The 46270-nt window shown below is 39.5% G+C and carries 30 protein-coding genes and 1 tRNA gene; 20 read left to right on the top strand and 11 right to left on the bottom strand.

The annotated features are described in order from the left end of the window. Positions 1-25 precede the first annotated feature (25 nt). A complete protein-coding gene (gene pheT, locus IQ236_RS17775) occupies positions 26-2479 on the bottom strand; it encodes a phenylalanine--tRNA ligase subunit beta (protein WP_193870534.1) in 2454 nt (817 codons plus the stop codon). 415 nt (positions 2480-2894) lie between these two features. Here pheT and IQ236_RS17780 point away from each other — a divergent pair, with 415 nt between their 5' ends. From IQ236_RS17780 to IQ236_RS17790, 3 genes are all read left to right on the top strand, one after another. Beyond that, a complete protein-coding gene (locus IQ236_RS17780) occupies positions 2895-4562 on the top strand; it encodes a serine/threonine-protein kinase (protein ID WP_193870535.1) in 1668 nt (555 codons plus the stop codon). Between the two features lie 128 nt (positions 4563-4690). Continuing rightward, complete coding sequence (locus IQ236_RS17785) at positions 4691-6787, top strand: M3 family metallopeptidase (RefSeq protein ID WP_228041717.1); 2097 nt, start codon at positions 4691-4693, stop codon at positions 6785-6787. A gap of 200 nt (positions 6788-6987) precedes the next feature. After that, positions 6988-7545, top strand: a complete 558-nt coding sequence (locus IQ236_RS17790; RefSeq protein ID WP_193870537.1) for a Uma2 family endonuclease — start codon at positions 6988-6990, stop codon at positions 7543-7545. Here the strand turns inward: IQ236_RS17790 and IQ236_RS17795 are convergent. Further along, positions 7542-8315, bottom strand: coding sequence for a hypothetical protein (locus IQ236_RS17795; RefSeq protein ID WP_193870538.1), 774 nt, complete (start codon positions 8313-8315; stop codon positions 7542-7544). The two genes, IQ236_RS17790 and IQ236_RS17795, sit on opposite strands and share 4 nt — an antisense overlap. A 113-nt stretch (positions 8316-8428) precedes the next feature. On the opposite strand from IQ236_RS17795, the gene IQ236_RS17800 reads away from it, so the two are divergent. The 3 genes from IQ236_RS17800 to IQ236_RS17810 all read left to right on the top strand — a co-directional run bounded on the left by IQ236_RS17800 (position 8429) and on the right by IQ236_RS17810 (position 14345). Continuing rightward, positions 8429-11164, top strand: coding sequence for a CHAT domain-containing protein (locus IQ236_RS17800; protein ID WP_193870539.1), 2736 nt, complete (start codon positions 8429-8431; stop codon positions 11162-11164). 132 nt (positions 11165-11296) lie between these two features. Next, the gene (locus IQ236_RS17805) at positions 11297-12079 is read left to right on the top strand and encodes a DUF928 domain-containing protein (RefSeq protein WP_193870540.1); all 783 of its coding nucleotides are present in this window, start codon (positions 11297-11299) and stop codon (positions 12077-12079) included. Positions 12080-12110: 31 nt separating this feature from the next. Then, complete coding sequence (locus IQ236_RS17810; protein WP_193870541.1) at positions 12111-14345, top strand: CHASE2 domain-containing protein; 2235 nt, start codon at positions 12111-12113, stop codon at positions 14343-14345. A gap of 163 nt (positions 14346-14508) precedes the next feature. Here the strand turns inward: IQ236_RS17810 and IQ236_RS17815 are convergent, their stop codons facing one another. Together IQ236_RS17815 and IQ236_RS17820 are read right to left on the bottom strand one after the other, a co-directional pair. Then, positions 14509-15558 (bottom strand): mannose-1-phosphate guanylyltransferase, encoded by a 1050-nt coding sequence (locus IQ236_RS17815; RefSeq protein ID WP_193870542.1) that lies wholly within the window; start codon positions 15556-15558, stop codon positions 14509-14511. A 60-nt stretch (positions 15559-15618) separates the two neighbouring features. Continuing rightward, positions 15619-20826, bottom strand: a complete 5208-nt coding sequence (locus IQ236_RS17820; protein WP_193870543.1) for a response regulator — start codon at positions 20824-20826, stop codon at positions 15619-15621. Positions 20827-21178: 352 nt separating this feature from the next. On the opposite strand from IQ236_RS17820, the gene IQ236_RS17825 reads away from it, so the two are divergent. From IQ236_RS17825 to IQ236_RS17845, 5 genes are all read left to right on the top strand, one after another. Then, entirely contained in the window at positions 21179-21697 is a 519-nt protein-coding gene (locus IQ236_RS17825; RefSeq protein ID WP_190515607.1) for a DUF4330 domain-containing protein, read from the top strand. Positions 21698-21843: 146 nt separating this feature from the next. Then, complete coding sequence (gene bchM / locus IQ236_RS17830; RefSeq protein WP_190515608.1) at positions 21844-22530, top strand: magnesium protoporphyrin IX methyltransferase; 687 nt, start codon at positions 21844-21846, stop codon at positions 22528-22530. 109 nt (positions 22531-22639) lie between these two features. Further along, positions 22640-23056 carry a hypothetical protein gene (locus IQ236_RS17835; RefSeq protein ID WP_072720316.1) on the top strand — a complete coding sequence of 139 codons (417 nt, stop codon included), beginning with the start codon at positions 22640-22642 and terminating at the stop codon, positions 23054-23056. A 159-nt stretch (positions 23057-23215) separates the two neighbouring features. Next, positions 23216-23434, top strand: coding sequence for a type II toxin-antitoxin system HicB family antitoxin (locus tag IQ236_RS17840; protein ID WP_193870544.1), 219 nt, complete (start codon positions 23216-23218; stop codon positions 23432-23434). Next, the gene (locus tag IQ236_RS17845) at positions 23434-23673 is read left to right on the top strand and encodes a type II toxin-antitoxin system HicA family toxin (RefSeq protein WP_193870545.1); all 240 of its coding nucleotides are present in this window, start codon (positions 23434-23436) and stop codon (positions 23671-23673) included. The genes IQ236_RS17840 and IQ236_RS17845 overlap by 1 nt, the downstream gene beginning before the upstream one ends. Before the next feature lie 105 nt (positions 23674-23778). Here IQ236_RS17845 and IQ236_RS17850 read toward each other — a convergent pair. Beyond that, positions 23779-23850, bottom strand: a tRNA-Val gene (locus IQ236_RS17850). Positions 23851-23926: 76 nt separating this feature from the next. On the opposite strand from IQ236_RS17850, the gene IQ236_RS17855 reads away from it, so the two are divergent. The 4 genes from IQ236_RS17855 to IQ236_RS17870 all read left to right on the top strand — a co-directional run bounded on the left by IQ236_RS17855 (position 23927) and on the right by IQ236_RS17870 (position 28339). Further along, positions 23927-24598 (top strand): metal-binding protein, encoded by a 672-nt coding sequence (locus IQ236_RS17855; RefSeq protein WP_193870546.1) that lies wholly within the window; start codon positions 23927-23929, stop codon positions 24596-24598. A 41-nt stretch (positions 24599-24639) separates the two neighbouring features. Next, a complete protein-coding gene (gene mazG / locus IQ236_RS17860; RefSeq protein ID WP_193870547.1) occupies positions 24640-25464 on the top strand; it encodes a nucleoside triphosphate pyrophosphohydrolase in 825 nt (274 codons plus the stop codon). A gap of 562 nt (positions 25465-26026) precedes the next feature. Then, the gene (gene argH / locus IQ236_RS17865) at positions 26027-27421 is read left to right on the top strand and encodes an argininosuccinate lyase (RefSeq protein ID WP_193870548.1); all 1395 of its coding nucleotides are present in this window, start codon (positions 26027-26029) and stop codon (positions 27419-27421) included. Positions 27422-27601: 180 nt separating this feature from the next. Then, positions 27602-28339, top strand: coding sequence for a response regulator transcription factor (locus tag IQ236_RS17870; protein WP_072722702.1), 738 nt, complete (start codon positions 27602-27604; stop codon positions 28337-28339). A 399-nt stretch (positions 28340-28738) separates the two neighbouring features. On the opposite strand, the gene IQ236_RS17875 is transcribed toward IQ236_RS17870, so the two are convergent. The 4 genes from IQ236_RS17875 to IQ236_RS17890 form a co-directional block, all read right to left on the bottom strand. After that, on the bottom strand, positions 28739-29509 hold the full coding sequence (locus IQ236_RS17875; protein ID WP_228041718.1) for a PHP domain-containing protein: 771 nt from the start codon (positions 29507-29509) through the stop codon (positions 28739-28741). 600 nt (positions 29510-30109) lie between these two features. Further along, positions 30110-31291, bottom strand: coding sequence for a HetZ-related protein (locus IQ236_RS17880; protein ID WP_193870549.1), 1182 nt, complete (start codon positions 31289-31291; stop codon positions 30110-30112). 548 nt (positions 31292-31839) lie between these two features. Continuing rightward, the gene (locus IQ236_RS17885; RefSeq protein ID WP_193870550.1) at positions 31840-32433 is read right to left on the bottom strand and encodes a Uma2 family endonuclease; all 594 of its coding nucleotides are present in this window, start codon (positions 32431-32433) and stop codon (positions 31840-31842) included. Between the two features lie 132 nt (positions 32434-32565). Beyond that, positions 32566-36564 (bottom strand): Eco57I restriction-modification methylase domain-containing protein, encoded by a 3999-nt coding sequence (locus tag IQ236_RS17890; RefSeq protein ID WP_228041719.1) that lies wholly within the window; start codon positions 36562-36564, stop codon positions 32566-32568. A gap of 430 nt (positions 36565-36994) precedes the next feature. On the opposite strand from IQ236_RS17890, the gene IQ236_RS17895 reads away from it, so the two are divergent. Beyond that, positions 36995-37600: a DUF3611 family protein gene (locus IQ236_RS17895; protein WP_193870551.1), complete on the top strand. Its 606-nt coding sequence runs from the start codon at positions 36995-36997 to the stop codon at positions 37598-37600. A 153-nt stretch (positions 37601-37753) separates the two neighbouring features. Here the strand turns inward: IQ236_RS17895 and IQ236_RS17900 are convergent, their stop codons facing one another. Next, positions 37754-38638 carry a YihY/virulence factor BrkB family protein gene (locus IQ236_RS17900; RefSeq protein WP_193870552.1) on the bottom strand — a complete coding sequence of 295 codons (885 nt, stop codon included), beginning with the start codon at positions 38636-38638 and terminating at the stop codon, positions 37754-37756. A gap of 415 nt (positions 38639-39053) precedes the next feature. Between IQ236_RS17900 and IQ236_RS17905 the strand changes: the two genes are divergently transcribed. The 4 genes from IQ236_RS17905 (at position 39054) to hpsU (ending at position 44946) form a co-directional block, all read left to right on the top strand. Continuing rightward, positions 39054-42227, top strand: a complete 3174-nt coding sequence (locus IQ236_RS17905) for a hybrid sensor histidine kinase/response regulator (RefSeq protein ID WP_193870553.1) — start codon at positions 39054-39056, stop codon at positions 42225-42227. A 123-nt stretch (positions 42228-42350) separates the two neighbouring features. Next, positions 42351-43295 carry a glycosyltransferase gene (locus tag IQ236_RS17910; protein WP_193870554.1) on the top strand — a complete coding sequence of 315 codons (945 nt, stop codon included), beginning with the start codon at positions 42351-42353 and terminating at the stop codon, positions 43293-43295. A 63-nt stretch (positions 43296-43358) separates the two neighbouring features. Continuing rightward, positions 43359-44300, top strand: a complete 942-nt coding sequence (locus tag IQ236_RS17915) for a glycosyltransferase family 2 protein (protein ID WP_193870555.1) — start codon at positions 43359-43361, stop codon at positions 44298-44300. Positions 44301-44385: 85 nt separating this feature from the next. Further along, positions 44386-44946 (top strand): hormogonium polysaccharide biosynthesis acetyltransferase HpsU, encoded by a 561-nt coding sequence (gene hpsU, locus IQ236_RS17920; protein ID WP_193870556.1) that lies wholly within the window; start codon positions 44386-44388, stop codon positions 44944-44946. Between the two features lie 156 nt (positions 44947-45102). On the opposite strand, the gene IQ236_RS17925 is transcribed toward hpsU, so the two are convergent. After that, a complete protein-coding gene (locus tag IQ236_RS17925; protein WP_193870557.1) occupies positions 45103-46176 on the bottom strand; it encodes a D-alanine--D-alanine ligase family protein in 1074 nt (357 codons plus the stop codon). Positions 46177-46270: the final 94 nt, after the last annotated feature.

Below are 46270 nucleotides of genomic sequence, written 5' to 3' on the forward strand. Positions count from 1 at the left end.
GTCCCCCCGCCCCCAGGACAGACACCTAACTTCTGAGATTAACGTTAAATTGCTGAACTAAAGCATCTCGAACTTTTTGTTGTAAAGGGTCAATATCCGTATCAGTTAACGTGCGATCGCTCACCCGGTAAACTAAACGAAACGCCAAACTGCGTTGACCTTCCGGGACATTTTTACCCCGATATTCATCAAAAACTTCCACCGATTCTAATAGATTTCCTGCGGCTTTGGTAATACAGCGTTCCAGTTCGGACACGGGAACTTCGATGGGGACGAAAAAGGCAATATCTCGATCTGATGCTGGGAATGTTGAAAAAGGTTTGAATTTCCGAACTAAATTAGAAGGACGGTTCATCGCCTCTAATAATATTGATAACTGAAATTCAAAGGCATAAACTTGATTCGGTAAATCCTGTTTTTGACACAATTGAGGATGGAGTTGTCCGAAAATTCCTAAGCGTTTTCCTTGTAACCATAAAGAAGCGGTACGTCCAGGGTGTAACTGTTCTATTGTTGATTCCGGTTTATATTCAACGGTTAAATTTAAGCGCTGAAATACGGCTTCTAAAATGCCTTTGGCTTCAAACCAAGTCATCGGTTGATCTTGACCACTGCGAACCCAACGCCCAAAACTGCGATCGCCTCCCATAATACCCGCTAAAGCATCTTGTTCTTTATATTTATCTGCTTCTTTCCAGAAAATTCGACCGATTTCAAAGCCATTTAACGGCCCATTACCATTTTGTAAATTATAAACAAAGGCATCAATTAACCCCGTTAACATTTCCGTGCGTAATGCAGAATATTCCACAAACAAAGGGTTATCCAAAACAACTTGATTATCCCCCTCTGTTTTCACTAAAGAATAGTGCATTAATTCGGTTAATCCTTCCCCTCGGAAAGTCGCCCGAATTTGTCGGGTTGCTAACTGTTCTAAGGGAAGATAACCACATACCCCTTGACTGGGTAAAGTTTCACAGAAATTATCATATCCGTAGAGACGGGCAACTTCTTCAATTAAATCAATTTCCCGTTCCAAATCTCGATAACGATAGGGAGGAACTGTAACTTTCCAAGCCACAGAATCACTATTTTTCTCTCTGACTAATCCACAACCCAAAGCCGTCAGAATTCCTTCCACTTCTTCCGGTAATAAATAGGATTCGGCTGCGGTTCCTTGTCCCCGTTTCAGTTGTCCTAAAACCTGATTAATTCGATCTAATCTTAAGGAGATTTCAGGACTCTGTAATTCTATGCCACTACTATCAGTTTCTTGACGAGTTGGAGTGCCAGAAGCTAACTCTTTTAATAATACAATAGCCCGCCGACAAGCTAACGCTAATTCAGCTTGATTTACCCCTCGTTCATAACGGGTAGAAGATTCACTGCGTAAACCTTGCGCCCGTGCAGAACGACGAATAGCTATCGGTGCAAAAATAGCCGCTTCTAACAGTAAATTCTGGGTTTGTTCAAAAACTTCCGTTTCTTCCCCTCCCATGACTCCGGCTAAAGCTACGGGATAATCATTAGCCGTAATTAATAGATTTTGGTCTTGTAATTTCCGGGTTTGACCATCTAAAGTTTTAATCGATTCATCGGGTTGAGAAAAACGCACCCCCAGGGTTAAATTGGGAGAGGAAGTCACTTGTTTAAGACGATCTAAATCAAAAGCATGAAGCGGTTGTCCCCATTCCAATAAAATATAATTGGTGACATCGACAACATTATTAATCGGACGAACACCCGCCGCTTGTAATCGTCGTTGTAACCAATCAGGAGACGGGGCAATTTTTACTCCTTCAATCATTGTCCCAATATAGATCGGACAAGCTTGTTTATCAGCAATTTTAATCGATAAGGATTGAGATTGTTTCGACTGTTCAATTAATACTCCAGCCGCTTCAGGAATTCTTAAATTAGCCCCAGTTAAAGCCGCAATTTCACGGGCAATTCCCACCATACTTAAGCCATCCGCCCGGTTCGCCGTTGCGGTGACATCTAAAATTACATCATCTAAGCCTAATAACGGTCTAACATCACTGCCTAAAATCGGGTTTTCCAGGTCAAAACTGTGAATTCCTGAAGAGTCTTTTTCTAAGCCTAATTCCGCTAAGGAACAAATCATTCCTTCAGAGGGAACCCCCCGCAATTTTGTTTTTTTCAGCGTTAAATCAATTTTAGGTAAATAAGTTCCCAGGGTTGCTACAGCCACCACCATTCCTGCTGCTGCATTGGGTGCCCCACAAACAATATTCAGGGGTTCAGAAGCCCCAATATCCACTTGACACACTCTTAATTTATCCGCATTGGGATGTTGTTCAGCTTGTAGAATTTTTCCCAGGACAACCCCATCGGCCCAGGAACGCCAATCTTCTATATCTTCAACTTCAAATCCCGCCACCGTAAGGGTTTCTGCCAACTCTTGGGGGGTCATCGGGATATCCACCAGTTCTCGCAACCAATTTAAAGAGATACGCATCGTTGTTTGCTTTCAATGTTCCTAGTTTATTGTTACAGAAGATCGGAGTTACCGAGTCAGCTAACCCGCCAACTGCTAACCGTCAACAGCCAACAGCCAACAAACTACCCATTTGATCGATCTAACTGCTATCCTGGTGTCAAGTCTGTATTCCGGTAAAAATAGCTAGACTTTACTCAATCTTTACATAGGTTGGAAAAGCTGATACGGAAGTTAACGATTCTGGAGTGATAATAGAAGTACAAAGAAACTTTTTTTGATCCGGGAGTTAGATCGATTGAAATCGTGATGCCCAAGCCTACATTCAGGTCAAAGTTCCCAGGAACCTCCTATGTTGTTCTTTGATGTGGCTTAATTCGATTAGTATGGGTTTTGCAAGTCCTCCGTCCACTGGTACAAAGCAATCTCAAACACCATGAGCTACTGTGTCAATCCAGCCTGCCCTCAACCGGAAAATGTAGATGATGCCATTAAGTGTAAGGCTTGTGGTTCAAAATTGTTGTTGAGAAATCGCTATAAAGTGATTCAACCCTTGGGAAAAGGGGGGTTTGGAGCAACCTTTCTGGCTCAGGATCTGTCGTTACCTGGACGTCCGAGTTGTGTGGTTAAACAACTGCGTCCGACTGCTACCTCAGCCCGAATTTTAGAAATGGCGCGAGAGTTATTTCAACGGGAAGCTAAAACCCTCGGTAAAATTGGTGATCATCCTCAAGTTCCTCGCCTGATCGATTATTTTGTTGGGGGAAAACAATTTTATCTAGTACAAGAATATATTGATGGTTATACTTTAAAACAAGAAGTCAAAGAAAAAGGAGTTTTTAATGAGGCACAAGCCAAAAAATTCCTGCGAGAAATTTTACCCTTGTTGAATTATATTCACAGTCAAGAAGTTATTCATCGAGATATTAAACCTGCTAATATTTTACGACGGCGAATTGATCAAAATTTGGTTTTAATTGACTTTGGAGCCGTAAAAGATCAAGTCAATCAAGCAACGATGATGGGAACGGGACAAACTGCTTTTACTAATTTTGCTATTGGCACATCGGGGTTTGCTCCTCCTGAACAAATGGCCTTACGTCCAGTTTATGCCAGTGATATTTATGCGGTGGGGATGACCTGTGTTTATTTAATGACTGGAAAGTCTCCTAATTCATTTGAAAGTAATCCGGTAACGGGGGAAATTATGTGGCTTCCCCATTTGGATGTGAGTGATTTCTTTGTCAATATATTGCAACGGATGTTAGAATTTTCTGTACAATATCGCTATCAATCAGCCCAGGATGTTCTGCGGGCTTTAGATTCTGAATCGAGTTATGGAATGTTGGCAGAAGGGATGGTAACGCAGCAAAAACCCTCCTCGACTCCTAACCCAAAATTAACAAATTCTACAAATGAATCTACTTTTTTAAATGAACCTAATACCTCGTTGATGTTACCTTCACAGCGTATGGCTGCCCAAATTCGAGCCAGAAATCAGCGAGTTGCGAAGAAAAAACAGGGCAATTTGGGTGGGGATACGGATATTTATGATGATAACTCTTTTGTTAGTGGCATGAGTGCGACGGAAGGCTCTCCCAGAACCATGATTTATGACACGGTTTCTAATAATACTAAAAGCAGTCTTCCCCCGACAACACCCAAATGGACTGAAAATACATTAAAGACTGCCTATGTTAAAGGAAGACGGGATTTTGCAGACTGTGAATTAAGCGGTTTGAATTTAGAAAATTTTGATTTTTCGGGGACTAATTTTTATGAATCCCGTTTAAGTAATAGCAATTTTCAAGGAGCTAATTTAACAGAGGCAAATTTTGGTCGCGCTAGATTAACAGAGGTGAATTTTCGGAATGCTCAATTAGTTAAAGCTTATTTAAGTAATGCTAATTTAGAACGGGCTGATTTACGCGGTGCTAATCTCAGAGAGGCTTGCTTAAATCGAGCGAATTTGCGGGGTGTGAACCTCCGTGGTGCTAATCTCACCCATGCAATTGTCAGTGATGAACAATTAGCCATGGCTAAATTGAATTGGCGGACAATTCGACCCAATGGAAAACGGAAATTGTGGTGCTGGTGGTTTTAACAGACTGTAGCGGATATTGGCAAAAATCGGTGTTTTGGAATAAAAAAATCCTTGGGGGACTAGCTAGAAATCGGGTTTCTGTTTACCATATAAGGTATTTGACCCCCTAAATGAAAGAAAACAGAAGTATGAGTCTAACAACCCCAGAAAACCCCCTACTGATGGGGCAGGGATTACCCCCTTTTGAACAGATTACACCGGAGCACGTTGTTCCAGGAATAACGCAACTGTTAACGGAATTGGAACAGGATCTCGTTACCTTAGAAACCCAGGTAAAACCAACCTGGACAGAATTAGTCGAACCCCTACAAACATTACAAGAACGGTTAACGTGGAGTTGGGGAATTGTTGGGCATTTAATGGGTGTAAAAAATAGCCCGGAATTGAGAACTGCCCATGCAACTGTTCAACCCAATGTTGTTAAGTTTATCAATAAATTGAATCAAAGTCAAGCCATTTATCATGCTTTTAAACAGTTAAAAAATAGCGATGAATGGGATCAATTAGATTCGGCTCAACAACGGATTATTAATACAGCCCTGCGAGATGCTGAATTATCGGGTGTTGGATTAGAAGGAGAAGAACGGGATCGTTTTAATGCCATTCAATTAGAATTAGCTGACCTTTCCACTCAATTTTCTAATCATGTTTTAGACGCGACAAAAGCCTTTAGTTTAACCTTAACAACGCCGGAAGAAATTGCAGGTTTACCCCCCAGTTTACTCAGTTTGGCGGCTCAAGCTGCCCGTACAGAAGGCTCAGAAACTGCCACCTCGGAAAATGGCCCCTGGCGAATTACCTTAGATGCTCCCAGTTTTGGCCCCTTCTTAAAATATAGTCAGAGGAGAGATTTACGCGAAAAAGTTTATCGAGGTTATATTAGTCGGGCTTCTAGTGGAGATTTAGATAACTTTCCTTTAATTGAACGGATTTTAGAACTTAAAAAACAGAAAGCTAGTATTCTAGGTTTCAAGAGCTATGCTGAACTGAGTTTAGCCAGTAAAATGGCTCCGAATGTGGCAGCAGTGGAAGCGTTATTAGAAGAATTACGCATTGTCAGTTATGATTCGGCGCAACAGGAATTTGAGGATTTAAAGGCTTTTGCAGCCTCAAAAGGAGCCGAAGAAGCTCAGAATTTACAACATTGGGATATTGCCTTTTGGTCAGAACGACAACGGGAAGAAAAATTCGCCTTTACGGATGAAGAATTACGGCCTTATTTTGCCTTACCGCAAGTGTTAGATGGGTTATTTGGATTAGTTCATCGGATTTTTGGAATTGTGATTACTTCAGCCGATGGTCAAGCGCCAATTTGGCATGAAGATGTCCGCTATTTTCAAGTCGCTAATGAAAGCGGAAATCCCCTGGCTTACTTCTATTTAGATCCCTATAGTCGTCCCGCCGAAAAACGGGGTGGAGCTTGGATGGATGAATGTATTACTCGCGCTAAATTCGTGGAAAATAACGAAACAAAAGTGCGATTACCTGTGGCTTATTTACAATGTAATCAAACCCCTCCCGTTGAGGATAAACCCAGTTTAATGACGTTTACAGAAGTAGAAACGTTATTTCATGAATTTGGTCACGGGTTACAACATATGTTAACAACAGTTGACTATGCCGGGGCTGCTGGTATTAATAATGTGGAATGGGATGCGGTGGAATTACCCAGCCAATTTATGGAAAATTGGTGTTATGATCAAGCCACATTATTTGGCATGGCAAAACATTATCAAACCGGAGAAATTTTACCCGAACATTATTATCAAAAGTTGTTAGCGGCTAAAACCTATATGAGTGGAATGGGAATGCTAAGACAACTGCATTTTGGGTTCGTAGATATTGAATTACATCATCGTTATCAACCGGGAGGAAGTGAAACCATTAGTGATGTTCGTAACCGCATTGCCGAGAATACAATGATTATTAAACCGCTACCGGAAGATGCTTTTTTATGTGCCTTTGGTCATATTTTTGCAGGCGGTTATTCTGCCGGATATTACAGTTATAAATGGGCAGAAGTCTTGAGTGCTGATGCTTTTGCTGCTTTTGAAGAAGCGGGATTAGAAGATGAACAAGCTATTTCTGAAACAGGAAAACGCTTCCGAGATACGGTGTTAGCATTAGGGGGAAGTTTACATCCGATGGAAGTCTTTAAAGCCTTCCGAGGACGGGAACCGAGTACAAAACCTCTATTAATTCATAGTGGTTTAATCGCGGCTTAATCAGTTATCAGTTATCAGTTATCAGTTATCAGTGTAGAGACGCGCCAAAAGCCTTACGGCATGGCTCCGCCAAGGCGCGTCTGTACCAGTTATCAGTGTTTGGGTTAATTTTTTAGATCAAAAAATAACGAACGATTAGCTTAATTCTGAATTAATGGCTATAATAAATTAAACAAAATATTTTGAGGAAAGTTAATATTGTGGTATCATCTTTATATACAATAACTGATCAAGAATTAATGGAAATTAGTTCTCAAAATCCCAATTTACGCTTTGAACGCAATGCAGATGGAACGTTAGTTACTATGGCTCCTACAGGTGGTATTTCAGGAAATCGGGAAGCGAAAGCAATCGCTTATTTAGCAATCTGGGTAGAACGTGAAAATTTAGGAGAAGTTTTTGCATCCAGTACCGGATTTAAACTCCCCAATGGAGCCATTCGTTCCCCTGATGTAGCGTTTGTAGCTCAAGGACGTTTACCCGTAGGATGGGATGAAGGAGAAGATGAATTTTTAAATTTAGTACCCGATTTTGTCATAGAAATTCGCTCTAAAACCGATAGTTTAAAAAAATGCCAAGAAAAAATGACAGAATATATTGAAAATGGGGTGCGGTTGGGGTGGTTAATTGACCGTCAAAATCAACAAGCTTGGGTGTATCGTGGCGATAGTTCAATTACTCAATATCCCGCAACCGCAACGTTAACAGGAGAGGAAATTGTTCCAGGGTTTACAATTGCGTTAAACTCTTTAATTTAGAAGGGTAAACGGGGAATTGGAACAGGAACAGGAGGGGTCGGAATTGAAGGTGTGGGAATTCCGGTTGTCGAACAACTAAATCCAGGTAAAAGACGAGAACACAGAGAATATAATGCTCCTTCAGGAGTTACAGGAATCGTAAATCCTGAGAATAATCGACCGGATAAAATAGAGGCAATTTCTTCAGGGGTCATGGGAATAACTTCGCTTAAAATTCCTTGTAAAACCGATACTTTTTCCCCTTCCTTGACTTGTACAGGTTCTCCACTTCCCGTGTTAGAACTCACCTCTACAGTTCCTTCCAAAACTTTAATATCCCCTGTATTTCCATCCATCGTTTCTAGGACATAAATTGTTCCTTCAACTCCAACAGTAAACCCGGCAATACATCCATTAACAGGGCCACTGACGAGAATTTTTCCTTGTTTTATTTCTACACATTGACCGACGGTAACAACGGAATTAGAATCCATGCGTCCCGCAGCACCATTATTAAATAAAACTCCAGCGCGAGATACTTTCGTTAAAACAATTTGCCCAAAGTCTGCTTTATCTTCTACTTTGGCTTGATTATCTTGAATAAAAACTTGATCCCCATCTAAAATTTCTTGAATAATGGCAAGATTAACTTGAGCAACGGTAGATTGTTGGAAAAGTCCCACCGTTAAAAACAAACAAAATCCGGTGATTAAACTGATAAAAATTTGTCTCCAATCACGAGAAAATTGAAGAAAATTAAACAACCGAGACACAATTGGAAGGATGAACATAGGTTAAGAGAAGAATGAGAAAATTTTAAATTTTAGTAATTCGGATACTGAGTCAGCTAAAATTATCACTAAAGCTGAATCCTAAGCACTGGGATTAAAGTAGGAATTAAGTAATGATACCTAAACTCAGAAGCAAAAATAAATTTTTCAGAGTTTGGTTTTGTATCCTGATTCTGGCATCTTTTTTGGCTTCAGGAATAGTTTTACCTGCGATCGCACAACAATGGCAATCCGCACAAATTCTTAATTCTAATTCTGACGCAGAAAATAGTTTTAATCAAGGATTGAAAGGATATCGAGAAGGAACAGTAGCCGGATTTCGGAAAGCGATTCAAGAGTGGGAAAAAACGTTACGTTTATGGCGAGAAGCGAATAATCCTCAGCAAGAATCAATAACTCGCAATTTTTTATGTTCTGTTTATGCAAATTTAGGGGAATATCCCCAGGCCCTTAACTGTTATAATCAATTACTGATTTTAACTCAAACCCTCCAAGATCAACAAACTCAAGCAACAACTTTAATTTCTATTGCTAAAATTTATGCTCAATTAGGGGAATACCAAAAAGCCTTAGATACTCTCAATCAAACTTTTCCTTTCTGGCAAACTCTTAATTTTAAAACAGGGGAGTTGGCAACTTTGAATGAAATGGCTTTTGTTTATTTTAATTTAGGGGAATTTCAACAAGCTCTGAATTATTATAATCAAGCCTTAGCTGTAGTAAAGCCTTTAGGAAATCCGGCGAATGTGGCAGCTATTTTAAATAATATTGGTCAAGTTAAATCGACGTTAAATCAGTTTGAACCCGCCCTTGATCATTATAAACAAGCTTTAGGTTTATGGGAAGAGGTGATTCAAAAATTGGGCAATAATTCTGCCATCCAAATTCAGCGAGGAAAAGGAGCAACCTTAAATAATATTGGGTTTGTTTATGCTAATTTGAATCAATTAGAAGCCGCTTTAGACAATTATAATCAAGCCTTAACGCTGTGGCAAAAAATTGGCGATCGCACAGGAGAAGCAAGTACCTTTAATAATATTGGTTTTGTTTATTTTCAACAAGAAAAGTTAGATCAATCCTTAGAATTTTATAACAAAGCCTTACAGATTCGTCAGGAAGTCGGCGATCGCCCTAAAGAAGCATTATCTCGATATCGAGTCGCAACAGTTAAACAAAAACAGGGAAAGTTTGAAGAAGCGATCGCTCAAATTGAAACCGCTTTAACCATTATTGAAGACTTGCGAACACAAATTGCCAATCAAGATTTAAGGGCTTCTTTCTTAGCCTCTAAACAGGATTATTATCTATTTTATATTGATTTATTAATGGAACTCAATCAACAACAACCCAACCAAGGTTGGGATGAAAAAGCGTTACAAATTAGTGAACGAGCCAAAGCCCGCTCTTTATTAGATATTTTAGCAGAAGCTCAAGGAGAAATTACCTCTGGTGTCGATCCTCAACTTTTAGAGAAAAAACAAACCTTAAGACAAAAATTATCCGCTTTAGAAGCACAACGTATTAAACTTTTAAGCCAGTCCCATACCAGTATTCAAAAACAGGAAATTAACCAAGAAATTGAAACTTTCTTGCAACAGTATAATCAAGTTTTAGGTGAAATTCGGGAGAATAATCCCCATTATGCTGCCTTAACGCAACCTCAGCCCTTAAATTTATCAGAGATTCAAAAACTATTAGATGAAAATACCGTTTTATTAGAATATTCCCTGGGGAAAGATCGGAGTTATTTATGGGTTGTTACCTCTAATACTATTCAAAGTTATGACTTACCCGGAGAAGATGCGATTAAAATAAGCGTTAAAGCCTTTCGAGAAAATTTGATTTTGCCGAGTAAAAGAATGCGGCAGGGGCTTTATGAAGAAACAGGGAAAACCTTAAGGGAAATGGTCTTTCCTTTGAGTCCCGCCTTAGAAAATAAAAGATTACTCATTGTTGCCGATGGCGCGTTACAATATATTCCGTTTGCTGCCCTTCCTTTAGCAGAAACAAACAGCGAAGGTGATCCGATCCCTTTAATTAATCATCATGAATTAGTCACGTTACCCTCCGCTTCAGTTTTAGGGATTATACGACAAGAAACTCAAACTCGAAAACCGGCTGAAAAACTGTTAGCCGTATTAGCTGATCCGGTCTTTAGTTCAACAGATGAACGATTAAAAGCGGTTGTTTCAAAAGCAATTAGAACCCTTCCCCCCGACTTAGAACGTTCAGCTAGAGAATCCGGTGTTTTATTTGATCGTTTACCCTTTACCCAAGAAGAAGCGAAACAAATTATTGCCTTAGTTCCTGAGACTGAAAGTTTACAAGAAATTGGTTTTAAAGCCAATCGAGAAACGGCAACCAGTCCTCAACTGAGTCAATATCGTTTTATTCATTTTGCCACTCATGGTTTACTCAATAGTGAGAATCCTCAATTATCCGGTTTAGTATTTTCTTTAGTCGATCAAACCGGACAATCTCAAAATGGATTTTTACGACTCTATGATATTTTTAACTTAAATTTACCTGTAGAATTAGTAGTATTAAGTGCCTGTGAAACCGGATTAGGACAGGAAATAAAAGGGGAAGGATTAGTAAGTTTAACGAGGGGATTTATGTATGCAGGTGCGAGTCGAGTGGTGGTGAGTTTATGGAGAGTTGATGATCAAGCCACCTCCCAATTAATGATGAAATTTTATCAAGGAATATTAGAACAAAAATTATCTCCAATTGCCGCTTTACGACAAGCGCAAATTAAAATGCAGCAAAATGAAACCTCAGAATGGATACCCCCTTATTATTGGTCAGGGTTTACTTTACAAGGAGAATGGCAAGGACTTCGCAATTAAATCAAGAAAATGAGTCTCTTGGCAACTTCTCAGTCTCTAGGACAGTCTCAGAGGCATAAGTCCCCATAATTTGCTAATTTCGTACTCCAGCAAATTATGATCATCTTCATGGGCATAAGGAGGCATAATCTCATGGTTATCAAGTCTGTCGGTTATTTGAGTCTGATTTTAGGCATGATGTTGCCTGTTACAGTGAGTCTAGCTACAATTCCTTCTCCAGTTAAAAATCGGGTCAATTTTCCCCTGCAAATGAGTTTAGAATTTCCCCCTGCACCCAAGGGTGATGGGCCAGTGAGTACCGCCGGAGGAGGAACACGAGGAAATAGTTGTGGGTTAGATAATACAAAATTGACCGCTTTAGTACCTAGTAAAAATACCTCAACCGTTTCTGCTAACCCAACCTTTTTTGTTTACATTCCTAAACTTAATCAATCCCAAGGATTAAAAGGTGAATTTGAGTTAATCTATAACCCCAATAAAAATAAATATGTTTCTGTTTACAAGACAAATGTTCAACTCCCTTCAGAACCTAGTATTGTGAAAATCCCATTACCTGAGACTGTAACCTTAGAACCAGGAATTAAATATCAATGGACATTTGCAGTTACTTGTGATCTTTCAAATCCATTAGGGCCAACAGAAGATTTTGTAGGGGTTTATATTCAGCGAAATGAGCTTACACCCACGCTAAAAGATGAATTAGAACAAACCCAAAATCTATTAAAAAAGGTAGAAATTTATGCCCGTGAAAACATCTGGCAAGACACATTAATGAGCCTAGCTCAGTTGCGAGAGGATCAACAAGAAGAATGGAAAAGTTTACTCAATTCTATTAAAATAGAAGCATCGATTATAGAAGCTCCTTTTGCACCTGAACCTACAGTCAGCAATTCTGAAGAGCAATCTGCCCAATAAACCCTACAATATACACGCTAAAATAGGCTCTATGAGAGCAAATATTCAACAATTGGTGTGGGAGTGGCGTGGCGTTTGGATTACAACTCCAGTCATGGCGGGTCTTGTAATTCTGCTGCGTTTTTCTGGTCTTTTACAAGCTTGGGAATGGTCAGTTTATGACCAATATATGCGCTTGCGTCCCCCGGAACCTCGTGATCAACGGATTGCAATTGTGGGGTTAGATGAAGCGGATATGAAATATATTGGTCAGGGTTACGTTCCCGATGAAATTTATGCTGACTTAATCCAAAAATTAGTCGCCATGAAACCCACAGCCATCGGGTTAGATATTTATCGAGATTTACCGTTTGAACCCGGTCATGCTCGGTTGCTTCAACTTTTTGCACAGACTCCTAATTTAATTGGAATTGAAAAAGTTGTCGGAGATGAATCCTTAGAATCTGTGGCGGCTCCTCCCATTTTAAAAGAAAAAAATCGAGTCGCTGCCAATGATTTAATTTTAGATGAAGATAATATTATTCGGCGGGCTTTGTTAGTCGTCAAAAATGATCAAAAACAAGCGGTTTACAGTTTAGGATTATTTTTGGCGATGTTTTATTTAGATTCTAAAGGGATTTCACCTGAAATAGTAGAAGGAACCAATAATTGGTGGAAGTTCAACGAAACCGTATTTAAACCCTTTGCCAAAAACGATGGCGGTTATATCCGAGCCGATGCTGGAGGGTATCAAGTGTTTTTAAATTATCGAGGGTCTAATCAAAGTTTTGAAACGGTTTCCTTTCAAGATATTTTAACCGATAAACTTCCTAAAGATTGGGGAGAAAATCGGATTATTTTAATTGGATCTATAGGGGAAAGCTTCAAAGATTTAATGTCAACGCCCTACACCTTATCTGCTAACGAAAGAATGTCTGGGGTAGAAATTCATGCTCATGTTGCTAGTCAAATTATGAGTACAGCCTTAGATCATCGTCCTTTAATTCAAACCCTTCCTGACCCCTTAGAATGGATTTGGATCTTTCTCTGGTCAGGAACTGGGGCAATTTTAACTTGGAAATTTAGAGCGACGGCTAAAGTTAAATTATTAATTGCACGACAGGTTTTGATTTCGATTTTAGCAACGGGAGTGTTACTCGGAAGTACCTATCTTTTGTTTATTAATGGATGGTGGATTCCCGTTGTTCCTCCCTTTTTAGCATTAGCGGGTTCAGCCATTGCCATTACCGCTTATATTGCTCGTTCTGCGGCGGATATTCGCAATATTTTTGGCCGTTATTTAAGTGCTGAAATTGTTTCTAATTTACTCGAAAAACCCGAAGGGTTAAAACTGGGAGGAGAACGACGAAAAATTACTATTTTAACCTCGGATTTACGGGGTTTTACCGCTTTGTCTGAACGGTTACAACCGGAAGAAGTCGTCAAAATTTTAAATTTCTATTTATCTTCAATGGCGGATGTTATTACCGCTTATCAAGGCACGATTGATGAGTTTATGGGGGATGGAATTTTAGTGTTATTTGGGGCGCCCACCTTGCGAGAAGATGATGCTCAACGAGCAATTGCTTGTGCGGTGGCGATGCAATTAGCGATGCAGAAAGTTAATGAAAAATTAAAACAGTGGGATTTGTCTCCTTTAGATATGGGAATTGGGATTAATACGGGGGAAGTTGTGGTTGGAAATATTGGGTCAGAAAAACGGACAAAATACGGCGTTGTCGGGAATCAAGTGAATTTAGCTTATCGCGTTGAATCCTATACAACGGGGGGACAAATTTTAATTTCTGAAATGACCTTAAAGGAAGCAGGGGAAGATATCGTTAAAATTGATAATCAAAAATTGGTTCAACCCAAAGGAGTAAAAAAACCGATTACCATTTATGAAGTCGGAGGAATTACGGCACAATATAATTTATTTATCTCTAAGGAAGAAGAAAATTTTTATCCGCTTCCCACACCGATTGTTTTACAATATTCGATTTTAGAAGGTAAACATATTGGTGAAAGTTTATTAATGGGAAGTTTAGTTGAATTATCAGAAAAAAGGGGTTTAATTGTTACTGAAGTTAATAATGATATTATTCCTGAAGTGTTAGCAAATTTAAAGATTAATATGAAATTAGAATCAGAACAATGGAGTGATGATATTTATGCAAAAGTCCTAGAAAAATCGGCTGAATCTGGATCATTTTATATCCAGTTTACCGCAAAACCTCCAGAGGTTGAAAAATATCTAAATCAACTGTATAAAACTATCGTTATATGAAATCCCATTATAGATGCTACAGATGATCGCGCCTAACCCTGTAGAGACGTTGCATGCAACGTCTCTACAGGGGGGATTTGTAGCCAACATTTAAAGATTTCATATTACTTAAACAGAAATAAAGGCATAACGGGGTAAAAACCTCGTCATGGCTTTTGAATCATTACAATAGATTCTGATATTCTGAGTCATCTCCTAGGGTTTTTAACACCTGTTTAATATCTTGAGTCCGGTCTTTTTTTGCAATCAAGGTAACATTTCCATCTCGAACAATGACTAAATCTTCGATCCCTAATGTTACCACCACATCTTCATCACTAGAGCTAAATAAAATTGTCCCTTTCGTATCTAAACCAACGTGTTTAACAAGTTCTACATTAGGTTTATCTCCTCCCAATAATCGTTCTAATCCATTCCAATCTCCTAAATCATCCCATCCAAATTCAACGGGTAAAACACAGGCTTTTTGTGTTTTTTCCATTAAAGCGTAATCAATACTAATTTTTTTTAATTCAGGATAAGCCTCTTTTCCTTTTGCTTCTAACGCACTCACTAATTCAGGAACATAAGTTTTGAGTTCTTTTAAAACGACACCCACACGGAAAACAAAAATCCCTCCATTCCAACTAAATCGTCCCGTTTCTAAAAATTCTTCTGCGGTTTCTCGATTCGGTTTTTCCGTAAATCGAGCCACTTTATAAGCCGGAAATCCTGCAAAATTTCCAATATTTTCTCCCTGTTCAATATAACCATATCCCGTTGAAGGATAGGTGGGTTTTACCCCTAATGTCACGATCGCATCTTGGGTTTTTGCTAATTCTTCTGAGGCTTTTAAAGTTTGGCGAAATTTTTCCGGTTCCGCGATCCAATGATCCGCCGGAAAGAACCCAACAACCGCATTTTCTCCATAGCGTTTTGCGACTTCTAAAGTTGTCCAAGCCAAGGCGGGGGCGGTGTCTCGTCCTTCCGGTTCTGCTAAAATATTGGCGTGAGGTAATTGGGGTAATTGAGTTTGAACCCCCGCCTCTAATAAAGCCGAGGTAACAACCCATAACCCATCCCAACTATCGGTTAAGGGTAATAACCGTTCTGCGGTTGCTTGTAATAAACTAATGCCACTCCCATCTAAACTCAAAAATTGTTTGGGTCGATGTTTCCGACTCAGGGGCCAAAACCGTTCACCTTTTCCACCAGCCAGAATCACAGGAATCATACTTAGAATTAAAAATGAAGGGAAAACCGTCAATAGTTATTTTACCCCAATCAATCCTTCTTAATTTTGGATTCCGATGGCTTCCCTGGCTAATTCTTGTTCTAAAGCCGCTTTGACTCGTAACCATTCTGTTTCCATCTTTAAGAAGCCCGCCGCCGCACTTCCTGATGTAAAACATTCAGTCCTAGAGCCATTTTCTGCGGCCATACCAACCCGTCCCATATATTCTAACTCTTTGCATAACTCAGAAAATGTGATCGCACCTAATTGAGCACTACTGGATTTTAAGGTATGAGCAGCTTCTTTTAATCCTTGTATATCTTGAGTTTTGATCGCCGTTTGAATTTGATCAATTTTTTCAGGCGCATCCGCTAAATAATCCTGAATTAATGTATTAACAAAGGGATCATCCTCATCATCATATTCTCGGAGATTTTTCAACACTTGTTGATCGATGGCGGAAGAGTCCAAAGCGACAAAATCTGGAGGGATCAGAGATTTTTCTAAGGGTTGATTTCCATTCGTGTTACCTTCTTTTTCTTTTGGAGAATTAGAAGATCCATTGAGAGTAAAGTCCGATGAATTGATTGGAGATTCATGGCTATTTTCAGGAGAGAACGGTTGACATTTAGATAAAGCTTTTGCCAGTTCTTCCCGCCGCACAGGTTTAGTAATATAATCATTCATTCCTGCGGCTAAACACATTTCTCGATCGCCTTGCATCGCATTCGCTGTCATAGCAATAATCCAAGGTTTAGGGGGGCGATTTTCGGGACTTTCTGCATAGTCCTGACAAATCCGACGAGCCGTTTCTAATCCATCCATTAACGGCATTTGAACATCCATCAAAATGACATCATAATATTGACGATTTAAAGCTTCTAAAACCTCTAATCCATTCCCAGCAATATCAGCCCGATAACCCAATCGTTGTAACATTTGAATGGCAACTTTTTGGTTAACGACATGATCTTCAGCTAGGAGAATTCGTAAACTATTGGGCGTTGGAGGCGATAATAAATTAGGTGAGCCCGCGCCAAAGGATTTAGCAGAAGATTTAAAAACGCCTTCAAGGGATTGGCTGAAAATTTGAATTAATGTATTATAAAATTGCGATTGTTTCAGAGGTTTATTAATAAAACCAGCACAATTAATTTGAGTAGTTTCGACTTGTTTAACGAGATCGGTATTCACGACATAATTAAAGAACGTAATATTCAGAGGTTTTTGTTCCTGGAAAATTTCGGCATTGTCCCGTTCCCAATCTCGAATTTTTTGAGCCAGGGTAATGCCATCAACATCCGGTAAATTCATCCCTAAAATAACTAAATTAAAATCAGGATTCTTTTTTAAGACATTCAGGGCTTCCTGTCCGGTTTTAACAGAAACAGGAATCATCCCCCAAGATTTTGCTTGTCGAATTAAAACCGTTTGATTAATACCATGATTTTCAACAATTAATAAACGCTTCCCAGCCAGGAAATTAGAGAGTTCATCTGTTTCAACATTGGGGATACCTTCAGCCCGAATGGTAAAGTAAAATGTTGACCCCGAATCTAACTCTAACGTCTCAACAAAATCCTCTGGAGGATTCCCGCTTATTGTAGACATTAAGGGTTGAGTTTCAGTGTTAGAATTGGATAAAGCTCGGCTGACTACCCACATTTGTCCGCCCATTAATGCACATAACCGTTGACTAATTGCTAATCCTAAACCCGTACCTCCATACTGACGAGTAGTGGACGCATCCACTTGAGAAAAAGCTTTAAATAAACGATCCATACGATCAGGCGGAATGCCAATACCCGTATCCTTAACCGCAAACTGAATATCATAAATTTTGTGAGCAATTGTTGGAGTAGGAGTGAGGTTAATCGGAGTATTTTTCACTTCCGCAGCTTTCACCATCACGACCACCTCTCCTTCGGCGGTAAATTTAACTGCATTACTGAGTAAATTGACTAAAACTTGGCGCAGTCTTGTGACATCTCCTAAAATCATTTGCGGGGTAGAAGGATCAATTAAATAAGCAATTTCAATTCCTTTTTCCGCAGCTTTTGCTGAAAGTAATTCTAGGGATTCTTCCAAACAATCTCGAAGTTTAAAGGGATTTTGTTCTAAATCTAATTTACCGGATTCAATCTTAGAAAAATCTAAAATATCATTAATAATCGTGAGTAACGCATCCCCACTGGTACGAATAGTTTCTACAAAATCCTGTTGTTCAGGCGTTAAATTCATATCTAATAATAACCCCGTCATCCCAATCACCGCATTCATCGGCGTGCGAATTTCATGACTCATGGTGGCTAAAAAGTCACTTTTAGCCCGACTGGCAACTTCAGCGGCTAATCTTGCTTCTTCTAAGGCTTTATTTTGTTCGGCTAATTGTTGACGATTTTGGACTTCTACTTCTAACAGTTTAGCTTGGGCTAAGGTTAATCCCACTTGATTCGCAACATCTTCTAAAAATTCAATTTCTTCAGGTATCCATTGGCGCATTTTATCGCATTGATGCAGCATAATAATGCCATTAGCATCCCCTTGATAGGAAGTACGAACCGCTAACATGGATTTTAATCCCATGCGCCGACACATGGGGGAAGAAGATTCTAATAAAGGTTCGGTAAAAACATCAACAGAAGCGATGGCGGCATCTTCCGCTAAGAGTTTTTCAATATAGGGATTATAGGTGACAGAAATTTCAAAATTCAAGGTTGAATCATAGCCAGATTCCAGATATTCTGCGACACAGGATAAGTGAGAATAGGGATCAGATCGATAAGTATAAATAGAACAACGATTGACTCCGAAAACTCGACCAATTTGGGTCGCTGTGGTTTGAAAAATTTCTTGAGTTTCTAATTTAGAACGAACTTTATGGGTGATTTGTTTCAGTAATAATAAATGTTGATTTTGTTGTTGAAGAATTTCTTGAGATTTTTCTCGTGCAATCTCATGGCCGATATAATTTGCCATTAATTTAATAATCTCTAAATCTAAGCTTTGAAAGGGTGCTCGTGAGTGACGACTCATAAAACTCAACGTTCCATAAATTCTTCCTCCTAACATTACTCGGATGCCAATATAAGCTTCTAAGCGTCGCGTTTGATAAGCAGGATGATCTTTCCAGGTTGACTGTTTAATAGATTCTAAACAAACCACTTCTTCGGTTTTTAACGCTTCCCATTCAAAGGTTTGTTCAATGGCTAAAGTATCTCCCTTGGCAAATCCAAAGGGAAAATCATCACTTAAATAGGAAGAAATGACTTCATACCGATCTGCAAAAACTCGTCCCAGTAATCCAATATCCATCCCAAATCGATGACAACCCATGCTTAAAATAGCATTAATTCGGGTTTCAAAATCACGATTACTGCCTAGGGTAATTTCATAAAATTGACGAATTAAAACTTCTCGTTCTCTTAATTGATCTAATTCTTGAAACTGTTCTGTAATATCATGTAACGTTCCGATAAGTCCTGTAATCTGTTGCTGTGTATCTAGGATTAATTGCGCTGAAATTAAAATCCGTCGAGTAGTCGGTTGAGAACGCTGTCCGGTACGTTGTTGTTCTTTAATATTAAATACTAAAAGCCGGACTTCCTGTTGACTCGATTTGGAGCGACCTAACATTAAAGATTCAAACCATTGACTGGCTTTTGTCCGATCTTGAGAATAAATATAGTTTAAAAATGATGTCCCTAAACTATTTTCTACGGTTAAACCCGTTAACGGTGTCCAAGCTGAATTTAAAAATGTCCAATTTCCTTGAATATCCGTTTTAAAAACTACGGATTTTAAGCGATCAATGGTATTATCATCAACCGTTTGATTAGGCGGGGGAGGAGGGGATGAAGTCTTTTCTAACAGGGAAGAGGTTAAATCAATTTGAGTTCCAATTAAGCGTAGGGGTTCTCCTTGTTCACTCCAAAATCCTTGACCTCGATTGAGTACCGATTTATATTGACCATCTTTACACCGGATGCGATATTCTGTCAGATATTCATGATTTTTTTGAGAGAAATAATCCTTTAAAGCAACTTTAACTCGATTCAAATCTTCAGGATGAATCCGACTTAACCATTCCTCTAAAATATTTTTAACTTCATGTTCTTGATATCCTAACATTGCTTTCCATTGAGAAGAATAGAAAACTTCATTAGTTTTTAAATTCCAATTATAAATCCCTTCTTGATGAGATTTTAAAGCTTCAATGGCTTCATTACTTAAGGATGAATTTTCACAAGATACAAACCCAGAGTCAGAAGGAGTTACTTTTGAAGTCTCCTGAACTTGATGCTGCCAATTTAAAAGAATATTGTGCATAGACTTCGGTTGAAGCACTTGCAGCAAAATAGTTTGAGGAGAAATTAAACTAATCGGATTATTTTTATCATCTATTAAAATAATAGGAAGCTGATAATAATATTTCCGCATTAAGATTAAAGCAGTTTTTAGGGAAATGTGCGATCGCAAAACTAGAGGCGGGGTATTACAAATACTACTGGCGTTAAGGGTTTTGAGATTCAATCCTAAAGCTTGAATGGAAATAATGTCATGACGGGTAACAATTCCCACCGATTTAGATTCAGATTTGGGTTTAGAAGTCTGATCGGGTTTTAATGGAGAATTAGAGGAAACGGGTTCAGTAATCACCACTTCATCCACACCATGTTGCAACATTAATTCAGTTAATTGCCGTACCGTTGCTGTCCCAGACGCCTGAACAATTTTAGAGGTTCGTAGGGGAGCCAGTTGATTTAATTTAATTAAATGATCAGGCAGAAAAAGATGTTCGAGAAGGTGGGAAGGAACTCCTACAGGAATATCGGGTAAACGTCGTGATGTTTTGCTTCGTTCTCGGAAAGAAAGTTGTAAACAATTTTTGGGACTGATGATCCCAACTAATCCGCCTTGATCATCCACAATAGGAATTTGTTGAACTTGATGTTTTTCTAATAACCCCATCATTGTAAAAATATCATTAATTTCCGATTCTCGAACGGTAATAAATGACCGAATCATAATTCGAGAAATGGGAAATCCCTTAAGAGAATCTCCAATAGAATTTAACTGAATAATATCTCGTTCTGTAAAAATCCCTACAATCGTCGGTTTCTGCTGGGGAGTATCGGTTGGTTCAATGATCAAAACCGAGGGGGAAGCGGTACGGCTCATCAACAAAATAACCTCTTCCACAGGGGTTTCCGGTGTCGTGGTTAAGGGATGGCGGTTGATAGCTTGACGAACTGAGGGAATAAACATAGAGGGCTGGTTTGGGTTAGGGCTAGCTGGAATCAGGTTTGGTACTGGGGTCTTGTGGAGGCTCCGCAAATCATCTAGGGCAAGATAAGGGTTAAGATACCTGGGGGGTAATACCCTCTCTTACTACCAGCATATTGGCATTTTCACTGGATGTCTTACCCCATTTTGCAACGACCTCTGAGTCAATCCCGAATTAAGGCCATTGGTGAATAGAATCTTTACTTCCATTTTGGCTTCTTATCGCCTTTAGATTTAAAATTTTTGAGGGTCATTTTCACCCAAAGTCATTTTCCGGGTCACTGCTCCCTTGAGTTTTTCCGGGCAATTACCTAAAAATCACAATAATTATCCTATGAAAATTTTAGATTCTCAAGGCCGTCTTTTCGGTAAAATTAGCATTCTCGATTTGGGTGCTGCTTTCGTTATTTTACTGGTAATTTTTGGTATTTTCTTTTACCCGGGTACATCGGGTTCTGTCGCTCAAGTCGGTGTCACCACCCGTCCTGTGGAAGTAGATGTTCTGGTTGTTGGACTTAAAAGCCGTAACGCCAAAGAATTATTTAAAACGGGACAAAAAACTAACTTAATTATTCGGAATCAACCCTATGGTCAAGTCACCCTGAAAAACATAGAATTTTTACCCAGAATTATCCCCGTTACTCAACCCAATGGCACATTGAAACCCCTTCCTGACCCCACTGCTGACGTTTTGTTTAACAATAACCTGCTTTTGACCTTAGAAGGAAAAGGTCAAATTACCGAAAATGGCCCGGTTTTAGGGAATATCAAAATCAAAGTCGGTACTACTGTTGAACTCGACGGCAAAGAATACAACTTCAACGGGACAGTTATCGAAGTTCGTGTTCAGTAATCAGTTATCAGTCATCAGTTATCAGTGATCAGGGGTTCGAGTTACTATGGCGCGTTTTGACTGACGTTAATCCTGTCCCCTCCCATGCTTCATAGCCTCTTTGCCTTACAATAAAGGTTTGGACGGAATTTAATTTCAAACAAACCATGAGTGTAGCAGACGAGAAAACCGTAGTTCGGGATTATTTTAATAGCACAGGATTTGATCGGTGGCGACGAATCTACGGTAATGGTCAAGTTAATAAAGTTCAACTGGATATCCGTCAAGGACATCAACAAACCGTTGATCGAGTCATAGATTGGTTGAAAGCTGATGAAAACCTACCCGGTTTAACTATCTGTGATGCGGGATGTGGGGTTGGCAGTTTGAGTATTCCCTTAGCAGAAGCTGGCGCCGTTGTGTATGGGAGTGATATTTCTGAAAAAATGGTAGCGGAAGCCTATGAACGGGCTAAAAACAGCCTTAGCGTGCTCCAAAACGTTACCTTTACGGCTCAAGATTTAGAAACCCTCCAGGGTCACTATCATACTGTGATTTGTTTGGATGTCTTGATTCATTATCCTCAAGATCAAATTCCTGAGATGATTTCTCATCTGTGTTCCTTAGCAGAGTCTCGTGTAATTTTGAGTTTTGCTCCAAAAACCTTAGCCTTAAGTGTTCTCAAAAAAATTGGGGAATTATTTCCAGGGCCGAGTAAAACCACTCGTGCTTACCAACATCGAGAAGCAGATATTGTTAAAATTTTTAGAGATAATGGTTTCTCCATTCAACGACAAGCTATGATCGGCACACGCTTCTACTATTCGCGCTTAATGGAAGCAACACGCACTTAAAATTAGGGTCGGCAGGCGGGAGATCAAAGATCAAAAGATTGTTCTCTATCTTCCCCTGTAATTGTTGCCTTGATGAGTGTTCTGCTCTCTCTGGTGGGGAGGAAAAACGATGCAGTTCTTGAAGGTGATCACGGCTAGTTTATTAGTTCCGGTTGGCATGGGTTGTCTATTGGCGATCGCCACTGAATTGATCAATCCTCATTCAACGGCTGATAGCAAACTCAGTATTATTTTAGGCGGATTAATCTTAGGTTTACCGTCCTTGGGAATTGGCGGCTGGGTGGCTTGGGATTGGTATCAAGAACGCTCTCAGAAAATTCAAGCTCGTTCTCGACGAATTCGTTCTATTTTTTGGCATTTAGTTCAAGTTCAAGGCGGAGAAATTACCGTTCAAAAATTAGCGCAATATACCCATTTATCTCGTTTTGAAGCTAAAGCCTTTTTAGATCAAAAAGCCCAAGAATTAAATGGCACATTTGAAAAAAAATCCAATGGGGAAATTATTTATCATTTTCAGGTCGAATAAACTTGAGTTTAAAATTCTAAGGAGGAAGATTAAAAATCCCCCAGTTAAGCTAAATGTTCGAGCAAATTTTTAAAAATATTATAGTGGATAGTTAATAGTTGACAAGGGGTAAACGATGTGAGTTTTTGGGGATGAAAAATTAATTTTGTAGAGGTACTTATGAAAAATATCAAAATTATTGTGGAAAAGCACCCTGATGGTTATGTTGCTTATCCTTTAGGGATTCAGGGGGTTGTAGTTGGTGAGGGTGATACTTATGAAGAAGCTCTAAATGATGTGCGCTCGGCTATTTTATTCCATATCGAAACTTTTGGAGAATCGGTTCTAGAATCTGAATCTTCAATATTAGAGGCTTTTGTAGCAGAGGCAAGTCTATAATGCCAAAGTTTCCGGTTGATGCTCCCCAATCAAAAGTAATTAAGGTGCTTGAGGGTTTTGGATTTTCAATAGTTAGAGAAAAAGAGCATATCTCTATGATTAGACAAAATCCTGATGGCACAACGACACCTTTAACTTTGCCAAATCATAAACTGATTAAAGGTTCTACTCTCAGAAGTATCTGTACTCAATCGGGGATCTCACGGGATGATTTTATTGCTGCTTATGAACAAGTCTAGAAATATAACTGCTCTGAATGCCAGAATGAATCACATTAATGAATCTTGCCTCAAGAACTGCACAACCAGACATCACACACTTAACTTGATAATCGACACTAATAATGGGCGGTACAAGATTCGAACTTGTGGCCTCTTCCTTGTAAGGGAAGCACTCTACCGCTGAGTTAACCGCCCGATTCACACATTAACCTATTATAACATAAACTTTTAGAAGCACAACCCTATTGGCAATTTTTAATTTCCATCCCCCATGCCCTCTGGTCAAACCCACGACCGTATTACCCTTTGGAGCTTACCGTTGATTGCGGGTTTGACCTGGAGCCAAACTCGCAGCAGTCACTTAACTTTTTTGGTGACCGGAAGTTTCCTGTTTAGTGGGTTAATGTTTGGGCCGGATTTAGATATCGATTCCCGACAGTTTCAACGCTGGGGACTATTGCGATGGTTCTGGGTTCCCTATCAAAATAGTTTACGTCATCGCTCCTTTTTATCCCATGGGCCGTTTATTGGTACGGCGTTGAGGATTCTTTATTTAGGAGGGGGTCTGGGTTTAATTGGACTTTTGGGATTACTCATTGCAGAATATTTAGGGCTGATTTCGTCAAATCCTTTAGAAATTGCTCAAAATAGTTTAAGTTCCCTCTCCCATTATTCCAGAGAATGTATTGCGGTTTATTTAGGATTAGAAATGGGAGCGATGAGCCATTCCTTTAGTGATTGGTCTAACTCGTTTTATAAGGAATTTAGAAAATGGCTAAAAACCGGAGAAACTTCTCGCCCCACCCTAGAACCTGAAAAACCTAAAAAACGCAAACGTTCAGTTTCTAAAACTGCTTCTGTTGAACTTCCCCCCATTAAAACCAAACGTTCAAAGCAAAATTCAACGACTGCTAAAAAATCTTCTCGTCGTTCTAAAAAATAACGTTTTTACCCTTGTTTTAAATCACAATAGAGGTATTTGTAATGAACAACCCTGAAAATATGACTTTAACTCCTAACTTAATCGCTTTACAAAATTTAATCGATGTAGTTGCTAAATTGCGATCGCCACAGGGGGGATGTCCTTGGGATTTAGAACAAACCCCAGAAACGTTAATTCCCTATATTCTTGAAGAAGCTTATGAAGCGGTTGATGCTATTCGCAGTGGCGATCAAAAGGCCATTGTAGATGAATTAGGGGATTTATTATTACAAGTAATTTTACAAGCTCAAATTGCCAGCGAAACTCAACAATTTTCAATGGCAGATGTCGCTAATAATATTACTGAAAAGTTAATTCGTCGTCATCCTCATGTTTTTGGTGAAGTAGAGGTTAATAGTGTGGAAGAAGTTCGACAAAATTGGGAAGAAATTAAAGCCAATGAACAAGGAGAAACACCCGAAACCCAGAATTTAAGTTCTAAATTAAGCCGTTATGCACGACAACTTCCCCCCCTAATGGCAGGAATGAAAATTTCTAAAAAAGCCGCAGCTATTGGGTTTGAATGGGATAACGTTGAGGGAGTTTGGGATAAATTTGAGGAAGAAGTCGCAGAATTTAAGGAGGCTATTCAAGGAACGGATAAGGAGCATCAACAAGCGGAATTAGGTGATATTTTATTTGTCTTAATTAATTTAGCCCGTTGGTATGATTTAGATCCCTATATGGGATTACATGAAACCAATCATCGCTTTATTCAACGGTTATCAAAACTTGAGGAAGCTTGCGATCGCCCCTTCTCAGAATACAGTTTAGAAGAACTTGATGCCCTCTGGCAACAAGCAAAAGCCATCCTAGCCAAGAAATAATCCGTTGTAGGGGTGGGGTCTCCCCGCCCAGATGCCATTATAGATTAGATAAAACTTTTTATTTATATAGACAATTTTATTATTTAAAATAATGTCAGGAAATTTTAATATTTTATTGAAAATTACTCTCAAATAGTTGACGGAATCATGGGGGTTCTGGTACACTTAAGGAAACACCCGTCAAGGGGTTATTATGTCTAAACGTCAAAATAGAGGCTGAAACTCTCATTCTTTCGTAAAAAGTTATAATTTTCTGACACAATTGAGCTTTAACAGAACACGAATTTTTTGAGGTTTCCCTGAAGCTTCAAATCAGCCTCTTGACAAAATCAAGATTTTATGCAGTGTCACCTTTGATGACTCAATTATTGAAATCACACCCGGTTTTCTGTTAGCCTTCCTACGGTTAGAAAGTTCACCAATAGTATTGTTAAACTTAGTGGATTTTTCAGTAATTTTGTAGCAACCGAGACAAAAGTATTTCCCATCAAGAATCCCCTTGCTTTCAGCTAGGGGGAATGTCAAGATGTAGAGTTGACAAAGAATCAGAAAAAGTCCGAATATGACAACAACAAACTCAAAAACCTGGAGTCAACGGTTTGAAAAATCCCTGCATCCTGCTATTGCAGAGTTTAACGCTAGTATTGGGTTTGATATCCAACTGATTGAATATGATTTGACCGGATCAGTTGCCCATGCTAAAATGTTAGCAAAAACAGGAATTATTGCCCCTGAAGAAGCCGAACAACTGGTTTCCGGTTTAGAACAAATTCGTCAAGAATATCGGGAGGGAAACTTTAACCCTGGTGTGGATGCAGAAGATGTTCATTTTGCAGTTGAACGTCGGTTAATTGAATTAGTCGGAGATGTGGGAAAAAAACTACATACGGCTCGATCTCGGAATGATCAAGTGGGAACAGATACCCGTTTATATTTACGAGATCAAATTCAACAAATTCGTCAACAATTAGTTAGCTTTCAACAGGTATTATTAAATTTAGCGGAAACAAATGTTGAAACGTTTATTCCCGGTTATACCCATCTGCAACGGGCCCAACCTCTGAGTTTAGCCCATCATTTATTAGCTTATGTGGAAATGGCAAATCGAGATTGGGAACGCTTAGGAGATGTCTATAAACGAGTCGATATTTGTCCCTTGGGAAGCGGCGCGTTAGCGGGAACAACTTTTCCGATTGATCGCCATTATAGTGCAGAATTATTAGGGTTTGGGCAGGTTTATGCTAATAGTTTAGATGGAGTCAGTGATCGAGATTGGGCGATCGAATTTTTATCGGCTGCGAGTTTAATTATGGTACATTTAAGCCGTTTAGCAGAAGAAATTACCCTTTGGGCTTCTCAGGAATTTAGTTTTGTGACTTTGACCGATAGCTGTTCAACGGGTTCTAGTATTATGCCGCAGAAAAAAAACCCAGATATTCCTGAATTAGTGCGAGGAAAAACCGGGCGGGTGTTTGGTCATTTGCAAGGGTTATTAGTGATTATGAAAGGTTTACCGTTAGCTTATAATAAAGACTTGCAAGAAGATAAAGAAGCTCTATTTGATGCGGTAAAAACGGTGAAAGGCAGTTTAGAATCGATGACCATTTTAATGGAAGAAGGAATAGAATTTCGGACTAACCGTTTAGCAGAAGCGGTGGCGGAAGATTTCTCGAATGCAACGGATGTAGCGGATTATTTAGCCGCACGAGGAATTCCCTTCCGAGAAGCTTATAATTTAGTGGGAAAAGTGGTCAGAACTTGTTTAGAAGCGGGGAAATTACTCAAGGATTTAACGTTAGCAGAATGGCAAGAATTACATCCTCAATTTGAAGCAGATATTTATGATGCAATCGCACCTCGTCAAGTGGTTTCTGCTCGAAATAGTTATGGCGGAACTGGGTTTAATCAGGTGAAACAAGCTTTAGAAAGTGCTCGTCAACGCTTGAATCAGGGTTAATATTATTTTGTAGGCAAAAAAGAGCGATCGCCGATCCAAATAGGCGATCGCTCTCTGATTTAACACAATTTTATGATTTTGTCAAGTACGGCTAATTGAGTAAAAACCGTCCTTTAGGTCAGTATAATTGAATTAAAATTTTCGCTAAAGTGAAAAAAACGTTGAATTTAGGTTAATCTGATGTCGAGTTCAATCAATCCTCCTGCATCTGAGGCTGAAGTTTCCCAAGTTCCCGCTAGATTGTTATTAGTGGACGATGAACCGGGACTGCGAGAAGCGGTACAAGCTTATTTAGAAGACAGTAACTTTACCGTTGATGTGGCGAGTAATGCTAAACAAGGGTGGGAATTGTTGCAACAAAATCTTCCTGATTTAGTGATTACGGATATTATGATGCCGGGAGTGGATGGCTATCAATTTTTACAACAAATGCGGGAAGATCCTCGTTTCAAAGCCTTACCCGTTGTTTTTCTAACTGCTAAAGGCATGAAAAGCGATCGCATTCAAGGCTATCAAGCCGGATGTGATGCCTATTTATCTAAACCTTTTGATCCAGAAGAATTAGTCGTGATTGTCAAAAATTTATTAGCTAGACAAGCAGCCCTTCGCAGCAGTACCGGGGATGGAAATCCAGATATTGCTACATTAGCAGGTCAAATTGCTCGGATTGAAAATATGTTAAAAGGTAAAAGCGGAATTCATCAAACCCCCGCCCCGATTAAAATTGATTTAACCCCCCGTGAGCAAAGTGTTTTAGATTTAGTCGCCAAGGGATTAATGAATAAAGAAATAGCCCGTAATTTAGAAACCAGTGTTCGTAATGTTGAGAAATATGTCAGTCGTCTGTTTACCAAAACGGGAACCAATAGCCGGACAGAGTTAGTGCGTTATGCTCTTGAACACGGTTTAACCGAATAAGGAATATTGAAGAAAAGTTACATAAACTTACAATTTATAAGGATTCTGCTTCAAAAGTTATATAGATCTGTTACTGTAAGGGAGTAGAGCTTATCATTTTTAGTGATGATGAAAGTGTCTAAACCTTCAACCCAACCTGAACAACAATCCATCGGGATGACTGTTCTGTTCTTTATTCTTCTCATGGGAATTTTAGGAATGATGATCCTCAAAGGTGGAGTTTAACTTTCTATAGGGGGGAAAAATCAACTGAAGTATGATCAGCAGAAATCCTGAGTTACTTCTTGTATTTTTATTAACTCAAAGCATAGGGTTCGTCCGAAAAATGTCGAACCCTATTTAGAATTGGGAAAAACGCTCCTGTATCAACATTTGAGCAACTAACATCAATTACTTAAATTAAATCCGAAGTAATATATCACGACCATGAGTATCCGTGCCACAGGTGTTCAGTAAACCATAGCTATCGGTTAACTGTTTAACTGGGTTGACGATTTCTGGGGTGGGTAACCAAGGGTTCGTATGGCGATAGGCATAATATACTTCAATGCCATCCATTCCCAAACGAGCCGCTTCTGCAATGACTTCAGTGAAAGGACGACGATACCGTCCTGGATGAGCTAAAACGGCTAACCCTCCGGCTTCTTGGATAGCAGCTATCACGTTTTCAGCAGAATAGGCCTCTGTTTTCACAAAAGCCGTGTCACCTTGCAGATAGGGTTGTAGACAAGCTGCATCAGGATCAAAAGCATAACCCAGAATATGGACATTTACACCCAATAACTGAGCATGAATTTCTGCCCCTATCCATAACTGAGGGGCTGTATGAGCAAGTTCGGGATGGTTTTGTTTCCAGTTGTCTAACCACTGTTGTGCTTCTTTGTAACCTTGGGTTGTATGGTGATCCGTAATAGCCAGTCCTTTTAACCCAATGTCAATGGCTTGTTGCATCACTTCATCCGGTTCAAGTTGACCATCTGAACGTCGGGTATGGAGGTGAAAGTTATAGAACTTTGGGCAACTTCTGGCATTCAAGGTTTGAAAGACCTGTTGCAGTGCTAACCTATTTTGGGCAGAAGGGATCAATAAGGATGATTCCACATATCCGGTCTGGATGTGAAACCACCTCGACAAAAGTTCAGAAGCTGAAGTTAGATTAACACTCATCATAAAAATGGGTAGAAACTCCGTCCTTATAGGACGGCTTTACAAGCCCCTTTATGAGTGCGGGAGTCGTGAGTAGGGAGTAGGGATAGGGAGTCGTTAATTCCCGATTCCCGATTCTCGATTCCCGCATTAACGGGGACTGGTTTTTAAATGGCGATAAGCCCAGGAAACCAGCAAAACCCGTTTAAGTCCCTTCCCGCAACACAGATAAGATGTCCTGTCTAACAGCACCTAACCAATTAGGCTTGCAGAGAGTCCAGACTAGGGAAGTATCTGGAAGTGCGTACCAACCTGTGTCTCAATGCGGTATTCACCTCTTGCGTTGTCTAAATTGATTTAGACAATCCTCACCCTTGAAGGGTGCGGTTGGTGAAAACGTCTTAATCTTAATAAACTGTTACTATAATCTACTGTATCGAATTTACTCGGCAGTTGCGACAAGACAGCCTTAAGATTGACCAATTTTTGATTTAAAATTCTTATATAAGGAAATAGGGAATAGGGAATTACGAATTACGAATTACGAATTACGAATTACGAGCAGGGAATAGGGAACAGGAAACAAGGGGTTGAGGGTTTCCTTGTTTCCTAACACAGTTCCCATTATGCTAAGGCCTCGGTGTTACGGTAGTTGAAAGCCATGTCGAGGAGTTTAGCCCAACGTTTTTGGACTTGTTTGGGGGTGCATTTGAGGGCAGAGGCGATCGCTTTATCGCTTTCTTGAGTAGCTTTAAGTTGCAGTAACGTTTGCTGATCAGCCGATAATTGAGCTTGAAAGGTTTCCCATTGTTGGCTGTTCATCCCCAATTTTTGGTTAATATCAGCCCCTAACCATTCATGGACGAGTTTCCAGTTGGTAGACCGGGCGAATTTTTCAACGTGGTATTTAAACCGTTGTTGCAGATAGTCCCGTTGACGGGCGGTTAACCCCATAGCTTTGTCAATATCGCAAGCTTGGAGATCTTGCATTTTCAAGGTTAAGTATTTGACACAATCACTTTGTCCTTGAGATTCTAAATATTGAACCAGTTCAGCGATAACCCGATCTCGTAAAACACTTTCAGCCGGGTCAGGGGTTTCAGATACCATTTTTTCCCGAATTTGCTGCATTGCAGATGTCCGACTTTGAGCTTCGGCTTCTTCGGTTTTACCGCCTTCAACGGCTAACTCAATATCCATAGAGGTTTCGGGGGGTTGACCTTTAGCAAAGCCTTGGGCGCGTAATACAATTAACCGTTGACGGTTGCGACCGGGTAAACCAATTTGACGTTTGGCATACTGTTCGGTAAAAGCCATGTATTCTGCTAATTCTAAACGGGTGCGGGGGGTATAGTCGGCTTCCAGAACGTGTTCCCGACGGAAAGCCCGTAAACACTCGACATAAAACCCTTGCAGAAAATCTTCAATTAAATTGTAACGAGCTTGGAAGCTTAATTGAGACTCAAAGGAAGCAACGTGACGGTATACCATCGCTGCTAAGTTAGAGTGCAATTCTACCCGACCTTGACGAGAACCGAGTTTGTAATATTCTAAGCACTTTTGCAAGCGATGACGAGCTAAACTTAACTGCCAGGTTTCCACTTCCCCAGAATTTTGAATGCGGTTGCTTTTTTCGCAAATACGTTCGACTTCTAACGCCATCCGCAGCGTCACCGCCCGACCACTAGCGGGAAGGGTTTTGACCGTTGTTTGCAATTCTTGTAATAAGAGTTGAGCTAAAGCTTGAGGATTAATAGAATTAAGGGTAACTTCAGAATCTTGAATAGAAATTTCTTGTGCAAACATGATGGATGTCCTGGGGTAAAGCACGGTGTACAGAAGGCGAGAGCGAAAGGCGGTTTGGTGTTTCCTGATTCAACTCTCTACACTTTGAATAGTAGAAGCAGCCCCTTTGGAGTAGTGATCAGAATGTTCCACTCTCTGAGGTAACTGGTTAGATGCCTTTGTCCATTCCTCTACATCAAGCCATTGTGCATCACCCTGAAAGCCTTATTTAATCGATATTACAACCCCGTTTTATTCCTGTAGATCACACCTAATTTTGCTGGGGTTGTCGAGGTTATCAATAGACCAGTTTGACAATTGGCTACCTGAATCTTATGAAGAGAGACTGTAATAGGGAGTTCCTCTATAGCAATCCTAAATGATTGGCGATCAAAATATAGAACCCCACCCTAGCCCTCCCCTTAGTAAGGGGAGGGTTGGGAGGGGTCGAGATAGATGGAAATATTACAACTGATTGAGGATGGCTATAGTTCTCTACAACCACAAAGACACCAAGAATACTTTGTGTCTCTGCGTCAGGGGTGTTTATTCTAATTCCGCAAATCTACCTACTGTTGCTCTATCAAGGTAAAATCGACTTTATCGTAAAGATCCGCTAGGGAAATTTCAAAGGAAACTGAGGCGAGGGATAAGGTGGCAGTTTCCCCTTCATATTCGGAGAGTAACCATTTGCCGTTATCGGTTTTCGTGAATTGTTCAACGTGGTGATGATATTGATCAATTAAAAGATATTCTTGGAAGGTGGGAATCGTTCGGTAAGCCTGAAATTTGTCTCCTCGATCATATCCTTCTGTAGATTTAGAGAGGACTTCAGCGATTAATGTTGGATTCGTTAAACTGTCTTTTCTGCCTTCTTGAAATTGTAATTCTCCTGAAATCATCATAACATCTGGATAAGTATAAATTCGTTTTTGAGGAATCCAAAGGCGTTGGTCGGTTACAAATACCCGATAAGGTTGACGTTTGAGGGCAAAATTTAATCCTCCACTTAGATTCAGTGCAATTTGATTGTGATTGGGGGTTCCACCTGTCATAATAACAATTTCTCCATCTAAATATTCATGGCGTTCTTGAGAATTGAGTTCTAATTCTAGGTATTGTTCAATGGTTTTCTGGTCTTGTTTTTCAATTTGAGCGATCATAAAGTTTTACCTGATTAGGGAACAGGGAACAGGGAACAGGGAACAGGGAACAGGGAACGCTATGCCTCCAGTCTTTATATTAATAGAAGGTAGAGCCTTTTCTTAGCAACGAGATTCAAGTATTAATTTAGCTCATCTTCCTTCTACAATAGCAATTTCTTCTTCTGTTAATCCATAAAGTTTATAAACGATCGCATCTATGAGTTGATCACATCTGATTAACTGGGTTTTGAGGGGTAATAGGGTGTTTAAACTGTTTTGATATTCCTTTTCTAAAGTTTGTTGTTCTTTTCGGGCAACCGGATCAATTTTAATTTTCTTTTTGTTTTTATTTAACACAGAAATTAATTCATCAAAGCTGATATGGGGTTCGTTTTTGTAATAGTCTCCTAAATAATTCTGAATTTTAGATTTATTGGTTAAACTGTCAATTGGGCAACCGATAAAGCGTTCTAACCATTGCACAAAGCTTTTGATTTCAGCTTGTTTTTGTTTATTGAGTTCAATCATTTGTTCCGCGAGATAGGCTAACAAATCGTGAATCACATCGGCTTCTTCGGGTTGTTGGTTTAGATGATCATCAATTTGTGATAAAATGGGTTCGGAGTTGTTATGGCTTTGATATTCGTTATAAAGTGCGATCGCATTTTCTAGGGATTTTTGGCGGCGATCTGTTGAGGTTGTGAAAGAGATATTGCGTATGGGAATAGCCGCAAAATCATCGAGTAAAATTTGAGGAAATGTATCATCTTCACGAATTGCAAATTTTTTACGAAAGATGAAACCTATAAACTGGCTATTCAGTATAGTGAGCAATGACTTAAGATTATAGTTTGATGAGGGAGTCAGCTTTACTGTATATAGCAAGGTATTAGTATAAGCATCTGCATTGTAAAAGTGTCCAAACAAGTTATTTCCAACTACTTTTCGAAAAAGTAACCGTTGGTTTTTGAATAATTCTTGGCTTCTCGGTTCTGCCAACCACTTGCCCCATTTAATCCAGTTATCATTATTCCAGTTAAGAGAATATCGACTGATAGATTGACCTTCAAAAAAAGGGCTAAATGTTTCATCCATTTTTACTGAGGCTGTAAATGGTTTAGATTCCATTATTTCCTTTGTTTGTGGTGGATTCCCTTTCCCTTTCTGGTAAGCCTTAAGACCATAACTGATGGTGGCGATTTTACATAGTTTACTACTGATATTGGTAACTCTTTCAAGAATCAATGCTTCTGCTGGATAAAGATATGGGTTGATTATGTGAGCATAAAAATTAAGCCACTGACTTTGTTCTCTATAGTAGTGTTTTTCGCTTGTCTCATTAATATCGGATAAATGTTCATTTTTTTCATAAGGTATTACTAGAGTCTTGCGGGTTGGCAATTCTTTAATTGAATTTTTTTCCAGTACATAAATAGTTGTATCAACAGTCGCATCAGGAAAAACTGTACTAGGTAGTGCTACTACTACTTTCAAAATACTTTGTTCTAAAAAAGCGATTCTTAAGTTTTCTGTAAAATCAAGATACATCCAATTATCGGGAACAATCAGCGATACTAATCCTGCTTTACATATTAGAAGTGAAAAACTTTTCTCCATAAAAGAGACATAGCTTTCTGCTCGATACTCAACATATTGATAATTTTCTTTTATATAGGCAGTCTCTTGTTCACTAAAACATGACCCATAAGGTGGATTTCCTATCACTACATCAAACCCTGCCTTTTCTTTCCAACTGGCATTTTCTAAATCAATAAATACTTCTGGAAATTCCAGATCCCAATGGAAAAACCGTTTTTCAGAACTGAGTTTTTGCGCTTCCTCATAAATGGCTGCATCTGCTTTGTTCATTTTATTAAGATTAGCTGTAATTGCATGAGTACCCAATCTCTCTAAAAAATTCTGAGCTTGTTTAACTCCAAAAAACTGAGAAACATAAATATCTAATAACCGTTTATAAGGTTTTGCAGCTTGATCAAAAGACCGAAATAACTTTTCACTTTGTTCAACTTCAGCAAAGGTCGCATCACTCAAAACACTCACACCTCGCATAATTTCAGCCGCTTTTAATAATCCCACAAATGGCCCCGTTAAGAAATTTAACTGTCCGGTTTCATCGGCTGCCATTTTTGCTTCTGCTTCCCTCGCAGTTGTTCCTATTAAGGAATTTCCACAACGTAAATGATGGTCTAAAAAACTTAGAGGCGCACCTATTGTAAAGGAATGTAGCCATAAACTAACCTTAGCTAATTCTACCGCCATTGAGTTTAAATCCACCCCATAAATACAGCGTTTCATCACCACCCGTTGTAATAATTGAGTGGGCTCTAGTCTATCGGGATTAATGGTAATTCCCTGTTGTTCTAAGTTTTCTAAAATGCTTTGACGGGTTTGATCGAGCATTTCTAAAACCGGATTTTGTTCGGGATATTGGGATAAAATACGAATGAGTTCATCCGTTAAATAATCTACTGCTTCAACTAAAAAGTGACCACTTCCCATTGCTGGGTCACAAATTTTTATATCGAGTAAAGTAGTTTGTGCGTCTCGCTGTAAGCGTTTTAAATCCTTTTTTAATCCGTTTAAACTTTGCTGTCCTAACCGTTGATCTTGCAATTGATTTTGCAGTTGCTGAATTTGCGTCATCAGTTCAGCAAATCGTTGCGATCGCTGTTCTAAAATGGGTTTTAAAGTATGACTAACAATATATTTAACGATATAATCAGGGGTGTAATAAGAGCCCGTTGCTTTGCGATCGCCTTGATCATTTTCTAAATAAACATTTCCCGTCAGCGCGTCTTGAATAATTACTCGATATTCTAATAACCCTTCATAAATTGACCCCAACTGTCGCACGCCTAAAAAACTATAATCAATCGGTTGTCCTTCAAATCGCGCTAATTGGTCTAAAATAGGGGCTAATACTGCATCAGATAGTTTAAATTGAGATAAAAAATAATTAGCAGGATAGTCTAATTGATCTTCAGTTTGACTAAAATTAAAATGAAATAAACCGCCATTATATCGAGGAACTTCTAAGCCGCGATCGCCTCGATCAACAATTTGAAATAAATTTAATAATTGATCATACATTCCCGTAGAAGTTTGGCTTAACTTCTTCTGACGATCAAGATTTTCAGCGACTTCTTGTGTTAATTGAATCAAGCTATAATCTCGATAATCTCCCTCAATGGGGAGCAGATTTCTGGCTTCAGCATAAAGCAAAAATAACAGCTTATAAAGAAAGGATAGAGCCGCTTCATAAACTTGTTCTGATGTTACAGGTTGTCCCCGTCGAGTTGCATCTGCAACAAAACCTCCCGCTAAATTAGGAAATATCCGAGCAAATACTAAGGTTTTTAACTCATTCCCCACTCGCGTTGAGTATGTGGTACTTCCTTCCCGTACCCGTTCTAAAAAATTACGTCCTTGGGAGTCTTTAACAAAGGCTTCCTGACGAAAAAACAACCAAAAATATTTGAATTGATCTAAGTTGTCTGCTAATAAAAGTTCTAGTAAATCGACGGGATAAAATTCCGTTGCTGTGGAAGAAGCTAGACGATAATAGAGTCGCCATTCTCGACCATTGGTTAAAATTCCCCAATCTACTCCCGTCCCCATTAAATAGTTAGCGATCTGAAAGGATGGGTTAGTATTTTTATAAATATCCCGTTGATCGTTCGCCGAAACTTTACTGAGGGGACGTTGCCAATATTTAGCTTCTGCGATCGCAATTACCCTAGAATAAAACGCGGTTTCATGAGTTTGTAAAGGATAGGCTTGATCCCGTTCTATTTCATTGTTAAATAAAGCATAATCAGGACGTTCGGCGCGACCTTTTGCCCGAATTGTGACTTGAGGAATATAACTGAATCCTAAAATTTCTAATACAGGTTGAATTAATAAATCCTCCGTTTGCGCTTCACTCAATGTCGGTAATAAATCTTGTTTGGACTGATAGAGATTTTTTAACTGCTTAAACCCCTCAGTCACGTCAAGTTGCCATTCTGGACAGTCCTGAAGGCGATGCTCTAAATAATGCTGAGAAAATAGAGGCTTATTAGTTTTTTGTCCCTCAGTCACAATATTACCCCCGATGCCATAATAGCTATGAGGGTTAAACTCTAACAATATTCGTTATTTTTGTCAACTGTTTTATCGGAATTTTCTGTTAATTATTAATATTTAATTGCTTAAGTTATATTGTATTTAAACTCTATATCGACGCAGTGCGAGGACACTGGCAATATAATGGTTTCACGATTACTTAATAACTTATTTAGATGCTTAAGAGCTTATTGGTCAGTTGGTTTATTCAGAAGGATTAAAAATCTCAAACAAGGCTATAGAGCGAATTTGGATGGCTGCTGGGCCTACCCTCGAAGCGTTGTTTTATCATAATTGTTGGGTAAGTGAAGGAAGTAGGGCGAATGATTTTGACAGATTCCTTGATAGGGTCTAAAATCCTTGACTTGTTTCAGATATTCGATTAAACTATCTAACATTGTTTTTTTACAAAAAAATATTCCTCTCGATATTCAGATTAAATCCAGGGAAAAAGATGATTGAACCTAATACAAATTATGAATCTGCGTCTCCTAATGTCCATGAAATTGCCCAAGATTTTCGTCGTTTGGGTTGGTTTGGATTTTGGGTACAATCTATATTGGGAATAATCCCCATATTTCTATTGATTTTTGTTTTGTTTTTAAGACCCGCTTCTCCTTCTAATCCCCAAAATTCTGCCCTGGGTCTTGTTTTAGGATATGGATGTTTATTTGCTTTGATTTTTACCCTGTATTGGTGTTTCCGATACAGTCAAATTGGCAATCAATTAGAAGATCCCAACCAACGCCCCGCTAAAGCAGAGGTAATTCATGCTTTATGGTTAGGAATTAGTGCTAATTTAATCGGAATGGCTTGTGTGATTTTAGTGGGGTTTTTAATGGTGGGAAGTTTATTATATCGGATGCTCACTTTACCTCCGGGTGGGTCTAAGCTTCTCACTCCCCTTCCAGGAACAACGGTTTTAAATGCGGGTTCTATTATTACCCCTTTTAATTTAATTGCGATGCAAGCAATGGTGAATGCAATGGCCGCAGAATTGGCAGGAATTGCAGTGAGTTTGTGGTTGTTAAGTCGGGTGAGTTCCCATCAATCTAAATAGGGAATTACGAATTACGAATTACGAAGGGGGAAGAGAAAATAGGAAATAAACTGATAACTGGTACAGACGCGCCATGGCACGTCTCTACACTGATAACTGATAACTGGTACAGACGCGCCATGGCACGTCTCTACACTGATAACTGATATCCTATCAGCTTTTAAATTCTGCATGGCGATCTGGGATAATATTAGAGCCATAATGACGGGTATAAACTTGGGTAAATTCTGCACCAAAAAATAGAATTTGTACAGAATAATAAATCCAAGTTAGAAAAATGACTAATGATCCCGCCGCCCCATAGGTTGAACTAAAACTACTACTTCCTAAATACATTCCAATCAAAGATTTACCTAATGTAAAAAATAAAGCTGTAATCATTGCCCCAATTAAAACATCATTCCAAGTAATTAAAACATCGGGTAAATATTTAAAAATTAAAGCAAATAATAAGGTAGTAACCGCAAAAGAAACCACTAAATTAAGCAATTGCCACAAACTATCAGCACCCGGTAAAAGTTCACTGGCATAGTGACTTAATCCGCTTAATACTGCACTAACAGTTAAAGAAACTAATAATAAAAATCCAATACTAACTACAGCAGCAAAAGATAACGCTCGTTTTCTAACAAAACTACCCACTGCATTTGTCGGTTTAGGGGTAATATTCCAAATTGTATTTAATGAATCTTGTAACTGAACAAAGACCCCTGACGCGCCAAAAATTAAAAAGCCAAGACTCACCAAGGATGCAAAAAGTCCATTTCCTTCCCCTGGACGGTTGGTATTTTCTAAAGCGGTTTGAATAACCGTTGCTCCGTCTTTCCCCACTAACCCTTGAATTTGTCCAACTAATTCCCCCCGTGCTGCTTCTTCTCCCAAGAAAAAACCCGCAATTGCGACAACAATCACCAATAAAGGCGCTAAAGAAAATACAGTGTAATAAGCTAAAGCCGCCGCCAATTGGGAGGCATTATCTTGACTCCATTCTTGATAGGTTTCTTTGAGTAGTCGCCAAACCGTTCTCCAACTAACCACACAACCTCCTTTAGGCTTTTAACGATGATCTGTTGTCGGTTAATAGTCCCAAGTTAAGGGTTTATCCTGCTTCAGGAATTCATTGATCCCCATCTTCAACTTCTAAAGCTAACCTTTTATCGTTATACTCCCAATTCTGACTCAGCTTCAATCTGTCTTTTGAGAGAACCTAACATCAAGTTTGATCCTTAAGCTAATTTAAAATTTAATGACAATTTTGAACAATTTCTATCCTAAGAGAGACGAAAAATAGGAGGAATTCGGTTTATTTTTCATTCTATAGGGGGATGTTCATTGAGTAAACCCTCAAATTAAGTCTGTGTTCAACATAAATGGAATAACTTTTTATGGCTTTAATTCCCTCTATTCAAACCTGCCGATCTCCCAAGATATACTGTTCTGCACATAACTTAGAATGACACCATCTTTTATCCTCTCGGAAGCTTACCCCGATATCACCCCTCCCCCTGAGACCAGCAAGGATGTGACGATGAATTGGAATGGGGTGAATATTCTCGATCAAATTACGGACGGGTTTGTTATCTTAGATCAACAAGGCTATTGTCTCTACCTAAATCCGGCGGCTACTCGAATTCTACAACTGTCCCCTTCAACTTTAAAAGATCAAATTCTTTGGGAAACCCTACCGTTTCTCGCCACTCCGTTACAACAGGCTATTACCCAACAACAAACCCTGACTTGGGAAGCCTTCTATGAGACTCAACAAATTTGGTTAGAACTCAAAGCTTATCCCTGTACAGAAGGATTAGCGGTTTATTTCCAAGAGATTACCCAACGCAAACAAACCGAGGAGATTTTACGATATAGTGAAGCTCGTTTTCGGCGGATATTTGAATGTAATGCGGTTGGTATTGGAGTGTGGACAAAATCAGGTGAAATTATAGAAGCCAATGATGCTTTGTTAAATCTTTTAGGTTATAGTCGAGGACAATTAGAAGCGGGTGAACTTAACTGGCGAACCTTAACCCCCCTAGAATATCAAGGGTTAGATGAAAAAGCTTTAGCCGAAATTGAAATATCCGGCTGTTGTCAACCGTTGGAAAAGGAATATGTACACGCCTCTGGACGACGCATTCCGGTTTTAATTAGTGGTACAGCTTTTTCCATAGAGTTAGATAGCGGCATTTTTTTTGTTTTGGATTTAACCCAACAACGGCTTTCTGAGGCGAAATGGCATCTTACAGAAGAACGCCTACGAGTGGCGCTAAAAAATTCTCCGATTACTGTTTTTAGTCAAGATCAAGATTTGCGTTATACCTGGATCTACAATTGTCCTAAACAAAAATATCCCCCTGATGAAGACATTATTGGTTTATTAGAAACCGATCTATTTGATCTTCATGATGCTGAAAAATTGACTTGGATTAAAGGTCGGGTTTTAAAGACAGGAATTGGAACCCGTGAAGAAGTTTGGGTGAGTCCACAAGGTCAAGACTTCTGTTTTGATTTAACCGTAGAACCCTTATTTAATGAACTCGAACAAGTGGTGGGTGTTACCTGTGCGGCTATCAATATTACAGACCGCAAACAGATTGAATTAGCGCTACATCGCAGCGAAACTTTATTACAAGCATTATTATCCAGTTCTCCCGTTGGCTTGGCTTTTTTGGATCATGATTTACGCTATGTTCATGCTAATGAAGCCTTAGCCATGATTCAGGGCTTACCCTTAAGTGAATTGATTGGACAACCTTTAGCAACGGTTTTACCCGAATGGGCGGCTCAAATTACACCGATCTTACGCCAGGTAATTGAGACACAACAACCGTTATTAAATCAACCCTTAAATGTGGAAATTCCTCATGTTAAAACTTTTCAATATAGTTTAGTGAGTTATTATCCCGTAGGTTTACCCAATGGTGAGGTTTTGGGTGTAGGAATGACCGTGATGGATTTAACAGCCCGCAAACGGGCGGAACAGTTGGAACAAGTGTTAGCAGAAGCGAGTTCAGTCTTGGTCAGTTCCTTGAATTCGCGGACAACCTTAATGAATTTAGCCCAATTATTAGTTCCGACTCTAGGCGATTGTTGTTTCTTTGATGTCGCCGGAAGCGATGGGAGTTTACGACGGTTAGCGGTTTATCATCGTGATTCCAGCAAAAATAAATACTTGACTCAACGTCAAAACTGGGTTCTGACTCTCCATGATCATCATCCCATTGCTCAAGTTTTAGCTCAGGGTCACTCTATATTATTGCCCCAGATTGATCCTGATTGGATCGAAACCATGACGACGGTTCCTGAACAAGTCGAATTTCTGCATATCGTCGCCCCTACCTCTTGGATATCTGTTCCGTTAATCGCCCGCGATCGCAAATTAGGGGCGGTAACGTTTTGTTTAACGGCCCAATCCCATCGTCATTATACCGATGCTGATTTGACTTTTGCTGAAGAATTAGCGTATCGGGCGGCTTTAGCTTTAGATAATATTCAACTGTATCAACAAGCTCAAGATGCGAATCGGATTAAAGATGAATTTCTGGCGGTTTTATCCCATGAATTGCGATCGCCCTTGAATCCGATTTTAGGCTGGGCAAAGTTACTGCGTTCACGAACCTTTGATTCCACCACCACCGACCGAGCATTAGACACCATTGAACGTAATGCCAAATTACAAGCGCAACTAATTGAAGATTTATTAGATATTTCTCGAATTTTACGGGGGAAAATGGTGCTGAATGTAGGTACAGTTTCCCTTAGCGAAACAGTAGAAGCTGCCTTAGATACGGTACGATTAGCCGCAGAAGCGAAAAATATAACGATTGAAACGGTATTTTCTCCCCATATTGGTTTAGTCTGGGGAGATGGAGGACGATTACAACAAGTCATCTGGAATCTGCTCTCCAATGCGGTGAAATTTACACCCGACGGCGGACGGATACAAGTGCGTTTACAGCAAATTGAACATCAAGTTCAAATTCAAGTTCAGGATAATGGACGGGGAATTAATCATCATTTTTTACCCTTAGTTTTTGATTGTTTTCGTCAGGAAGATAGCAGCACCACCCGTCAATTTGGCGGTTTGGGTTTAGGATTAGCCATTGTCCGTCATTTGTGTGAACTGCATGGGGGTACAGTCAGTGTTGAGAGTCCAGGGGAAGGATTAGGGACGACTTTTACGGTGCGTTTACCCTTGATGGAAAATTGTTGTGAATGCTGTGCTAGGGTTGAGGAAACACAAGCAACGGTTAATTTAGAGGGAATGCGAATTTTAGTGGTAGATGATGATGAGGATATGCGAGACTTGATTCAGGTCATCTTAGAACCTCTAGGAGCTAAACTCTTAACAACATCTTCTGCCAGGGAAGCTCTACAAGTTTGGGAGGATTTTCAACCTCTAATGCTGATTTGTGATATTGGAATGCCCGGTATGGATGGTTATATGTTAATGCACAAGATTCGCCAACGTCCTTTAGAAGTTGGGGGACAAATTCCGGCGATCGCATTAACTGCATACACGGGAGAATTTAATCAACGTCGAGCGTTAGCGGCAGGATTTCAGCAGCATCTTTCTAAACCCGTTGATCCTGAACACTTAGTCAAAGCCATCTCCCAATTGTTAACTTAGTTGAGTCTTAATCAGTTATCAGTAGAGACGTGCCAAGGCGCGTCTGTACCAGTTATCAGTAATTCCCAATTCGTAATTCGTAATTCGTAATTCGTAATTCGTAATTCGTAATTCGTAATTCCTATGTCACAACCGCTTATTTCTGCAATTATTTGTACCTACAATCGAGAACAATATTTAGGGTTAGCGATTGATAGTTTACTACAACAGGATTTCCCTGAGTTTGAAGTGATTGTAGTAGATAATGCTTCCACGGATGGAACCCGTCAAGTGGTGGAAGCTCGTCTTCCCCATGCCAAATTGCGATATATTTATGAACCGATTACAGGTTTATCCGTAGCCCGGAATACGGGGGCAAAAATTGCTCAAAGTCCGATTATTGCTTATTTAGATGACGATGCGATCGCCACACCTCAATGGTTAAGGATGTTATATTCAGCTTATGAAAATCATCCGAAACTCGCCATTGCTGGGGGCAAGGTTACTTTGATTTGGCCGGAAGGAATTACTTCCCCACTCTGGTTATCGGATAATTTAGCGGGAAATTTGGGTGCCTATAATTTAGGGGAGCAGTGGGTGGACATTAAAAATCCAGGTTTAACACCGAGAGGATTAAATTATTCCATCCGTCGCAGTTTCTTAGAAAAAATTGGCGGTTTTGATATTAATTTAGGCCGGGTGGGAAAACGATTGTTATCCAATGAAGAATTACAGATGACTGAACTCGCACTCCAAGACGGTTGGCAAGTGGCCTATATTCCTGAAGCCTTAGTTGCCCATCATGTTGCACCGGAACGGGTAAACCGATCTTGGTTTATGGAACGGGGATGGTGGCAAGGCATTAGCGAATGTTATCGCGAACAATTAGCGGGACGAGATGGCATGATCCAACTGGGACGCGGCGGAGAACGCATTCTGCGAGGATTGTACAAAACTATTAAATATTTTGGCAATCCTGCCTTACGATTTGATAATTTCGTGTATGCTTACGGTCAAATTGGCTATCTCGGTGCTGCTATTTCCGGTTTAGTTCGTTCCCCGTCTCAACGAGGGCATCATCCGCAATAATTCCTATCTGGAATGATGAATCTATCCTCGTAGAAATCCTTTGATTTATTGTTAAGTTTAACCATGACTTCTAACTTATCTAAACTTCCTGTTTCTGTCTTAATTCCGGCTCGAAATGAACAAGCAAATTTACCTGCTTGTTTAACCAGTGTTGCTAGAGCCGATGAGATTTTTCTTGTGGATTCCCAAAGTAGCGATCGCAGTGTGGAAATTGCCGAAAATTATGGAGCCAAAGTTGTTCAATTTTATTTTAAAGGGGGATGGCCGAAGAAAAAAAATTGGTCATTAGAAAATTTACCGTTTAGAAATGAATGGGTGTTAATTGTTGATTGTGATGAACGCATTACGCCTGAATCTTGGGATGAAATTGCTGAAGTGATTAAAAACCCCGAATATACGGGATATTATATTAATCGTCGGGTGTTCTTTTTAGGCACTTGGATTCGTCACGGAGGCAAATATCCTGACTGGAATTTACGTTTATTTCAACATAAATTGGGACGCTATGAAAACTTACAAACGGAAGATGTTCCCAATACTGGAGATAATGAAGTTCACGAGCACGTTGTCATGTCGTCGGGGAAAGTGGGATATCTTAAAGAAGATATGCTCCATGAAGATTTTCGAGATTTATTCCACTGGATTGAACGCCATAACCGTTACTCTAATTGGGAAGCACGAGTTTATTATAATCTCTTAACGGGTGCTGATGACAGTAAAACCATTGGAGCCAGTCTCTTTGGTGATTCGGTTAAACGCAAACGTTTTTTAAAGAAAATTTGGGTGAGATTACCCTTTAAACCTCTGTTGCGGTTTATTTTATTCTATTTTATTCAATTAGGATTCTTAGATGGCAAAGCGGGATACATCTATGGCAGACTGTTAAGCCAATACGAATATCAAATCGGTGTTAAATTATTTGAATTGCGTAAGTTTGGCGGACAATTAAATGTTACTCCCAAACCCACTCAATCCCCAGTTGAACCTTCTGTTACTACCCATTAATTTCATCCGTAGGGGCGGGGTCTCCCCGCCCAAATTCAGGTATTTAAACTAATTGAAACTGCACTAACTTTTGGGGATTTGAAGCATGGAAAAAACAACATTTGTAGACTTAAGGAAATATGACCAATCAGATTTTGATCGCGGAAAACCCGGTTGGTTTGTGTTATTTTGGTGGCTGGTTCAAGGCGTGATGTTTCCCTTAACATTGCATCCCTTGAATGGAATTCGCTGTCAAATTTTACGATTATTTGGCGCTAAAATTGGTCAAGGCGTAATTATTCGTCCAACAGCCCGATTTACCTATCCTTGGAAAGTCACCATTGGAGATTATAGTTGGATTGGAGATGATGTTGTCTTTTATAGTTTAGATCAAATTACCATCGGCGAACATTGCGTTATCTCTCAAAAAACTTATTTATGTACCGGAAGTCATGATATTAAAACACCGGACTTTAAATTAAAAACGGCTCCGATTGTCATTGAAGATGGAGCTTGGGTGGCTACGGATTGCTTTGTCGGCCCAGGGGTTGAAATTGGAGTCAATGCTGTGATTGGGGCACGCAGTAGTGTCTTTAAAAGTATGCCTTCCGGCCAAGTTTGTATGGGTTCGCCTTGCCGTCCCTGTTATTCCAGACCCATGAGTTAATCCCTTTCTGCATCAATTTTATAGGGGGGTCGGAGGCAGAGCCTCCGACGGGGGATTCCAATACAACGTATTGGAACAAGGGAATAAAGGATGGGAAAAGGGAATGATAGCATTATAAATGCAAATTGCTATTTATGCAAGCCATCTTTGAGGAATTCAGTTCCGTTTCGTTTCTGAATCACGTTCTAAGGCAAATTGGATTAATTGATGGACTAATTCAGGAAAGGGAACACCCGTAGCAGCCCAAAGTTGGGGATACATACTGGTGGCGGTAAAACCCGGAAGGGTATTAATTTCATTAATCAGAATTTCTCCCGTTTCTTCAACATAGAAAAAGTCAACCCGTCCTAATCCAGAAGCATCAACCGCTAAAAAAGCTTGAATCGCCATCTCTTGAATTTTCTGGGTGATTTCATCGCTAACTTTTGCAGGAATAAATAAATCTGCTTTGCCTTCGGTGTATTTAGTTTCATAATCATAAAAATCGCTATTAAACGTAATTTCTCCCACAACAGAAGCTTTAGGCTGATCAGTTCCTAATACCGCGCATTCTAATTCTCTCGCAACCACTCCCGCTTCTACAATAATCCGCCGATCATAACTAGCTGCATTATCTAAAGCGGTTTCTAATTCTTGACGATTTCTAACTTTAGAAATTCCCACCGATGACCCTAAATTAGCAGGTTTCACAAAACAAGGATAACCTAATTCAGCTTCTAATTGATCGCATAATTTCGGAAAAATACAAGGGTTAGAATAAATTTGCGATCGCATCACCAACTGATATTTAACTTGGGGTAAACCCGCTTGAGAAAATGCCATTTTCATCGCAATTTTATCCATTCCCATCGCTGAACCTAAAACCCCAGACCCGACAAAAGGAACCTGCATTAAAGTTAATAATCCTTGAATGGTTCCATCTTCTCCATTAGGCCCATGTAAAATGGGAAACCAAACATCAATTTCTGATAAATTAATCGTCTGAGGAATGCGATCACCCGGTCGAGCTTCATCGCTGATCAATAGAGCTTTTCCCGACTCTAAAACCTGTTGAGCGATTTCCTGATCTTTCCAAACCCCATCTTTTTGAATATATACGGGTAGCACTTCGTATCGATTTGCATTCTCATCGGTTGTTAAGGCTTTTGCGATCGCTCTAGCGGAACTAATGGAAACTTCATGTTCGCCGGAACACCCACCAAATAGTAATCCTACCCGTAATTTAGTCATATTACTCAAAACACAGTTTCAAATTTCTCGAATACTATAGCAGGGAACAGGGAAGAGGGAACAAGGAGAGCGGGGGACAGGGGGACAAGGGGAG

Source organism: Planktothrix mougeotii LEGE 06226 (assembly GCF_015207485.1).
Taxonomy (GTDB): Bacteria; Cyanobacteriota; Cyanobacteriia; order Cyanobacteriales; family Microcoleaceae; genus Planktothrix.

Coding starts and splice junctions, on each gene's coding strand:
- pheT (WP_193870534.1), bottom strand. CDS start 2,479: ATGCGTATCTCTTTAAATTGGTTGCGAGAACTGGTGGATATCCCGATG.
- IQ236_RS17780 (WP_193870535.1), top strand. CDS start 2,895: ATGAGCTACTGTGTCAATCCAGCCTGCCCTCAACCGGAAAATGTAGAT.
- IQ236_RS17785 (WP_228041717.1), top strand. CDS start 4,691: ATGAGTCTAACAACCCCAGAAAACCCCCTACTGATGGGGCAGGGATTA.
- IQ236_RS17795 (WP_193870538.1), bottom strand. CDS start 8,315: ATGTTCATCCTTCCAATTGTGTCTCGGTTGTTTAATTTTCTTCAATTT.
- IQ236_RS17800 (WP_193870539.1), top strand. CDS start 8,429: ATGATACCTAAACTCAGAAGCAAAAATAAATTTTTCAGAGTTTGGTTT.
- IQ236_RS17805 (WP_193870540.1), top strand. CDS start 11,297: ATGGTTATCAAGTCTGTCGGTTATTTGAGTCTGATTTTAGGCATGATG.
- IQ236_RS17810 (WP_193870541.1), top strand. CDS start 12,111: ATGAGAGCAAATATTCAACAATTGGTGTGGGAGTGGCGTGGCGTTTGG.
- IQ236_RS17815 (WP_193870542.1), bottom strand. CDS start 15,558: ATGATTCCTGTGATTCTGGCTGGTGGAAAAGGTGAACGGTTTTGGCCC.
- IQ236_RS17820 (WP_193870543.1), bottom strand. CDS start 20,826: ATGTTTATTCCCTCAGTTCGTCAAGCTATCAACCGCCATCCCTTAACC.
- IQ236_RS17825 (WP_190515607.1), top strand. CDS start 21,179: ATGAAAATTTTAGATTCTCAAGGCCGTCTTTTCGGTAAAATTAGCATT.
- bchM (WP_190515608.1), top strand. CDS start 21,844: ATGAGTGTAGCAGACGAGAAAACCGTAGTTCGGGATTATTTTAATAGC.
- IQ236_RS17835 (WP_072720316.1), top strand. CDS start 22,640: ATGCAGTTCTTGAAGGTGATCACGGCTAGTTTATTAGTTCCGGTTGGC.
- IQ236_RS17840 (WP_193870544.1), top strand. CDS start 23,216: ATGAAAAATATCAAAATTATTGTGGAAAAGCACCCTGATGGTTATGTT.
- IQ236_RS17845 (WP_193870545.1), top strand. CDS start 23,434: ATGCCAAAGTTTCCGGTTGATGCTCCCCAATCAAAAGTAATTAAGGTG.
- IQ236_RS17855 (WP_193870546.1), top strand. CDS start 23,927: ATGCCCTCTGGTCAAACCCACGACCGTATTACCCTTTGGAGCTTACCG.
- mazG (WP_193870547.1), top strand. CDS start 24,640: ATGAACAACCCTGAAAATATGACTTTAACTCCTAACTTAATCGCTTTA.
- argH (WP_193870548.1), top strand. CDS start 26,027: ATGACAACAACAAACTCAAAAACCTGGAGTCAACGGTTTGAAAAATCC.
- IQ236_RS17870 (WP_072722702.1), top strand. CDS start 27,602: ATGTCGAGTTCAATCAATCCTCCTGCATCTGAGGCTGAAGTTTCCCAA.
- IQ236_RS17875 (WP_228041718.1), bottom strand. CDS start 29,509: ATGATGAGTGTTAATCTAACTTCAGCTTCTGAACTTTTGTCGAGGTGG.
- IQ236_RS17880 (WP_193870549.1), bottom strand. CDS start 31,291: ATGTTTGCACAAGAAATTTCTATTCAAGATTCTGAAGTTACCCTTAAT.
- IQ236_RS17885 (WP_193870550.1), bottom strand. CDS start 32,433: ATGATCGCTCAAATTGAAAAACAAGACCAGAAAACCATTGAACAATAC.
- IQ236_RS17895 (WP_193870551.1), top strand. CDS start 36,995: ATGATTGAACCTAATACAAATTATGAATCTGCGTCTCCTAATGTCCAT.
- IQ236_RS17905 (WP_193870553.1), top strand. CDS start 39,054: ATGACACCATCTTTTATCCTCTCGGAAGCTTACCCCGATATCACCCCT.
- IQ236_RS17910 (WP_193870554.1), top strand. CDS start 42,351: ATGTCACAACCGCTTATTTCTGCAATTATTTGTACCTACAATCGAGAA.
- IQ236_RS17915 (WP_193870555.1), top strand. CDS start 43,359: ATGACTTCTAACTTATCTAAACTTCCTGTTTCTGTCTTAATTCCGGCT.
- hpsU (WP_193870556.1), top strand. CDS start 44,386: ATGGAAAAAACAACATTTGTAGACTTAAGGAAATATGACCAATCAGAT.
- IQ236_RS17925 (WP_193870557.1), bottom strand. CDS start 46,176: ATGACTAAATTACGGGTAGGATTACTATTTGGTGGGTGTTCCGGCGAA.